We start from the raw sequence: 56,381 nt of genomic DNA on the forward strand, positions 1-56,381 counted from the left end.
AGGGAGACGGGTCGCTGGTGACCTATCTTACGGAACCAAATCGTGAAGTGGAGATTATTTCGCTTCCCGAAGTGATCGACGCTGAGTGGGGATTCGTTGCATCCAAGCCCTTTCTCGGGTTGGACGCTTAAGGGTTTTACCGACAATCAGGTTGAGTGATTCCAGTCTCTTGCGGTTGTGTCTTGCTGCAGACTAAAGCGGACCTCAAGAGAAAATCTAGCTACAGTGGAAGGGAGTTAATGGTATGAAAAACGATGGGAGCTTCAGCAGCGCTTCGGTTTCGGGCCGACTGGCTGGGAAGGTAGCAGTAGTAACCGGCGCGGGCGGCGGTCAAGGGCAGGCTGCGGCGCTGCTCTTCGCACAGGCGGGCGCAACGGTTGTCGCCTGCGAGATCAACCCCAAGGGCGTGGAAGTGACGAAAAAGATCGTGTCCGAGCAGTCGCTCAACGTGGAGATCGCACAGGTCAACGCCGCCGACGAGGCCGAAGTCAAGGCTTGGATCGACGAGGCGGCGGCACGCCATGGGGCTATCGATATCCTCTACAACAACGCAGGGCACACGCATTTTGCGCCGTTCGGCGAGATGTCGCTCGAACAGTGGCGCGAGACGATGCGATACGAGCTCGACATCGTATTCATTCCCACGCGCGCCGTCTGGTCGCATCTCGTTGCGCGGGGCGGTGGGTCGATCATCAATATCGCGTCGGTCTCCGGCATGAGGGGGTCCGAGTTCCTCGGCGCAGCCGCGCACGCAACGGGCAAGAGTGGGATCATTGGCTTCACCCGCCAACTCGCGCTTGAGGGTGCACCGCATTGGATTCGGGCCAACTCCATATCTCCGGGACCCATCGTCACACCGGTGACGCAAGCGCTGCTGGAGACCAGCAAGGAGTTCAACTCTTGCTTCAACGGCTGGCCAATGCTCGCCCGCACCGGTCGCACGGCCGATGTCGCCTTCGCTGGGCTGTATCTCGCTTCGGACGAATCCTCGTTCGTTACGGGCGCGAACCTTACCGTGGACGGCGGCTGGTCAGCCAAGGGCGGTTTCACGCCTCATTGAGTGGAGGCAAAAATCTCATTGGCCATTGGTCGCTGAGCGATCTCGAGAAGTTGGCGAATTAAGTCGATGGCACGACGAGTGCGACAACGCGTAGCGCCGGGACGACCTTACGGGTTGTCCCGGTGCGCTTTCGTTGGGTGGTGTTCGACTACGATTGATGTTTTGAAACGGCCTGCTAGGTTATCATCTCGCCCGCTGCACATTAGCCGCACCATCATCCAGCGGCTTGACCGGAAATAGCGGGGATTGCACTTGAGAAAAATGAGGATTGCTGCGGCGGTCGTCGGCATTGCAACTGCGTTGACTTGCCAGCCTGCTTCGGCCCAGAGTTCGGTTACGTTGTACGGCATGACGGAAATAACGCTACGTTATCTGACCAATGATGACGCACGGAATGACAGCAGACTGTTCATGGCGAATGGCGCCATTATCAACAGTCATGTTGGGCTGCGCGGTATGGAAGACCTTGGCAACGGTCTGAAGGCGACCTATCAACTCGAAAGCAACTTCAATCCGGAGGACGGTACGCTCAGCGACAGCGGCCGGTTCTTCGGCAGTACGGCGAATGTGGGTCTTTCAGGTAGTTTCGGCACGGTGACGCTGGGCCGCCAGAACACGCCGCTCTTCGATAAGCTTGTCACGACCTACGACCCGTTGACCTACGCCAATTACCCAGAAAATTCGTGGCTGCCGTATGCACTTGGTGCGGGACTTTCGGCGGACAACTCGATTAAGTACGTTGGCGAGTTCGATGGTTTGTACGTGGGAGCGATCTACTCGACGGGCGGCAACTACGAGTGGAGTGGTGCTAACGGCTTTTCTGGTCAGATTCCAGGTCACCTTGCGGCTGGCAATCTGTACGGCTTACTCGCCTCGTACGTGCTTGGTTCGGTCAGTATGGGAGTGGGCACGCAGCAGGTCCGCGACAACTCGAACAACAGGCAGGCGCTTTATCACGTGGATGCGGCTTACGCGTCGGGTTCTATGAAATTTTATGCTGGCTATATGCATTCGCAGGACAATACCGGGCTTGTCGATGTGCTGCTTGCCGAACAGCCGATCTCCGACATCGGCCAATTCAAAAACACGAACCGCATCGACGATGGGCCATTCGGGGGCATAGCCTGGCGGGTGACCGCGCCACTTTTGCTGTCGGGTGCATTCTATTATGACCACATGCGTAACGCGGCGACCACCAGCAATATGCTGGGCAGCGGGACTCGCTATACCGTTGTCGCACTGGTCGAGTACTCGCTATCGAAGCGCTCCGAGCTATACGGCACGGTCGATTTCAACCGGGTGAACGGTGCTGCAACGGTGGAGCTGCCGGGGCGCAGCAATCAGACTGGCGTTGCGATCGGGATGCGGAGTTTTTTTTGACGTGCGTAAATGCGAACGAGGCGGCTCTCACGGAATCAGGTGCCTCGGAACCCAAACTGTCGGTTAAACCGACAAAGGGAGGGCTGTTCAGGTGCCTTTCGCTGCCTTGGCGAAGGCTTCGGCGAGCTTGTCGAAGTGTCGAAGCGCAGCCGGGGTGAGTTCGATCTGCTTGCGACGCGCGTCCTCGGTATCGCTGAGTATTAGCCAGCCTTTTTCGCGCATCGACGTGATGCGGGCGTGAAGTGTTGCGGGTGAACCGAGTCCGCTTTGAGCCATCATGTCCCGGACGGAAAGTCGGTCGTTTTTCTGCATTACGCGGGCAACGAATTCGAGGATTTTTTCTTCTAGCGGATCAAGCGCAGGAAGCGAAGGCAGGCCACGCAGTGCTTCGGTCAGTTGCAGGAATCGGAGGTAGATATCAGCAGGGCGTGTCATTGGCTACGCTCGGTCGCATTCAATTGCAAGACAAATCGTAAGCTTGTCGAGCTATTATGCCGCCCATTCAAAGTAGGGCCATAGGGATTCTATCAGAATGTCTAGCTTACGGTTGCATTACGCTTCAGTTGTTGGTACCGCAGTGGTGTTTGTCCTGTCGCTCTGGATCAATCAGGAAGTCTTCACGCACACCGAGTTTGTGCGGGGCGTGAACTGGATCTATCTACCGTCAGGCGTCAGGCTTCTGAGCACTTTGCTATTAGGTGGCGATGGTGCGATTGGCCTGCTTCTGGCGAGCTGGCTCGTCGACTTCTTCTATTTTTTCCCACATGACCCCGTTCGCTCATTTGCGGGTGGCATTATCGCGACGGTTGCGCCTTACGCCGTGTACAGGTTGGCGCTGGAGCGCTACAACTTGCGTTCGTCTCTGACTAATCTCACAGCAAAGCGACTTCTCGTCCTAGCACTTGCGTATTCGACTGCAAACCCCCTGCTTCATCACATCTGGTTCTTCTTGCAAGGCGACACGCAGAACATCGTGAACCGGTTTTTCGCGATGTTCGTGGGTGACTTGGCCGGCGCGCTGATCATGCTGTATGCGATGAAGGGCATTCTGGCTCTGTTGCCGACGAAACGACAGGCGGGCGCCTAAAGCACGCGCACGAAAGAGGGGCCGTCGGACAAACGTCGCAGGCCAACCTTGTGATGTGTGGATTTAGTGGCCCTTTTGGTGCTGCTTGCTTACGGCCGATCACTCAGCGCTTAGCTATCAGCAGGACTTGTCATTGCTTACGCACTGTTGAGGATAGGCTGTTGAAGATAGGCGCTCGCGGGATGACATGTAGGCGCGTTATGATTCGCTCGATAATAAACATGGAAGGGTAGTTTGCCGCAATGTCTAGCTTACGTTTGCATTTCTGGTCGATCACTGGGACTCTGATCGCGTTTTTGGTCTCGCTGTGGATCAACCAGGAGGTATTCACTCACACGTCTTTCGTTCGAGGCATAAACTGGATTTTCCTGCCGTCAGGTGTTCGGCTTCTCAGTACTTTGCTGGTTGGATCCGATGGTGCAATCGGCCTGCTGCTTGCCGGTCTGATTACCGATTTTCTTTACTGGTTCCCGCATGACCCGGTGCGCGCCATCGCGGGAGCTTTCCTTGGATCTCTGGCACCGTATCTGGTCTACCGGTTTGCGCTTGAGTACTACGATCTGCGTGCATCACTGACTAACCTCACCCCGAAGCGGCTTCTTGTTCTGGCTGTCGCCTATTCGATAGCAAATCCGCTGTTTCATCACCTGTGGTTTGCGTTGACCGGTACGACGAAAAACTGGTTCGAAAGCTTCTTCAGCATGTTTGTGGGCGACCTGACCGGCGCGTTAATCATGTTGTACACAATGAAGGGCATTCTGGCTTTCCTGCCGGCACAACCGGGCAGCTCCCGCATGTCCGATGGCCTGTTCAAGATTCGATTAGTGCTCGACACCACTTATAACAATCGCTTGGGTTAGCACGGTTATCGCGAATCTTGCAAATGCTATTTACCACCGGGGTGTCTGGCTTTTGAACACCCTGCTTTTCGGCGGCAATGGTGCACTCAAGAGAGTGGTACACGGAATGAGTCCGCTACTGATGGATGCCACGCCGAAACGACTGCTCATACGGGCAGTAGCGTATTCGGTTGCGAATCCGCCGCTGCATCACATCTGGTTTCTTCTGCGAGGGGATGTGCAGAACATTGGCGAGCGTTTCCTGATCATGGTGGCGGGTGATCTGGTTGGTGCGCTGATCGTTGCCTGCCTATGTTGTGAAAGGCGCGCTAGTGCTGTTGGGCGCGGCGCTGTGCACCAACAGCTAGCTAGCGCGAAAGCGCCCCCAGTGCGTCTACCGTTTCACTTGAGCATCGGATCTAGGCCGTTACTAAATGAATGTTCATTTCAAAACCTTGATGCCCATAATGATGTCTTCGCTGGATTGTGTCTTGAAATCGGCAATCCGGGAGTCCATCTTGAGCATGGCGCGCTTCCCTTGCAACTTGGTGAAGGTTTCCGGTTTCACCTGCAAGCTTTCACAGATTTTGCCGTCGATGCATGGTGCGACCCCAACTTTTCCGCTGGCGGTGTCGGTGTAGGTTACGTAAATTTCCTTATACTTCGAACCATTTATGCTGGTGCCTTCCTTGACTTCGCACTTGTCGAGAGTCACGCGCTTATATCCGTAGTCGGATGCTTGCTTCTCGTAAGCGGTGGCGAAGGCATGCGTGGTGGTAAGGGCGAGAGTCGCTGCGGTCAATGCAAATGTGCAAAGTTTTTTCATGCTGATATCCGATTTGATTAGTGGAGTTTCAGAATCAATGGGTTGAGTCACTGTAGTCGGTCGCAGGTCCCCCTAAAAACGTTGCCGTTGTTGGCCGGGAAGCTGTGTGCTAAGGTTCTACTGTGCCGCTTGGTTTTGATGCTTCTAATTGTTTTCTTTCCGCACGCGATCTTCGCACTCGCTATATTTCTGCTTTCGTTCGGCTAATGCATCATCAAGGTGATCTGCGGAATTTGTGTAGGCGCCGACGGAGTTGTTGTAGTCCTGAGTGGCGTGAGCCACATTTAGAATTTCCTTTGGAATATAAGGATAGTCTCCGCAGCGTGACTTAATTAACGAATCCAGTGCGGCCGATTTCTCTTGGTTGAACTTTGCTTTGTTAGCGGCCTGCTGAGTTTCCATATCGTCAAGATTTAAGCGATGCTTTATTCCGACGGGAAGCAGGATCGCGCCAAACACCAGTAAAGCAATTTGTGCCTTTGAGCTGGAGATGACTCGACCACGCTTTTTCAAGAGAAATAGCGCGGCAGAGCCAATCAGGCATAGCGTACCTGCTGCACTCAACACAGTGCTAAAGAGGTAGTAGGCGACATATAGGAAAACCAGAAACCCAATGAGTCCGGATAAGAATTTCAATTTGTACCCCAAAAGTTGTGATAGATATTGAGAGCGGCACGTAAGGTATTGCAATCGGCTGACGGTGATCAGCCGGTTAAAGAAGCAAACTATCCCTCAGGAGTTTTGATGGCCCACAACTTTGCTGCTTACGGCGACCAGCTTTCCATTTGAAACACGGTATGCAGCCAACTGAATCGTGGTGGGACAGCATTGGGCGTCGTCGTCGCCCTGTTCGAGGCTTTTAACGTAAAGCAGACCGTCTTTGACGGACATCTGCTGGATGCCCTTCGTACCGATTTGATTCGAGTGGTCGTTCGCCCAGAACACCTCGAACGAATCTGCCCACCAGTTGCCTCCATCGGTCGGTTCAACGCCGAATGACAGTGCCATGACTTGTCCAATACCTGCCATTTCCCCTGTCGCCGTCTGGCTTCCCTTCCAGTTGACGGCAACCCGATCTGCGCGCGCTTCACGAGTAACGGCTTGGCGCGCCTTCTTGATATCAACCACCTGAGAGCCTTCGGCATGCACGGACAATGCGGCCGATAGCGCTGCAGACGAGAAGGCCGCGAAAAGTACGAGTTTGTGCAGTTTTTTCATGATCTCAAAAAATACGAGACGGAGTTAGGTTTAGGTAGAACAAGCCGATACTGCGACTCTGCAAGCGCAGCGGGTGCTCGATATTTTTCTTTGGTTGCGATAACCGAGTGTTGCTGGATGCGCGTCACTTGCAGCGTCGAAGCGCTTGAGAATTATTGACGCGAAGCACGCCATTTGAGAGGGTGAATTTATTTGTCTCGCTAGACGTATTACCTTCCACGTTACATAAGAAGCGTCCGGTGAAGGAAATTCGGTCAGCACGAACGACTTGTTGAAGGTCACAACCTGTTTCGTATTGTTGATATGCGCTCGTGCCGATATTAACGCCCTGATCTGTAACACCCTCCTGCTTATAGGTGTTACATTCTGCCGCAGACGGCGTCCAAACGCCTTGAAACTGTGCCGGGATGGACGCAGCTGCGAAAGCAGTGCTGAAAGCAGCGAGTAATGGAAGAGAGAGTCCGATGTTCAATTTGAGGTTTCGCATATTAGTCTCAGGTGAAAGGTAGCGACGCTGCCTTGCCAGACTTTAGGTCAAAGCTAAAAATTTTTTGAGGTGGGCGGCAACCCATTCAAGAATGAAGGGCGCGGAGTAGTCGCTCGTGGAAATTTGTCCAATCTAGAGCAAGCAGCGGAATGGTTTTATCGCCACGAGCGCGATACGAAAAGAATCGCATCCACCCGTCGAGGAAAATGCCCCGTCCGGGTCGAAGCACGCAAGGCGGTCTCGCAACATGAGGCTGGTTGACGTCTACGATTTGTCCGGCGAGGTCATCAAACAACGTGGTATTGCGGCTGGCGTGCCAATTTGCGCTACCTGTTTGCATCGAAAGATATTGTCGAACGGCGTCTTCTACGAGACCTGTCGAGAGTTCAACAAAAGAGGCCGCAACATTATCCAAGATTGTTGATGCAATAGCTTGCTCCGCCACGTCTGCGGTCGTGCGTTTGAGCGTGACCAGCTTGACGTGTCGCGGTAGATTGCGAAACGACGTTTTGCCATGCTGCAGGGCATCTTGAAACGTCGGGTAGTGTGCTAGCCACGTGGGGGGAACGCAACCGACCGATCGGGATGCTTTAGCAATCTCGCAAACCGAGGCGGTGCGTTCCAGTTGCGGCGTTTCTCTCAGGTTCATTGGTATAAAAACTATAACTAATTGATCGCGGGCTTGCGACACGTGTTCGTCGACGCGTAGCTTGTGCTGCGATGGATACCTCCGCCTCCACACGCTGCCAGTAGGAGTGCTACCGATGGGGAGATCGATGCTTGTGTGAGGCGCTTGCTCGTTGATTTCATTGTTCTTTCCTTTGTCCCTAGCGCTGACGCAGAGCTGGCCGCTTCTAGGGTGCTATAAAAAACATAACAAAATGGGCGTGACAACACAGCAGGCACCCACAAGACGTGATAACGACGAAACGTCGTTGAACTTTAGGGCTGGGACGCAAAAATTTTGGGGGCTCGAGCGTTCGTTGCGGGAGATCGCTGTCGATGGACGTTCTCGGATGCAGCACGTGCACGAAACGGCGGGAGGCGGTCCCGCCGTTCGAGAGGAAGTCCGACTATCGGACATGGGGTTCAGACGTTGGCTGGCTTGCTGCCGCGTTGGGTTCTATCGGCGTCTGTTTGCTACAGCTGCAGCGCTGTCGAGGAAGCCACCGACTTGCGGTAAGCGTTCATACAAATTGGGCCAATCGACTGCGAGCAGCGGTATCGTCTTGTCGTTGCGTTTCAAATACGCGAAGAAGCGCGTCCAGCCTTCAAGGAAGATGCCTTTGCCGGGACTAAGCAAGCAAGGTTGCCTTGCGACCAAGGACACGCTCGTTGGTGGAAATTGTGCAGCGACGGTCTCAAGCATTGTCGACCGGACGTTCTGCAAGTTTTCGTTGTGCATGCCGGCCGAAAGGTAGCTCTCTATCGCTTCCATCACACAAGTCGCGCTGAGTTCCACATAAGCGGCGCGAACTTCGTTGAGAATCTCCGATGTGACAGCCAGCGCATCTGGGTTCGTGGCTGTCCGCTTTAGTACCGGACGCTTGACGTAATGAGGTAGCGCTCGAAAACTTGTCTCCCCGTGTTGCAGCGCCCCTTGAAATATCGGATAGCAGGTTAGCCAAGTGCTCAGAGTGACGCCGACCGGACCGGTAGCTGTCGCCAGCATGGTCGTCCGGTCAGCGTATTCCACTCGGTTCATCTCTCTCAGGTTCATTGTTATAAAAAATATAACCATATGGGCGAAAAAATGCAAGCGAGAATCGATACATGGCGTAACCGCCATAGGAAATATCGGCCAGAGCACCGCGAACTTTGGGTCGTCACAACAATTTCTCGGCGGGTCGGTTGAGTGCATCTGCAGCGCATTATGATAGGGGCTTGCGCACGCTGAAAGTTTGACGGTTCGTTGTCAGCTGATCGACTTAATCGTCATCGGGGAACCGCGATACATCGCGCGCAGTATGCTCCCCGCGAACTGGTGGAGAGTGCTGACTGGGCACACTCACACGGCGGCGGAAGTGCGGGCAATGTCGGCCGAGTTTAGTGAAAATGCCGAAGGGATTGCCGCGTGGCTTCTGCGTGTTGACGCGGCGAGTTTCTGCGAAGAGATTGAGGCCGAGCGAGGTGTTATGTCGGATGAGTACGCACGCGACAGCAAGACGCTCAAGCAACAGCTTGGTGCTCCCGGGGGCGTTCGGCAGGCAGGTAACGGGGGCTTGGCAGGAATAACGGGTGCAGTCGCGGGTGAGGTCACGCGGACAGCGGTCCGGATCACCTTGTGGAACCTCATCTGACGCGCGCTTTTCGGACGATAGGGCTAAGCTTAGCCTGGCTACCACTTAGCCGAGTGAGAAGAACCGCATCTCATATCTCCAAAAGATATCGTGCGTAGCGCCGTTTCTCGCGCACACGGTTCATGTTTGTGCAGTCGCAGTGCCGGTTGCTGGAAATCCTGTCCGCAAACAATTGGATTTATCAAAAAAATCGATAACGGAAAACGTTTGCGATCTCATTTTCGTGCTCATCTTCTTGATCGGAGTTTTCATCGCTGCATTGGCCGTTTCTCGCGCAGTGGAGCTAGTCGGATCATTTTCAACTTAAGTGCTAAAGTTTCATTCGGATTGGCCGACAATCCTTTCGTGCGTGGTGCTCCGAGGGTAGGGCGTCCGCGCGAGTACGAGGTGTGGTGGCGAACTGCCAAGCCACATGCTGTCGCGGGCCGGCGACGCTGTGGTAAGTCGTTAAAAATACAAGCGATAAATCATGACCAGAAAACAACACATGAAGACGGCAGTCTGTATGACTGTCGCGACGGGGCTGCTGTTTGTAGGATTTGGCGCAAGCGCGCAAGAGTCCGCTAACGACGATCTGAATTCCTGCGTGAAGCACGAACAGATTGTTTCAACGGCAAAAGGCGTCGGCATCGGCGCATTGACAGGCTTGACCGCGATGCTTGTCACTCATAAAAAGGATGACGCCGTCAAAGGCGCGATCATCGGAGCGGCGGTAGGCGGTATTGCTGGATTTGCGACTGCTTACTACACTGCGGTCAACACCTGCTTCAAGAAGAATCCCGCATGGCTGCCTGAGTCAAACATGCAGCGCACCAAGGACTATGACAAGGTGAAGCGGGAGATTAAATATAAGGCAAGTCAGGGAGTCATCATTCGCGCCGAATCTGTCGCGGTGGGTGGTCCAATCAAAGCCGATGGACAGGCCGAGGTCAACAGTTCGTTCATTTTGATGACTCCGGATGGCGCGGAAGCACCTGTGACGATCGAGCGCAAGCTGTACATCGTCTCAGATGAGAAGGAAACTGAAGTTCCTTTCCCCGGCCGCACGTCCGAGCAGCACACATTTGAACCCGGCGAGCAGCAGGACACCGTCCATGTTCCGATCCCGCACGATGCCAAGGTCGGCAGCGTCTACCGCGTTGAATTCAGCGTAGCCGCAGCAGACCGCCCTCCATCAATCGCGTCGCAGAAATTCACCGTCACGGAATAACGAAGTGGCTGACCGGCCTTAGCCGGTCGCCCATGGCTGTTCGAAACCATTCCTGAAACCGGTGGCGTTGTCCGTCGACATGTGTTCCTGTTTGCATGGGCGGCCGCCACCACGTTCTATCTTGTACGTGATGAACTTATCTCTTGCGCGCGTCGCCATCGTGTGTGGTTCGTTGTTGCTGACCGCGTGTGCCGCCAGCAGCCTCCCGGGGTATCAGAACGCCTACCACACTTATAACGTGCCACAGCCCTTGTTTGATCGAATCAAGGTCAAGTTTCGCGAACACGGGCTTGAGCGCGCGGATATATCCCGTGACGCCACAGGGCGTGTCCAGTTGACTGGCAGCTACCGAAACGAGGATGAGGTTGATCAGGCGTTCACGATTGTGCAGTCAATCGTTGGCATGAAGTCCACGTCACCGTTTTATCCGCAGAACATCAAGGAAAAGCGCTGGGAAGTTGCGGCCGGCAAGGCGCTTGACTCATATGCACACGACGGCCCACCCAGGTCGAACGTTCCCGTTAAGCGCGCCCTGGTTGTCGGTTTGAATCATTTTGCCGATCCGTATCATCTTAAAGAGATTCAGGGCAGGGACGACGCCATTGTTGTGCAGGGGTATCTAAAGCGGGCGGGCTATTCGGTAACAACGTTGCTGGATGAGCGAGCTACGAAAGCAAATATCGAGGCAGCGCTTACCAACCTTGACAGGAATATCGGTCCTAACGACGACGTCTTCATTTACATCTCTAGTCACGGTACCCCGCCTGTTCCGACGCCTGGCGGTCAGGACTATCGAAAAATGTCTATTGTCACCTACGACTCTGGTGACAAGAACACAATGCAGATGAATGATGAGACGGAATTTTATCTTTATATTCAAAAGCATTCAGTTCCTGACACACTGGTTCAGAACGTCGCGCGCAGGCCAAGCCATTCGACGCGTGTGTTGATTGACACCTGCTATAGCGGCGACATGCTCGACGACATCCAGGATGAAAGCTCCGCATACATTCTGCAAACGAATGGTGGTGAAAAGGAGCGCGCAGGGATTTCTCTGGCTTCGTGGACGACACCGGATTTCACGTCCAAGGGCATCCACTTCGCCGCTGACCATGCGGACAAAGGCGCTGGAGTCGGTGCAACAAATGCACCCACGACCATTGATCGCAGTCGGAATGGCTACACCATTATCACGGCAACGAGCGTCAACGAAAGGTCATGGGGGCCTGCGGCAGGAAGCACCTTTGAGAGCCCGATTGCCGGCGAGGGACAGCTCAAGGGATCGTTCTTCACTCAGTCCCTGTTCGCATATCTGGATCGCAACAACGGTCAACTCGGTCCGGCGTTCCGGAATGCGCGCGCTTTCACGGCCAGCAAGGCGGTCGAGGCGAGCAAGGGCAAGGAACATCAGACGCCCCGCCAATACTCGACGATTCCAGACGAACAGAGCGTAATCAACTAACTACCAGTGGCGCTCGCTTATGAGGCGCCTGAAAACTCGAGGATAAATATGCGACATTCAATCCTGGCTCTCTCACTCGTTGCCTTGACCACGCACGCTATTGCAGAAGAGGCCTATTCTGCTAAGTCTCTCTTTTTCTCCGAGAACGATACCGTCGTGGCGGTTGGAACCGGGCAGAAGCAGGGCGCCGACGCAAACGCGGATGTCGCGACGGCGCAAAGTCCGTCAAACGAGCGAGTAGTGGATAGCCAGGCGCCGGCGCCGATGAAGGTTTCGCAGAAGAAAAAACGTGTGCCGCAGATTGGTGCGAGCTATTTCGTCCGTCTGAAAGCCGACGACGGCACGACACACGACGTACTCACGCGTCGAATCTTCAAGAGTGGCGAGAAGTTTCAGCTTGGCGTCAAGGTCAACCGTCCTTCGTACGTGTATATCCTAAATGAGGCACCGGACGGGAGCGTCACACAAATCTATCCGCAACCGTCGCAGGATAATTTTGTCGATGCGATGGGCATTGTTTTCTTCCCGGCCAAAGGTTCTTTCCAGTTCGACGACAAACCGGGTATGGAAAAGCTGATGGTGTATCTGTCGCCAGAACGGGCACACGGCGATATTACGCGCCGCCTGCGCACCGCAGCGCCTGACCTCATTTCCAGTCCGGCAAATCTGAAGACTGCGGATGCTGGCTCGTGCCAGGCCTCGAGCGCGACAGTGAATGCTGCTGCGGCTCCCGCTTCGGACACTACGGCTCCTCTCCAGCTTGCAAGCGCGTCGCCTGACTACGCCGCAAAGGGTATCGCGTTTGCACCGGATCAAACTGCTGGCTGCGCCGCACAGGTCGCGCAAGCCGACACCGCCGGATATAGCGCCAAGGGCATCGTCTTCAGCGACGATCAGACACCGGCTGCGGGCGGCCAGGTTGCATCCTACGTCGTGAAGCATACGACAAGAAGCGACCAGAACCTCTACCTCAAGATCAACCTCGCGCACGAATAATCCTTCGCGGCCGCCCATGGGCGGTTCGTACTGCACGTACTAGAGACTTCGAAGAAATGGAACATAACCATCTGATTATTGGACTCGGTGGGTCTGGCGGCAAGATCATCCGCAACCTGCGAAAGACAATCGAGCGCAACAAGGACGCACAGGGAAACAGCGCGTCGGAAGCGAGGTTCGAGTATCTTTACGTCGACACATCGACTGATGAGGTCGATAAACACGACGAGTGGAAGGTGCTTGGCAAGGAGATCGATCTCGCGCGTAGCCAGTACATGATCAACACGGCCAGCAGTGTTCGTCCGGTGCTTGACGACCCGAACTCGTTCCCTGGCCTGCGCGACTGGGTTGAGCCCAAGAGTGTTTTTGATTTCGTGAAACCAGGCATCGCGGGCGCTGCTCAGCGTCGTAAGCTGGGGCGCCTTGTGTTTGCACAGAATGCATCGCAATTCGTCAAAGCCGTCGAAGACCGGATGCGCGTCCTTCAGGAAGGCCCGGGGCGGGCAGGGGCTGTGATTCACGTAGTTTGCGGCCTTGCCGGCGGAACCGGTAGCGGCTCTGTCGTCGACGCGGTCGCGCTGATTCGGAACAAGTATCCGGATCAGGATCGCTACCGGATCCTCATTTACGCATTGCTGCCGGAGAAGGATTCCCGTCGCGTCCGCGACGTCGCTGGTTCGTCAAATTACTATGCGAATGGCTATGCCGCCCTCGCCGAACTGAACGCGATGGCGGTGGGGAAATATCACCCGGCAAATGTCCTTGACGGCTCCGCGATGGAGCACGATGTCTATTTCAACGGCTGTTACCTCGTGAGCAATCTCAACGAGCATAACATCCAGTTTGATATCGACTCGGAAATCCCCCGAATCGTTGCAGAGTTCATCTATCAGAAGACCCTGAACAAGGAGTGGGAGGGGCTTGGGCGCGCTGAGAAGGGTGAAAACGACATCAAAAACTTCGAAAGCGAAGACGGAATCGGCAAGGCGCGTGCCAAGCTATTCCTGTCGTTCGGCGTCGAGCGCATTGTTGTTCCTGAGCAGGAGATTAAGGAGTATCTCGCGTACGGGTTCGCTGAGCAGGCAACCCGGCAACTGATGTTCAACAATTTCCGTCAAGGCGAAGGTTACGCAGACGAGCCGCTTCAGAAGGACTGGGGAAGCGAAGCGCGCAAGCCTGACACATTGCAGAACATGTTGCTGAGTGATCAGCATCTGATGCTGGAAGTCGGCATCCTTGAGGACGACGCCAAGGGCGGTGGCTGGAAGCCAGCCAATGAGTTCTGGAAGCAGGTCGTTGGCGTTGTCGCGCCGGACATCAGGAACGACTCCACGCTCGAGGAAACGACTTGGACGCATGCGCTCAACACTCGTCTGGCGAAGGTTTTTGACGAAACCTACAGAAAGCTTGGCGGGGTTCGGAAGTTTTACGAAATCAAGGGAAACGCTCGACTCGAGATGGCTCGTCATATCGGACGCCAGATCGAGAAAGAGCTGTTTGGTCGCTGGAAAATCGGCACCCATTCCCTGATCCAGTTGCGCCAGTTCACGGACGCTCTGATTGCGCTGCTTGGTGAGCGTCTTGCCGTATTCGCGGACGAGCTCACAAAGGCCCCGACGACCCAGGCGGCCGTCCAGCAGAACATCGACGAGTTGTCGACCCAGTTCAACAAGGTCGGCTTCTTCGGTCAGCACCTGACTGATAAGCGTGGTGCGCTGTTCTCTGAGATCACTGCCCGCTATCAGGATTTGTACGCGATGCGTACTTTGCAGGAAGGGCACAAGTTCGCCAGCAGTCTCGTTCCTTTCATCAAGGACGAACTCACTTCGCTGCGTGGTCACATCGACGATTTGCACCAGACGCTTGCTGCGGCCACAGAGAAGGTGCATCAGGAGCAGGCAGCGCGGCTCGCAGGCGCGGATGCTATTTATCAGCAGCGAATCTTCGACCGTACCGCAATCAGCAACATCATGAAGGCGGTCGTGGTCGACGAACCGAGCCAGGTTGCGCGCACGCAGAAGGTGCGCCAGTCCGTCATTGATCTCGCAGGGGCGGAGGTCGATTCGTTCGACAAGCTCGTACGGAACGTGTCGCTCGGATCCATTATTTCCACGATTTCGCAAACGTCCGCCACGATTGTCGAGATGGCGCACGCGGAGATATCGAAGACGCTGCCGCCGGTGCTGCAGGTCAACATTGTGGAGCGTCTGCAAAAGCAATATGACGCTAACGCGAATGGTCTGAAAGCATTCGTGTCGGGGCTGTACGAGAAGTCCGGCACAATGATCCAGTACAACAAGACGGAAGTTGACCGGTCGGTGTCGAACAACGCTGGCGGTTCACGTGGAACGGCGAACACGGTGGCGGTCTTCCTGCCTGAATGCGAAAGTCAGAAGGATTTCCACGCGACCCTCACGACGCTGTTCGAACAGCAGAAGGACCCCGCATCGGATACGGTTGTTGCGCCGGGCAAGCTCCCGAACGAAATCGTTATTCTAAAAATCGCGTCGCTGATGCCAGTGCGCTTTATCGACACGCTGTCGATGCTCAAGCGACACTACGACGGACTGCTCAGCGATTTCAATGAGTCACATCTGTTGCATAGCGACGGAGATGGTAAAAAACTGCCACCACTCTACGCGCGTTCGTCGGCGGAAGTCGCTGCGCAGGCGAAGCGCAAGCCATACCTGCTTGTCGCTCGACTCATGGAAATGGTCAAGCAGCGAGAAAACAAGACAACCGGCGAGCAGGAGTGGGCGTTCATCTACAAGGCGAATGGCCTTCCGGCCTCGAAGGTGCTGCGCGGCGGCACATGGCAGACCATCATTGACGATGAGCATCCGGCCGACATCCAGAGCCTGATTGAGCGCGAAGTCAGCCGACGCGTCGAATCTGAGTTGAAGCATAAGGATGAGAAGCAGAAATTATTCGACCGTTATATCGACTTCGCTACGGCGCGCTTCGCTGAGGCCGGTGACGATGATCAGGATCCGGAATATCTGGCCCTGAGCGCCATGCAAAAGCCGATCAGGGACATCATCGGGCTTCCGGCCGCCGCTGAATAACAGCCATCCAACAGTCAAGACTGAAAACTAGAATATGCCAACCTACAAGTGTCCTACCATCGGCGATTGCGAAAGGGCTAACGCTGGGGAAATTTTCGTTCGTGCGCCGGGCGAGGATCTCCATTGCCCGGATTGCTCGACGTTGCTTGAGCTGCAAGTGTCTGCGGTCTCGAAGGGTCCAAACAAGAGACTAGTTGCTGCGGCGCTTGCCGTTGCCGTCGTCGCTGTCGTTGGCGCGGGAGGCGGCTTCTTTTACAAGCATTCGCATTCGGCCCCTGAGGCGGCCGCGCAGGCCATGGCTGCTCCGGCCGTCGTGGTGGCGTCGGCAACTCCAGCGGCGGTTGCTGAAACGCCCGTAAGCTCGCCGGTCGCAGCCACGAATGTCGGTATTTCCCCGTCCGATGCAGACATCAGCGCTCAGCGCAAGGATAGCGATACCAAGCTTTCCCAAGGCGACGCGTCGGGTGCGGAGGCCGCAAGCAACCAGGTCGCCGCGAAAGAAATGGTGAAGGTCGCGATTGCCCAGATGTCGCAGGGCAAGCTCGACGATGCGGAAAAGGAGTTGAACGACGCCGCAACGCGCGATCCGAAGCAGTCGCTTGTCTACTACAACATGGCTGTTTTGCGACTCAAGCAGGGGCGCACCGACGACGCGCTCAAGCAGTTCGAAGCGAGCTTTCTGAATGGGTTTGCATATTTCGACGAGATGCAAAAGGACCCGGACCTGGACGGCATTCGCAATGACCCGCGCTTCACAGCGTTGGTGAAGAAGTACCGCACGACTACGTGATGAGACCGGCGCTGAGAACAATGCTGGCTTTGAGTACGCTCGCCTTCGCGGCAGCGTGTTCAAAGTCCACTTCGCCGTCGATTCTTGGGCATTGGCGTGCGGAGCGCGTCCAGATGTTCAGTGCGCAAATGCCTGTCGGGCCCGAGATTGTCGTCAGCGAGAAGGAAATCTCGAGCCCGGACACGGACATCAACATGTCAGTGCATGGGTTTGAGGCGAAGTCTGGCCAGGTAACGGTCGACCTCGCCTATGGCATAGGCCTGACCTTTTACTTCGACGGGCCGGACCGGGTCTTTCTCAAGGTTCCGTTGGTTGGCAACGTTTACTACCGACGAGTGCCGGATAACGCTGCGCTGGCCAGCACAGCGCCGTCGGCTTCAGCTGTCGCTCAGCCGCAGTCGACCTCACACGCTGCGCCGACTGCCACGGTGCAGGCTAGGGGCAATGACGCTGGATCGGTGGCAGTTGGGGAGCAAACGGCATTGACAACGCAAAGCGTTCGAGGTGGGTTCAAGCCGGCAAGCGAACCTCTGCCTGCAGATGGACGGTCGGCCGCTGAGTATCAGATGGCGTCCACCGCCGCAAAGCAGGGACAGTCAGATGCCGCGATTGACCACCTTAACAATGCGTTCAAGGCAGGATTCCGGGACGTCGGCCGGCTGGAGTCATCGCCTGAGTTTAGCTCCCTTGGCCGTGATGTTCGATATCAGGCGCTGGTCGCACGTTACCGCTAAAGTTTTTGAGACGCGGAGGGATCCACGTCGCGTGATACTACGAAAGGAAGGAAAAATATGAACGATACAGCACGAGATATGATGCTCTACGACGCACAGAAGAAGAGCGTCGGCGTAGCCTACCTGTTGTGGTTTTTCCTGGGATCGCTTGGCGGCCACCGCTTCTATGTCGGGCGGAAGGGCACAGCGATTGTTCAGCTGTTATTGACCTTTGTTGGCGCATGCACGGCATTTGTCGGCGTCGGACTTTTCATTTTGGGCTGCGTCGGCCTGTGGGTGCTGATTGATGCATTCCTCTTGCCTGGCATTATCCGTTCCCAAAACATCGCGCTGGCAAACAAGCTAGGCTGACCGATGAACGGTATCGCTCGTGTAGTTCCGGCGATGCGATAACTGAAAAGCCGCGAACTGTATTCGGTGCGATTGGCTCGCGGCAACCTGATCAAAACCCAAGTTCGCCTTAATCGAGACATAAAGTCTCAAACATGTGTCGGTGAGAAGGGCGGAATCCGGAGAGCGTTATTCCTCACGTCCAGATCGGTGTGCGATTACGACATTGGCGAGATTTAGGCTTTTTCGGTTAGACGCCGGGCTCGGGACGATGCCGGATATCGTTGTGCTCGATGGATGCTTCTCCGGATCTCACTCGGGCGGGAACACGCGCCAGGTACCGTCATCGTGCCGGAAGAAAAAAAGCGCAACCGGGCCTTGGGGTTGCAGTACCTCAACGCAAACGTATCGGCTCCTACTGATGCCTGTACGACCGAAGCGGGTTACCCGAATGGGCATCGCCGAAGTTGGTGTCAGCCACTTTTCAACTAGCGAACGTAAGGACTTCTCTACGGTTTTCATCGCTCGTTCTCGTTGGTTCGTCCGGGCCCTGTTGCCATTGCCACGACGCGACTTCGACCGATAAGGGGCCGGCAACTTCGCTCGATTGAGGCTGGGCACAATCAAACGAAGTAACCGTGGCGGCCAGCGCGACTTTGCCTGTAAATTTCTAACGCGAGATGCGGCGCCATCGAGGCGTCCAGGGAGTACTGGACACCTCGGGTCTCTGAAGGCTCATTCGTTGAGGTATTTGATGTCGGTGACCGACGTCAAAACGCTACTGCTTCTCCACGGCGTCCACTACTACAACGGCCTGACGGGTCCGCCTGGTTGACGCTGAAGACGCAGCGCTCACATTGCTTTCGGCAACCGCCACGACTTGCTGCGTGGCCTTTTTTGCGGCTTCATAGGTGGCGCTGGAGGCCTCGTTAGCCGTCTTGACGAATGACTTCCATGTTGCCACGGCAGTCTCGTACCCTGCCGGGGCGCCCTTCGAGAAGTCGTCGAAGAACGCCTGCGAATTGTGCTGGTACGCCTTGAGCTGCGCTTCGGCATCCTCAGCGAATTCAGCCCGGATAGCGGATATGATTTCGTAGACGTGCCGCCAATACGACTGCGCTTTGTCTGCAGCGGTTTGCACCTGACGCGTCTGCAGCGCGTATAGCTCCTGTGCGTCTTTGGCCGTAAATGCCTTGGCGATGACGTCATGATTGTCGGCAATGGCTGATTCGACCGCTTGCAGGTTTAGCTCCGTCACCTTTTGACTGCCCTCGAAAACTTTGGTCAGGAAACCAAACGTTGCCTCCAAGGCGGCTTTCTGCGCAACTACCAGTTGTTCAGGCACGAGACTGCTCATACGAACTCCTTAGGGATGAAATGGCGCATGTCCGGGCGGCCGACGAAGGGAATCACGGACAACGAGCCACAGAGCCGAAAATATTGGTGCGGTGCAGCAGATTTGATTCTAAGGTCGCGTGCGCGGATGTCAACCGTTTGTCGGCTGTCGGCACCTTGCGGCGTGTACTCACAATGCAGAATGTCTTGATGGCATTGACATATAGAGGTGATGTAGGGAAAAACCCTGGTGGGAATCGTCGGTCTCTGGCACCCAGGGAAACGCTTTAACCTAGCTTGTGCAACGCCACAATTTATTTTCCGTTTGACACCAATGTGGTGGCAGAGGAATAGTGATAACGCCAGCGCAACTTATGTCGGGTGCTTACAGATTGATGAGGGGACACAACTTGGCGTCACGACGATGTAACGACGAACGTGTAGCTTCATCCGGCGCCGCGAATGAGTCGGTGCCGGATTTACATAAAAACATATGCTGAGAGACATCAACCAGGATGAGTCAAAATACAGGGCATATCGGTCACCTCGAACGTAGTGTCGAGGACAACCGCCTCAGGCGAGCTCTTGCCGCTCGCCTTGACAGAACCTTCAAACAGGCCGGCATCAGTTCGGCGCAGGCAGCGAAGTGGTTAGGTGTGAGTGAAGACGACGTGCGGTATTGGCTGCGCGGAATCACGGTCCCACCGCTAGACGTCTGTACGCGTCTCGCCGCTGCCTTCAATCTCGACATTCACTGGCTTTGCACGGGGCAAGCACAGCTCGCCTAGCAGGTTGATGACCTTCCCGTATCGACGTGCCATTTCGGTAGCTCGGTGATGCGTTCTCCAATCCAGTTTACGGCTACTGCCATCTCGTCACGTCGCTCGACTGGGTATTGCGCTCCCTCAACTGGAAGTTGTCCAGACGCGATGGCGTGTGGCTGGTCTAACCTACGTTGACCAGAACCGAAACGATGCCACGGGTATTCCACGAACAATGCGCCGGTATCGAGCAGATACAGCACGGCGATGCGACTCCGAACCAACTCAAGGTATTCGCTACTGCCCAGTATCGAAAGGCGGAGCAAGCCATCGGAGAATGTTTCGAGTAGTCGCTCTGTTGACGTGCCTTTCTCAATCACAGGCGTAGCGTTCGCTGATGTCAGCGCGTGTGAACTCTCTTGCCACTCTTTCAACCGGGGTATTATCAAAACCTTCCGTTCGTTGGTCGCGTTCCCGATGATGGGTTGGAGCAAGTCGCGGTCGACATAAAATCGGTTGCCGGCTAGCCAAGGCTCCGCAAGGAAACGGGCAAGCGGTTCGCTGTCGGACGTCTTGATGAGCGTGTGTTGCAGAAATTGCGTGACACCCGCCGCGTCGCTTGATGGCGACGGGAGATACCACCTGTTCATCAGCGTCAAGATTGCGTGCGGCAAGTCTTCGTGCCGATAACAGTCCCGAATGAGCGCAGGATAGTCATGGCATAGGGACCAGAATGGAGGACGATAGTTGCCCTCAGGTTTGAGGTGAGAGTTGCCACTCACCTCAATGATGCGATGAACCCATTCAGCGGCGCATCGCATCTTCGCGAGATGCCTAGACAACAGTTCTCTCAGGTCTGTAAGCGTGTCGCGCGAGTCTAGAAGTTTCGATTTGTCAGCGTGGTCCTCGCGGACCCAAACTTCGAGAGCGGTCTCATCGATGTTTCTCCAGAATTCGACGCCCGTGTCCTGATGCAGGTCGAGCAATGATTTGGCGTACTCGAAAAGTCGCAGGACGTCGTCGTGCGGCGCGGCAGAGTTGGTGTGGTTGAACATGATGTCGAGTGGTGTGGTATGTGAAATACGCGTGCGGATGACTCAGAAAGGGACGTCGTCCGCCCAGAGGTCCAGACGACTCGTCGGCAGTCCTTCTACGCGGTTGACTATGAACCTGCATGGAAGAAGGTCATTCGTTACGGTAGAAGGCACGAGAGCCGGATTCCTGAAGGCCTGTATTTCTAAAGACTCTGCGGAGGCGATTCGCGCTTTTCCCGTCATGCCACGCCACGGATACTCGACGAGAAGTGCGTGGTCTGCGAACACGTATACAACCGTCAGGTGGCTTCGAATCTCTTTTAGCAGATTGCGGTTCGCGATAACTGGAATCCGCAACAGACCGCCTGCAAATACTTCGAAAGTGGCTGGCTTTCCAGAGACGTCAATGCCGAAAATGAGCTTTGACGCCGCGTGGGTGAGTGCCGAGTGCTCGGACTCGTTCAGCGAGTCACATCGGATGACGAGAACAGATTGCTCGTCAATCAAATCCTGGATTCGCTCGGGTAGCTCTTCGTAGAGGACGCGACCGTACGTGCCGGTATCTTCTGTCGGCTCGACAGGTTCAAACAGCTGCGGCCAGTCGACAGGAGTCAGACGCGAATGTTGCGCCTGGCGAGCGCTGTCGTGTTTGCACAGACGCGAACGAAATCGCCTGCGCTCGATAAGCGCCTGAGCAGCCCTACGCAACCCTGGGTGTCGGAGGCTGTTGATTGCAAACTGGCGTTCCGAGAAACTGAGGGTATCTAGCCAATTCTCATCGTTCAGCAAGCGCCAGGTATCGTCGTATGTGTTGTCGGCGTACACGGAAGCACAACGCATCACGTCGCGATATTGTTCGAGCACATCTCGCATCAGAGCTACATTTTCGGCGTCATACGAGGCAGGGTTATTCCACGAGGTACCTAGAACCCATGTGCCTACAACGTCTGGGTCAAGGGATTCGTAGTAGGCGGAAGTCCCGTCATCGTGAACATCAATGAGGCGCGCAGCTTCGCTAAGGGCGCGTTGCAAATCCCGCGATGGATAGTCTGCGCCCGCATCGCCAATATCGGCCATAGCGTCGTCGGTGTAGTAGCGTTGCGATTCCTCGTAATCTTCGCCGTGGACGCGTTCGCGGAAAGGTTGTGGGTCGAGTATCATTGTGTCCTTCAGTTATTTTCGTGTGTTTGGTATAGCTGCGCGTTTTATCTTGCGTTCGCGTATCGGATGTGGGCTTTGTGTAACGCCTCGCCAATACGGGTCACGAGAGGCACAACTAGCGCGTTCCCCATGAGTAGTGCACGCGTGGCGTCGGACACTCCCGGTTGAGCGGTGAAATCGCGCGGAAATCCGTTGAGCGCTTCGAGCTCGTCGGGAGTCAGGCGGCGAAGCAGGCCACTAGACTCACGGATGACATGTTTCGTGCGTGTTGCAGTAGTGCCGCCTTCCGACGTAATAATCGTCCGTGACGGACGGTCTAAATCGTCAGGGAACGCCATCGCGCCCTCTGAATAGTTATATTCAAAACCGTTCTTCGTGCGAGGCGTCTTCTTTGCACCCTTTGCGGCGCGCCACTTCTCTTCGTCCTCCGGTTTCACATAGAAAGCGGTCGGAACCGGGCCAGTCTCTTTGACGATATCTCCAAGCGTGAGTGGTTTGGCGTGACCGGTGAACTCGGTGAAGTCGGCGATGTCTGTCGCATTGACCGCGAAAGTTCGAACTTCACCGTCGAGCATGACCCCACAGTTTGAAAATCGCGATTTCCCGTTCGAGAGAGGGCGATATTGCAACTGCTCGTCGAATGGCTCAGCGCAAATGTTCAGTGCCGGAGCGGCGCCGTCTAAAGGGTTACGCGGAACGCTCGGAAATGCCTCGTTCAGAATGGTCTGAGACAGCCACGTTGAATCAGGAGACTCGGGACCCTTCGAGCGTAAGGTCTGATGCAAGGTCCGATATGCGTCCGTCGACTTGTGATAAGCAACAATAAAAACGCGTCGACGACGTTGCGCGTAACCGTAGTCAGCTGCGTTGACGACTCGCCATTCAGCCGCATATCCGAGTGAATTTAGCGTAGCGAGGATGACGGAAAAATCACGCCCTTTGCACGATGCAGGACTGGAAATCAACCGGTCAACGTTCTCGAGTACGAGGTATTTGACTGGTTCGCCGTCAGCAATTCGCTGCTTCAGTAACGCTGCGATGGACCACCAGAGGACACCCTTTTTCCCTGCAAGACCGTTCGATTGAGACAACGGTTTAGCTACCGAGTAGTCTTGGCACGGAAAGCCGCCACACACCACGTCGGGCGCAGCTTCTCGTATTGCTTGTTGGCCTGATTCTGAAGCGAGGACAGCGAAAATGTCTTCGTTGATATGCGCTTTCTCGGGCCAACGCGCCTTGTAGATATTGCTTGCGTGCTGGACTTTTTTCGACGGCTCGAATTGATTGCTCATTGTGACCTCAAACGGTGTGCCATGAACAGATTCCAATCCGAGACGGAATCCTCCGACACCTGCGAAAAGTTCTGTAACCTTAAGTTTCGTTGTGACCTGGGACGACATCCTGCTTCCTTATTGCGTTGGTGGAAGCAGGTAAAGCGACGCGTTTTAGCCTTTTGCCGAAAATTCTCAAAAAAATCTCGAATCATGCTGATGAGGAACGATTCGAACGAGCGTGACAAGGTTTAGGCTGGTCAAGGCCAACTAGGGAGTTACGGAAATGTCCTTGAGAATGTACGACTCAGCGCGGAGCCGCGAACGTTGTCGATATGAGAGTCACGTGCAGTTGCGTATGCGAGCGATTTAGGTCTCTACAGACGTGACCGCGCACAGCCCTGCTGAATGACCAGCGGCCGTTGTCGAAAATGACAGGCGTCAGATTTGTGTTTTGCTCAGGAAGGCGTTGCTATGTCGCTAAGGTCGATACAGCTAGTGACGACAACGACATTGCGTGGAAGATTACCGCGCAGTCGCCGTCGAATTTCGTCCTCGAACGACAAGCCGGCGTCGTTCCAGTCCGTGCCAAGGCACGCATTTGCGTTTGCAAGCAGTGTTTCGAGTTCATGCGGATAATATGGGTGAACTACCATCACGCATGAATCCTGGCTCGCATAGATGATGGGGAATTCGGTCTCAAATGCCTGATACAAGCATTCGCGCAGGCCATCGAAATCGATCAGCAAGGTCTTGTGGTCGAGAGCAAGCACGGCTTTGAACTGATTCGTATCATCGGACTGCAACGCAAGCTCAACGTATCCGATCGACGTGTCGGCGGAACCAGCGGCTGCGGCGAGATCCCAAGGTGTTTTCGCGGCGACGACGAGGCATCTTCTTTCTGTAAATTGCTGAGCAAGTTCATGCGGTAAGTCCGAGCGATTCATAAGGAAACAGGTATCGCGATGTTGCCGAGACAGGTGCCATATATGGTCGAGAACGGGCGCGGAGCCTTGGCATGTGAATCGTCGCACCGTGCCAACGGGACTGCCAGTGACGGCACTTGTGCTTGATCGCAGCGGAGTTTGACTCTCCACGGAAGCATCAACGTCAGTTGACGTTCGGCTTGCATCAGATAGCACGGACATCGGTATAGATGAGTTTCGCAAGATGAGCGAACATGTGTCGGGACTAGAAAAAGCAGCGAGAACAGGTCTCGCTGTTTGATAGAAATTCGTTAGCGGATGATTTGGAATCGCCTACGCAGAGGCTTCCACATTTTCTGCGTCAATGGTCTCGATGTGTCGGTTGTCCAGAATTCTCAGAGGAGTCGTCTCCCACGAAGCGTCATCGGCCTCAGCCTGCAACTCAGCATAGGTTAGGTGATTTCCGGATTGAGCGACTATGCCGCAAACAGACAAGTTCTCGATGAGTTCATCGTCCAGGGAAATTTTTTCCAGGAGAATTGCATCCGAAAACAGGTAGACAACAAGTAGGCGCCGAGGTTGCGGGGCATTCCAAGCTGCGAATGCATGGTCTGGCAGCGCGATTTTGTCTCCACGAAGAAGAAGCGTCGCGAAACGCTGATCGCTAGGCGTAGTGATGACCATGCAGCTAGCGTTAGTCGTGGTTTCAGGAAATTCTGTGGCCGATTTCGTGTGAAGTGCGACAAGGACACAGCAGTCGTCTGGCAGCACTTCTTCGTTTATCAATAGCTCGTACGGGTCAACGAAAAACGAAGCCACGTGGTCAATGTGGTCAATACTAGCGAGATAATTCTGGATGGACCTCATCAACTGCGCATCAACGTCGGAAGAAGACAGTTGCTTCTGGCTAGGGGCGGCTTTTTGAACTATTGCTTGCATCGGGTTTCCTGGTTAAATGTCCTGGGCGAGCGCGGCGAACGCCGCACTTCAAGCCTCCGGGCGCATGAACTAAACAGCAGGTGTTCTGTTATCGTGTAGCGAAGAGTCGACGCGTAGGTAGTGTGCGCGTGTTTCTGCTTAAGACCGCGTCATCGGCTGGCGTGCTGCATCGAGGACATCAGGGCGAAACTGCGCGAAGTACTCAATAGTGGCGTCAGTCAGTTTCTCGGTAGAAAGCATGCCTACCTCGATTGTCAGGTGTTGTTTCTCGATGCGAAGAGGTCCCTCGTTCGCCTCGTGCATCGCGTATTGTTCGAGAAGGCCCGCCTCTCGCAGGAAAATTGAGCTCCGCACAAAGTTGAGCGGGTCATGATGTTTGACTTCGTCTCGCAGACGGTCGAATTCGTCAAACGCCAGGTTACGTGCGGGCTCAATCGCGCGCACCAACTTTTTGCCCATGACCATCTGGATCTGGAGACCACCGCTCTCGCGCCACGAATCGAGCAGCCGACAAACTTCAGGGTCACCGAAATCACAGGCGACGAGGTAAAAACAATCGTGGTGGCGAAGGCGGAATACGAGCACTGGGCCATCAGGCGTTCGGAAACTTAGCAGCGAGAGCTGATGATCCTTGCCAACGTACCGCGCCCACCGGGGAGACCTGGTTTTCACGAAGAGAAACGGCTCGCCAATGAACGGTTCAAGTCTGGCAGGTCCGGAGCCGTCCTGCGGTTGATAAATTCCGATTTTCGCGCTGAGAACTGACTGGTCTTTCATAATCTGAGTAATTGACGGGGTTAGGGCTTGAAAGGGTGTTTGTGCAGCAATTCGGTGTGAGGATCATATTTATGATTTGCGTATAAAACAAGGGTTTTGAAAAAATATCCAAGTATTTATACGGGTCAGATTTTGGTAATTTGTTTCGACAGTTGAGTGCAAAGGTTTAAGCATCAAAAAAAGCTTTAAAAACAAATAGATAATTAATGTTATGCATGCCAATTCTTCATTGCAACTGGCGCAAGAGAGAGGATGAGAAAGAGTTTTTAGGTTTTTTGACGGCACGCGGACATGCTGATTCGGATTAAGGTTGCTGGACCTGCGTGGCCAATATAATGTGCATTTCGATGGTTTGCACAATATATTGGCCACCTAATACGAACATGGTTGCGACGCGGCCGATGAGTGCTCGGAGGTTCACAAACACCGGAGCCCTCCTGGTATCTGCGGCTGGCACTGCAAGGCGCTACATATATAGTGATCCCAGGACCCCACTGAGAAGCACACGGAAGATAAGTTGCTGGGGGAATCACCCAGCGAGTCTGCTCGAAGTTGAAGAACGTGACTCGGCAGAAATCGCGTCACTGTCGGCCTCAACCTTCCGAGTCTAGGTGGCCGGACGTACTGTCTCCGGTTTCTTGGTCCTCTGCATCCAGTTCGGTGAAGAAATCCTCGGCGTCACGAAAATTTCCCTGCGCGATATTGTGTTTGTCCAACTCGAGGATCCGCAGCAGTGCGGCTGTCTGCTGGTTACGGTCGCTCGTCGAGTCCTTAGATGCATCAGGCCCGGATTTGGGAGTGTCTGTCATCACAGGTCATTGACGTCGATGTTGACTGCGCGGCTTACTGATTCGAGCCGGGACCGCGCGAGTGCCTCGAGTTCATACCTATCATGCAGTTCAGCAATCTGTGCCATCAGCGCGGGTGACACCACACAGAGAACCGGGCGATGATCATGATTGAGCACAGCCACAGGCTGACGACTCGCCGCTTCCATTACTGCCTCGAGGTTTTCGGTGAGATCAGAGATGTGAATGACAGGGAGTGCTTGGGTTTTTGCCATGATCGCATCACCGCTAGATAAAGACTGAAGTCATCTTATGCCGCTCTGCGCGAGTCGGCTCAGCGAAATTCCCGATACGCGATAACGTAGGGGAAACCGGTCGTTCTTTGGTCGATGGGAGCGACGAGCGTCGACAGTATTATGTAAGTAGACTTGATCGTTCCCTTACAGTGCCCGTTGGTTCAATGGTCTTGCCCGCCGCCTTTGAGCGGGTAGGACGCGCGACAAGACGGAAATGTAGAAACCGAATTTTTCGGCTCGCGTTCGGCTATCGAAAAGAAGTAGGATTTGTACCGTCGTGCGAAGCCCGTGGGACGCGGCTGTCACGACTTTGTGTGTACCACCTTTCGCGAAATTGGGCGCGTCCGGTCGTTTGTTCGCGACTTTTGATTTGCACACTTGGAAGCCGATTCTGCGAAAAACTTTCTCTAGTTGGGTCCGTCGTCACGACTTAAATGTGCAATGACAGCTTGATCTGAAAGAATAAAGTCCGTCACGCTGGGTTGCGCTACGTGGACGGAAGCACCTTCACACAACTTGGGGGCTTCTCCGATAAGAAACCTGCTGGTTTGCGATCAGCATTGCCAGAGCGTTGAGAATCGGTGGAATCTGGCGAAGTCTGTGACGATGGAATCAGGGGTAGCATGGCAACGGCCCCTGTGCTGAGGTGCATTAATTTCGGTTACGAAGCTTCGATTTAGTTTTGGTTACATGGCTCTTCGGTTCCCCAGTGCTTCCGCCGTTCCTCCTTCGGCGTTGGAAGAGAACGCAGAATCCAACCGCGACAAGCAAGGCCGTCATCAGGATGGCGCTCATGCCGGTCGCGCTGCGGGATTCGCTTGCGCTAGAAGGAGCAGAAGCGACCGTAGGTGAAGAGGCTTGAGTCTCGACAGGCCGCGGAAGCGCCACGCCGGCGGCACTCCCTTGACGCACAAGAGATGCTTCCGATGTCGGCAAGGCTTGGGATGCGGGAAGGGCGATTGCTTCCGAAGTGGGTCCGACAGGGGCCATGGCAGTAGCCGAGGCCATAGCCGGAGCCACTGCAGCGCGAGAAGTGGCTTCGACAGACTTCGCCATCGCTGCCCACCGCGCAAATACGCCGTCGATGCAGTGGACGTCAGTGCAAGCGTTGCGCGATTGCCTCCACTGGGCTAGTTGTTCGGGCGAGAGCTTCCCACTGGTCAGCAGAGCCCGCTGCTGCGCGAAGATACCGTCGTATTCATTGTTCAGGATGGCGTGGTCGCATATCACGCGCTCTGCCGGTTGCCGCGTGGTTGCACATTGAATATCGCTCGCCCATGCTCCGGTTGAACCAAACGCTGCCAATGACAGCAGCAAGACCAAATGTCGTCTTAGATGCACCAGTCCTCCTGGAATGTGATTGCCGTGATTAAATTGCGGTCGCTTGTGAGCGAACTCCAAATTTGTGCCCTTCGTACTCAAACGACACTTGGCGGCTATTCCGCATCAGGCGTGCCAGTTCAATCGCGAAAAAGGTCTGACTTGACTTCTTCTACTTTGACCGCACGAAGCGTGGGACCACGATGAATCCCCCTGGCTCGTCGCCATACGTATCGACTCTCCCCTCAAGTAGATAATTTGCCGTCAACGCACACAGCGCCGCATCAACGTCGTCGATAGACCTTAGTGACATTGCTTCAACCCCCTCACGTTGGAGGATTTCTCGGCGCTGAGTTCCCTTTTTCTTCGCAGATGCGACTTCCTTCCCAAGGAAGGCGCAAGTTATTGCGTGGGGAAACGTCTCAAAGCACACGCGGTCACCGATTTCTCCACCACTATTGAAAACAGGAAAGTGTGGCGCGAATGCGTTATATACACGCTCGCCATTGAACATCCACCCGTAGAAATTGCTCTTGCTGGCCATGGCCCGTTCGCGAGTCGGGGTGGCAAACGAAAAGATTCGTTGCTGTGCAAGCGCCTTCTCAGCTTGCCTTCCGGCTTGACCATTCCGCCACCGGCAGGGTGCATCAATACCAACCGCTGCAACCTCAAATTGGAGGCACTTTTCGAGCATATGCTCCGGTACCTCCTGGCTAAGGTTGCACACAACCTGGGTACCGCGCAGGATAACTAGATGATTTCCCTTCCGCTCTCCGCCGATATCAATCCCAGCTACAGCTCGTCCTGAACTCATAATGCAATTGCCTTTTTGATAAGTCCCAGCGTTCGCATGGGAGGAACGCAAAATGGACTACTGCACTCTCGTCGTTGAACAGCATGGGCGCCGTCACGCGGTTTTTTCTACGCTGAACCCAACGCAGTATCCTTCCGATTTGGTGAAATCCAAGCGTGAGGGCACTCGTGCCCTTTCGAGATTGAGCAAGCGTTGCGTCAATGCTGACCGGCGTTAAGCAGCATCCAAATCTGCCGCGTCGGCGGCCCGGCGAGAATTCGCGCAAACACCGCGCGGCACCGAACGCAGGTGTAGTGCTCTTCTGCTCGCGCGTCTTTCACCGCGCCGGCACCGTTAAGCGTGAGGGGGCCTGGTGCGGAAGCTCGGCCGCCGACTTACCGTGCAGGTCTGCGCATCGCGCGCAAGGTTGAATCCAAAGGTCCATTCGTCGGTTGCCGATAATTGGCAGACAATTTCGGTTGCGCGAGGAGCGATGCCGCTCGATTTACCTACTTTAACCACGCCGACACTTGCCCGGACGCTCTATTTCCTCGGGTCGAAGTCGTCGACGGTCAGCACGATACGCTCGCCTGGTCGAGCGCGGGCCTTACGTTCCGCCAAAGCCACGATGCGCTTGCGACCTTCGGAGAAGGCCTTGAGAACGCGCGCATCTGTTGCTCCGGGTTGCACCCAGAAATGCTGCTCGAGTGTCTCGCGCGTGACGATGCACGCGACGCCGCGACCACAGAGTGATAACGCAAAAACGACACCGTCAGTTGAAACACTGGGTTCAAGTTCAAGGGCTTCCACGATAGACGCTCGACAGATTGTTTCCACGTATCGGCTTATATCGTACGGGCGAGACGGCAGAAATTTCAACAAAATCTGAACGACGCTCGTCACTTTTGCCCAACATTGAGCGTTGCGGAAGCGGAGGTGCGGTGCTGACATCGCCCTGCCGGAAGAAACAAGCCCGCAAGTCGAGGACGGAGAAATCGCGGCGTCGGGTTTGACGGATAACGTCGGATACTGTGCAGGAAAGGCCGCTAGTGTTGCGTGCTGTCTCGCGAGGACTGGAACAAAGCGGTGATGGTCATCTCTTCGTCCAGTTCCGGCCAGTACAACTGCTGGCGGTCCAAAGAGATTGCAAAATGCCCGCGCTCCGCTGTTGTAGCTGCGCGCAGGACAGGGAACCGGTCCAGTGGAAACTGGACAGCCCGACCGTCAGCCAGGTCGAGAAACAGGTGCCGACTGTCGAAATGCACACTTACCACCCCGCAGTCCATGGCCGTCTCCTGAATGAGAGCAACTTAAAGATAGGCCCCCGCAGGGCGCCATACAAGAAAGAATGCTGGGAAGCAGGACTGCGTCCGGGTCGAGAGTGAAGTGATGCGTCTCTTCATTTTCAACGCGATGTCTCCGGTCAGCGGTTTGCCAGGTCTAACCGTCGAAGTTACGGCAAGGGACGCCGGCGGGATATCTCATCGCTTGAGCGCGTGAGCCGACGCGCTTGAACCGCGCCCCTTCAGGAGAGTGCGAATTTCCCTTATCAGTCGGGCTATGAGCGTGGGTTTCGGCAAAAGGACATCCCACAGCGGCTCCGTTGGATAAGGGGGCGACGCGGCTGACAGCATGACCACGGGAATGTCGGCTGTCGCCGCGTCGTCCTTGAGCCGCCGGCATAGTCCAACACCATCCGTGCGCGGCATCATCCAGTCCGTCACGATGAGAGTCGGCCGCTCGGTAGCAATTGCAGCGAGCGCGGCTTGTCCGTCGGGCGCCTTGAGCACCCGGTAGCCTTCCGGCTCGAGCAGCAGCCGAAGCGGCCGCAGAATATTCGGGTCGTCATCGACAAGAAGCAACGTCACCAAATCAGTCACCATCTTCAGCCAGACAGATACATGAGCGCCGCAATTGATGTTCCCGGGCCCCTGCATTGTCCTGTCGCCAGGAGCCGGCGTTGCCACCGCAATTTTCGGGTTGCAGGAGCTACAATTCATTCCGACAAAGTAACTTCTTCCGCGCATCCGTAATACAAATTACAACCGGGAGGGCTTATGGCCAGACCGTCTGCGTCACCCGCAGCGGACCGCGCGCGACATGCAGGCACGTTAATCACCGCGACACTCGACGAACGCTCACATCGCGCACCCGACTTCGCTGCAGAAAACGATGCGTTGCATCGGCTGGCACGGGCGCTCACGTCGCCAGACGACGCCGTGCTGCAGACCCTGGCCGACATGGCACTGAACCTGTGCGGCGCGGGTAGCGCCGGCATCGGCCTGCTGGAGCATTGTGCCGACGGTGCGCCCGCGTTTCGCTGGGTCGCGCTTTCGGGTCACTGCGCCACCTTCGCAGGCACCGTCATTCCGACTGACGACAGCACGAGCGGCGTCACGCTCGGGCTGGGTGAGGCGCAACTGTTCTCATATCCCCGACGCCACTTCGCGTGCCTTGAACACATTGCCCCGGAGGTGGTTGAAGAACTGGTTGTACCGATACCGGGCGAACCCGAGCCGTGGGGCACGCTCTGGGTGATGTCCCACGACGAGCGTCATCGCTTCGACGCCGAGCACCGTCGAATTCTGACCAGTCTGGCGAACTTCACGTGCGCCGCGCTCACCAACGCGCAGGCGAAGGCCGACGCGGAGGCCCGGGCGGCAGAAGCGGAGGCGGCAAGGAACGCACTGGCGGCAGCTGAAACGCGCAAGGACGACTTCATCGCGATGCTCGGCCACGAACTGCGCAATCCCATTGCGCCCATTGATAGCGCACTGACGGCAGCGCGGAAACTCTCCGCCGGACATCCCGCCGTGCTGTCTGCCCTGGATATCGCGGAACGGCAGACACGACTACTGAAGCGACTGGTCAGCGACCTGCTCGACGCGTCACGGATAAGGCACGGCAAACTTTCAGTCCGTCCATCGTATGGGTTGCTCCAGAACATCGTGGCCGACGCGGTGACTGCGGTGAAAGCCGACGCCAGCAACGGTCAGCAACGACTGCGTGTCACGGTTCCGACGTATCCGGTCCGCGTTCATGCGGACCCCGCCCTACGCTCTCCGCGGCTGGACCAGTTTAATGGCTAACCGCAAGACATCGCGCTGCCGGTCGGCCAACATGCGCGCTGCTTCTGGATGTGGGCGACTTCGCTCACGCAAAATAGTAGCGTTCAGAACAGTGCAATTGGTGCACAAGCGCAATTTAGGCATAGTCTGGAACGAGCGCGTCGAGACGGCGCCACCATGGCGCTGAAACGGCAGTCCCCGAAACCTGTGCGGCGAGCGGGACACACTGGGCCAAAGCGTTGGCTTTGCGTATCTGACTTTCAGGAGAACCCTGCCATGTTTCAGGCGTCACCGGTTGACTACATGGGGACTTTGATTTTCGCAGTCGTTGGGCAGGACATCGAAGGTTTCATCGCAAGCGCCGTCATCACTGACGAAGCGGGAGAACACAGCCAGGCTACCGGCGCGCTGGGCTCCTTTCCGACCGAAATGGAAGCGCGTCAATTCGCCATCGAGTATGCGAAAGCTGAAATCGGGCGGTGCGCCCTGATGAGACTTATGGGTTAGCCCCATCGTCTCCGTCCAGGGGTACCCCAATCGACCGGCAAGACGGTTGACGTTAATTTGCTGCTCGCATCGAAGGCGTGAAGGTGATGCCGACCAGGAATCCTTCCGGTGAGATGAAATGACTGACGGTCTGGCCCCAAGGTTCTTTCCTGCTCTTGACGAGCATCCGATATCCTCGCGATTCAAGCTCCGCCGTTGCCTGTTCGACGCTATCAACATCGAACTCAAGCCAGGCTTGTGGAACAGGAATGTCGTCGGGCCAGGAGTCTTGACCAAAACACGACTGGGCCGCCTGCGAGAGGGGCCACAGGGCAAAACTTCTGGCGCCGTCCAGCGCCTCCGTATGAAGGTAACCGCCGCTTTCCTCGTTGAAGGGAATGCCGAGGTTCTCCCTGTAAAGCTTGTGGCTTGCCTCAGCATCACGGACGATTGGACCAAAGCCCGCGATGAACAGAATTCTGATGTTGCCGATTCGTTCCATGGCCTTTCCCCCTTCCAACAATGCACACCGTTCCGGACAAACGTTAACTCATCTTTCCTCTGTCCGCACGCGTGCCACGTAACGATTGAACTCAACACGACCTCGCTCATCACCGCCGCTGACGTAAGACGGACACCTGCGTAACCTGAAGTCAAAGCTGAAGTATGAAGTCTGGTCGCACAAACGCAACCAGCGGCGACGCAGAACCTGCCCGTGGCACAGCGCGCGTCCGGCCCTTTCGTCAGGGCAATCCCGCGCAAACGGACATATCCTCGGAAGAGGTGTCGGGAGAAGATACCTGCACACCGAGAATGTCGGGCAAAACGCCCCCGTAAGTTCCGAGGTAGCAATTGCATTCCTGAAGCAGATTATTACGTTCGCCAATACCGCTCGCGACAGCGTGCGCAAAGCCGCGAAGCAGACAGTTGACGTTGCGCAAAGTAGCGTGAACGCTGCAACGGAAACGGCTTTGGAGACGGCGCAATCCGCTGAACCGGCGGTTGAGAGCGCCGCGAAAGCAGCGAAACATTGAATTTCGTAAGCGACGGGGAAAGAAGGAGAATTGAACCTCAGACCATTTGAGGTAGGCGCATCATTCGTGCCCCACGCCATCAAAAACGAACAACGAATCGATGTCTTTCGCGGTTAGTCCCCAAACGGGTTGCCGGTGTCTTTCACTTCGGTATTGAGGTTGTATTCCGCACGCACGGCCTTGAGCACGCCCTCGATGTCGCGCTCGAAGCCGACCGCGTTGCCGAAGTGAGTCATGTTCCAGTTGCAGCCTGTCTTGTCAGCCTCTTGCAACTGCGGCCGCGGCACACGAATCTTCACGCCATCCTCGACGATTTCCTGCAGTCGATGGATTCGCCGGTTGACCTCCTGCTGTAGTTGCGAAGCGTTGAGCGTCTTGCGTATCATCCAAGTCTCCTTCCGGTTGCTCAAGCCAGTCTAGCGCAAGGGAGGCGTTCCGCGACCTGGCGCTGAAATGCAAAGTGCCTGAGAGAGCAGGCGCCTTGGTTCGTCGGGGTGCGTCAGTAAGTCAGTACGCGACAATCACGACGACGCAGCCGCCAATGCCACGACCACCGATGTGCGCACCGTCCCCCGCCACCACCGATGTTCGCCCGGCCAATCACTATGCCGCGAGCCGATGCTCGTAGTAAGGACGGTCTCTGTCATCAAGTATCGCCTACATTGCCTTCAGGTTTGAACTGAGCAATGAGAGTTTCCATGTTGGGCCATGGTCCCAAATTCTCAGGACACTTGCTGGCCGAGAAGCCGAGATAGAGCGACGGTTGCACGCTTAAGCAACTCTGCGAACTGCTCGACCCGCTGCTCGGTGACCCGGACGCTCGGACCAAAGATGCATATCGAGCCTGCGACTTGATTGGCCCCGTTGAAGAAAGGTGCCGCCACGGCGACGGCGCCATCAATCAATTCGTGGTGACTCGTACCGAACCCTTTTAAACGGATTTGTTCGATGTCTTGAATCAACGCCGACACATCCTGGGTAGGGTCGACGAGATAACGCGTTAATTCGTCTGGTGTGAGTCTCATTTGCGAAAGAATCGTGCGGCCGCTGGCGCCGCGCACAAGCTTTTCGCGGTATCCGACACCGCGTCGAAAACTAAGCGGCTGATGACTCTCCAGTTCCGCCACGCAAAGTCGATACGTGTCGTCTGGAACAAACAGAGCCACGGTCTCGGATGTCGCTTCCCAGAGGTTGCGCAGCACCGGCTGCGCCAGCTCGGCGATTCTGTGTTCGCTTAGCCAGACGTGGGCTAATTGAGCCACCGAGCTTCCCAAGTGGAACCGCTGCGGTTCACCTGACGATGCGAGGAACCCGGCCTGCTCCAATGTGTTTAGCAGCCGATACAACGTCGGACGGCTGAGGTTCACTCGCCCAAGCAACTCAGCGACGGTCAGAGATTCATCTCCCGGTCTGAACGCCAAAAGTATTTCTAAAGCTCGCTCAACCGCACGAACGCTCTCGTGCCCCTTTTTTTCTTCCATGTTCCGCTGTCCCCTTGGGCGATGCCGTCTGCGCCATTGTAGAGAAACTACCTAGTCGGCGATGCTTGACTTCAAATTTCGTGTCCGTAGAATGAGAACACAGTCTCATCAGACGGACAACCCCACATACGATTTGGAGTTTGAGCATGGACAAGAACATGTCGGAAACGCTTGTGCGCACGGGTCCCGGCACAGCAATGGGTAACCTGATGCGGCGCTACTGGGTGCCGATTCTGCTGGTAAGCGAAATTGCGGAGCCAGACTGCCCGCCGGTGCGTGTGCAAATCCTAGGAGAAAAGTTGCTGGCGTTTCGGGATTCGGACGGCAATGCGGCGCTGATTGACGAATTCTGTTCGCATCGCGGTGTTTCGCTCTATTTCGGGCGCAACGAGGAGAACGGCATCCGCTGCTCGTATCACGGCCTCAAATTCGACCGAAATGGAAACTGCGTCGAGGTGCCGTCCGCGCCGCAAGCGTGCAAGCACATGAGCATCACGGCATACCCGTGTATCGAGCGCGCCGGCATTGTCTGGGCTTACATGGGCCCCAAAGACAAGCAACCGGCACCGCCGGACCTCGAATGGTGCAACCTGCCGGCGGACCACGTATTCGTTTCCAAACGTCTGCAAGAGTCCAACTATCTGCAGGCTATGGAAGGCGGTATCGACACGAGCCACGTCTCGTACGTGCACCGCTACGAAGTCGACGAAGACCCGATGCACCAAGGCACCAAAGCGCTCGAGTACATCAAGGCGGATGGGAACGTCATCTTCGAAATCGAGAAGCAGCCGTTCGGCCTCACTCTCTTCGGGCGGCGCAATGGCGAGCCCGATTCCTACTACTGGCGAATCACGCAGTACCTCTTCCCGTGGTACACGCTCATTCCGCCATTTGGCGACCACTCACTAGCAGGTCACGTCTGGGTACCGATTGACGACCACACCTGCTGGGCGTGGAGTATCAACTTCCGTCCGGACCGTCCGTTGTCCGAGGAAGAGATGAGCGACCTGAACGCAGGTAAGGGCATTCACTGCGAATACGAGCCGGGCACGTTCCGTCCGAGAGCGAACAAGGACAACGACTATCTGATTGACCGTCAGGCCCAAAAGGACAAGCGCGCATATTCGGGCGTCTTCGGCTTCGCGATGCAGGACGCGTCGCTGCAGGAAAGCATGGGCCCCATTCAGGACCACAGCAAAGAGAAGCTGTTGCCGACGGACCGCGCCATCGTAATGGCTCGACGCATGCTCTACGAAGCAGCTACCGCTTTGCAGGTTGACACCGACCCGCCCGCAATCGATGCAGACCAGCAGCGCGTGCGCGCGGCCGGCGCCTTGCTCCCGCGCGACCAGAAACCGCAAGAGTGGGCTGTCATCCATCTCTCGGATGGCAAGGGCCAGCCGATTTACTCCATCTGAGCGAGCTCATCGCTCATTATTCAACTCTGCATAAGGAGGCCGGCACCGCGCCGGCGTGAGATGCAAGGTTCAAGACTAAGAGACAGAGTCGCGTTGATTACGGGCGGCGGAGGCGGCATTGGTGCTTCCACCGCAGGTGTGTTCTGTGACGAAGGCGCTGCAGTCGTCCTCGTCGACGCAAATCCACAAGCGCTCGCGAACGTCGCAGACGACTTGCTCAGCCGGGATGCCGCAGCAAGGATTCAAACGTATGTCGCTGACGTGGCGAACGCCGACCAAGCTGTTGCAGCCGTCGAGATTGCCGAACGTGTGTTCGGCCGGCTTGACGTGCTCGTCAACAATGCCGCGATGCGTAACTACAGCGCGCTCGCCGACGCGACGCCGGAAGAATGGCAAAGCATGGTGTCAGTAAATCTAGTGGGCACCTCGAACTACTGCAGGGCTGCTTTGCCGTTGTTGCGTGCGGCGGGTTCGGCGAGCATCGTCAACGTATCGTCCTGCTACGCGGTCACCGGCCGCAAGGGCATGGGCCTCTACGATGCGACTAAGGCCGGCATGCTCGCTATGACTCGCACGCTTGCCTTCGAGGAGGCTGCACACGGTGTGCGTGCCAACGCAATATGCCCAGGCTCGACGCTGACTGATTTTCACGTCAATCGGGCGCAGGCTGCTGGAAAGAGTGTAGAGGTGCTCAAAACACAAAGGCAAGACACGTCGTTGTTAGAACGTTGGGCGTCTCCTGAGGAGGTCGCATGGCCGATTCTATGGCTTGCGAGCGATGAGGCATCGTTTATCACCGGCACCACGCTGATGGTCGACGGCGGCTTGTCGATTATGTGACGGTGGTGGCCATGAAGAATTCCACAATGATGGTGCGAGTTGCGCGGCGCAATATCGAGGCTGACGGCATCGTCAGTTTTGAATTCGCAAGTTTAGACGGTCGTGATTTGCCGGCGTTCGATGCTGGCTCACACATCGATGTCCACTTGCCAACGGGGCATGTGCGGCAGTATTCGCTTTGCAGCGCGCCCCACGAGCGTTCGCGTTATCAAATTGCCGTGTTACGCGAAGAGCAGTCGCGAGGTGGTTCGGCAGGTATGCACGACGCAGTTAGAGAAGGGGACGAACTGAGCGTCAGTATGCCTCGCAATCACTTCGCGCTCGCGTCCGTTCCTGCGAAGCACCTGATGTTGGCCGGGGGCATCGGGCTCACTCCGTTGCTTTGCATGGCACAGCACCTCGACCGTACCGGTAAAGATTTCGAACTGCACTACTGTGCACGCTCGCGTTCGCGTGCGGCTTTCCTCGAGCGGCTCGCGGACGCGTCTTGGGCTGAGCGCGTTCACTATCACTTCGACGACGAGGATGAGCACCAACGCCTTCGTCTTGATGCGCTGCTCAAGGATGCAACCCCGGACACGCATCTCTATGTCTGCGGGCCGCAAGGCTTCATGAACGCGGTGCTTGATGCGGCGCGTGCGAGCGGGTGGCCAGAGAGTCGAATGCATTACGAGTTCTTCTCGGCTCCTACCGTCGACACGTCGGCCGATGGCAGCTTTGAAGTATGCCTTGCACGCACTGGAAAGACTGTGACCATCCCCGCAGACCGCACGGTGACGCAGGCGCTCGCGGACGCTGGAGTTGACGTATCCGTTTCGTGCGAACAGGGCATTTGTGGAACCTGCCTTACCCGCGTTCTCGACGGCGAGCCGGAACATCGAGACCTGTTTCTATCTCCGGAAGAGCAGTCGCGAAACGACCAGTTCCTACCGTGCTGCTCGCGCTCGAAGTCCAGGAGACTTGTGCTGGACCTGTAACGCTGCAACCCCGCAACACACGCCCGGCGCGCCTTAAGTGCCGGATGTCAAAACGGAAGAAGAAAACGGGCGGCGTACGCACGCCCTGCATGGAGGAGTCGTGGGAAAAAACCTGACGTCATCGAGTGACGCATCGGGCGCGGACTGGGCCGCGTCAAGCGTCGGTGAAACGGCGGCGAGCCCCTACCGCTGGGTTGCTCTGTTCATCGTGTGGGCAGCATTTCTTCTCAGCTACGTCGACCGTGTCGCATGGAGCACGGTTGCAGCGCCTGTTGGCGCATCGCTCGGTATCAAGGTGTCGCTACTTGGTGCCTTTGTTACGGCGTTCTATGCGGGATACGTGGTGGCAAACATCATCGGAGGCATGCTGACCGATTTTCTCGGCGGTCGGGCCATGATGACGCTCGCCTTGCTTCCGCTGGGTGTCTTCACGTTCTTCTTTGGCGAGACGACCTCGTTGACGGTGGGCATTCTGATTCAACTGGCAATGGGCTTTGCAGCCGGAGCTGACTATTCGGCCGGGATGAAGGTGATTCCTGCGTGGTTCACGCGAGACCGCGGTCGAGCGATGGGCATTTACACCACGGCAACATCGCTCGCCGTGGTCCTAGCCAATGCAATCGTGCCCACTATTTCGGCGCAGTACGGCTGGGCCAGCGCGTTTCGCATGCTCGGCATTGCCACGTTCGCCTGGGGCATCGTCTCCCTTCTGTTTCTCAAGAATCGCCCGGTTGGCGAACGAGCTCCGGCTCGCAACAGTGCGAAAGAGATGCTTAGTCTCTTGCGTAATCGCAATCTGATATTTCTTTCCATTGCTGGTTGCGGCGGTCTCTGGGCGACTGTTGGCTTCGGCGCATGGGGAAATGCACTGATGACGCGGCAATACGGCATTTCTCCCGTCGTGGCTGGGTCGATTATCGCGTCTTTCGGCATCGGCGCGGTCGTTGCGAAACCCACACTCGGTTGGATTTCCGACCTGCCGGGAATCTCGCGTCGGCTCATGTCTATTTTGGTTCTGGTCGCGTTTGCCATCACTCTTGTGGTGTTTGGCATGTGCTCGACTGTCACGCAGTTTTATATCGTCGCTCCGGTCCTGGGCGCGTTTTCATATGGTTACCTACCGGTGCTTATGGCACAGGTGAGCGACGCATCCGGAAAACGTCTGGCTGGAGCGAGCGCTGGTTGGACAAACGCCATTTGGCAAATGGGTAGCGCTGTGTCTCCTCTGGCTGTCGGACACGTCTATGGCGGGACGCATTCAATCGTGCTTGCCGTTCTTACGCTTGCCATCGGGCCAGTCATCGGTCTTGTAGCGATGCTGTTCGTGAGCAAACGCATCGCACAGGTCTAATTCGGTCCGCGCGATTGGATGCAAATAGAAAAATCGATGTGTTGCTTTAATATTTCGTTAGTACCGCTACTCACAATAAGGAGACTAGCTTGAAATCGAATCACGGTACGCGACTGTTGAGGACAGTCCTCGCTGCAACGATATGCTCGTCGGCAACTATTGCAGCTCACGCTCAGTCCTCGGTAACGCTCTACGGCATTCTTGACTCTGGCGTCGAGTACGTGACCCATGCAGCCAAGCAAGGCTCCGGTAACCTGTTTCGTGTTAACACCGGCAATCGCATCAATTCTCGTTGGGGTTTCACTGGCAAGGAAGACCTTGGGGCAGGTCTGCGCTCGATATTCACGCTCGAATCGGGCTTCGCAACGAATAACGGTACCCTGCAGCAGGGAGGACGGTTGTTCGGCCGCCAAGCGTTCGTTGGCCTGGAGAGCGATCAGTTCGGTGCGGTGATGGCTGGCCGGCAGATGACGCCTATGTACCGCTTCTTCCTGGCGCTCGACCCTCTCAACTACTCCAGCTATGGCCTGTCGGCCCAGGATGCGCAGTTTGTTGGACGGGCCGATAACGCGCTCGAGTATCTGGGGCACGCCGGTCCGTTCGAGCTGAACGCGCTCTACAGTTTTGGCTACGATTCGACGATTGCGAATGGTGCCCAGCTGCCGGGAGAGTTCCGCGTTGGCAAGCAATTTGATATTGGTGGCCGGTATCGCCAGGGTCCATTTAACCTGACCTTCGTTTATGAGCAACGCCAAGGGACGAGTGTTGCCTCGTCCGGCGACAGCGAGCGGCGCTATCTCGCGGGCGGTTCGTGGACTATCGGCAATGCGACCCTGTACGCTGGATACGAACTCCTTCTGAACGACATTGCCGCTACGTTCGCGGCGTCACCGCCGCAGACCATGGCATTTGGAGGCCTTCGCTATAAGATAACACCAGCGTTTCAAGTTTCGGCGGGGTCGTACTATCATGCATTTCGGACGGTTTCGGCGCATGCCATCAGCTCAGGCGTCAACGCAGACTACCTGTTATCCAAGCGCACCACGCTGTACACGGATGTCACGTACGTCATCAACAGCGCGAAGTCTGCCTTGAGTGCGACAGGGTCGACCACCCCAGTCGCGACCGGCGCCAACCAACTCGCGGTGGTAGTCGGAATCGCGCATGCTTTCTGAGTTGTGCGGGGCCAGCAGGACTACGCGGGCTGCGCATGAGGGCCGGTGTTGCTGGCGCGTGTCCGCAGCCTACTGGCAGGGTGGCGCTCACGTAGCCTTGGTGGGCGGTGCGACCGCCGCGGCGCTCGGCGTGGTTGTCGGCACTGTTCGCATCGTCAAGACGCAAGGAGCGCAATAGACGCGTTGCTGCTGACAGCTCGTGATGGAACACCTTAAGGTGCGTCGCTGTAGGAAAGACGTTCAACGAAGATTGCCTGTCACTCAATAGGACCCGGAGCCGTATCTTTGCGTTAAGCAGCCAGTCGATGCTCGTAGTACGGCCGGTCGCTGTCATCAAGTACTGCGTACAAGGCCTCCAGGTCTGACGCATCCGGGTTTAACCATGCATCGACGTTTTCCGGCTTGTTAGGAATGATGCAGCGGTCATGGCCGGCAGCAGCAACCTCGTCTGGCGGCTCATCCGTTATCGCCGCAAACGACAGCAAGTCTGGTTCACCAGGTGCCGACCAGCGTGACCACAAACAGGCGACCTAGCATGTCATGGGGCGGACTCGGATTGAACTCGAGGACGACATTTTCGTCCTTTTCACTAGGGTCTGTTGACATTCAAAGCTTGCCGCACAACAGGGCCCAAGGCAGCGGGCCACGTCTTCACGTTGGGCGTAGCGGTCTTGCTTGTCGTGTCAATACTGCAATCGGTTGCGGTTGCCGCGACCCCGACCGTCGCCGCTCTGAAAATCGTTGCGCCAAACGCCAAGGAGAGCGCGCTGATCCCCGGGCTACACGCCGCAGCCAGCGACATCCTGTTATCGGACAGTCGATTGTGGGACGGAAATAAGCGATTGCTGGTCGAACATCTGGATACGGGCGAATCGGAACAGCGGGCTATGATCTTTGCGCCGCACCAATAGGAACCTCGCGCGCTCTGGGCAAAGAACCTAACAGCGGAGGAGCTGCGTATTCACCGTGATGGGGCGCGGTGCAATTACGTTGACCACGACTTCTTCGACGACTTCAACGCCGCTGCCGGCGAACTCTGGTGCGTATCAAGTAGCGGACAACTGAATCGCCTTGAGCTCGGTGAACTCCTCGATGCCGTAGATGCCCATTTCGCGACCGTTTCCTGACTGTTTGTAGCCGCCAAATGGGGCCAAGATGTTGAAGGCAGCTCCGTTGACGTCGACTTGGCCGGCTCGGACCTTCTTGGCGACGCTCATGGCCCGCGCTGGATCCGCAGACCAAACAGCTCCGGCGAGGCCGTACGCTGTTCCATTCGCGATCTTGATCGCAGTTTCCTCATCACCCTCAGGATAAGTGAGGATTGAAAGAACTGGTCCGAAGATTTCCTCCTGATCCAGAACGCTGCCAGGAACGACTCGACCGAAAATCGTCGGTTGACAGAAGTAGCCGTGGGCTACGGACGCAGGTTCTTCCAGTCCTCCGTACAGCAGGCAAGCTCCGGACTCAATGCCTTCCTGGATCAGTGAGCGTACCCGAACAAGCTGCGTCCGGGAGACCAGTGGCCCCATACGCGTAGCCCCATCGCTTGGATCGCCAAGCGTGAATTTCTGAGCCGCTTGAATGGCGAGCTGGCTGACTTCTTCATAGCGATTTTCCGGAACGATCAGTCGAGTCAGCGCAGTGCATGTCTGACCGGAATTCAAGAAACAGGAGCCGACAGTGGCTCGCACTGCGTTGGGGAAATCTGCATCATCAAGCAAGATCGAGGCCGATTTCCCGCCGAGCTCCAAGGCTACTCGCTTGACCGAATCGCTAGCCAGCTTACTAATAGCTTTTCCAGCGGCGGTGGAACCGGTGAAGGAGACCATGTCTACATCTGGATGAGAAACGAGATCCCGACCAACGGTCGCTCCGTACCCGCTGACCAGGTTGAATACTCCGCTAGGTAAGCCCGCTTCGTGAAAAGCCTCCGCCAGCATAAACGCATTCAATGGGGCAACTTCAGACGGTTTCAGTACCACAGTACAACCTGATGCGATCGCCGCGACTACTTTAGCGGCGATTTGATGGAGCGGATAATTCCACGGCGTAATGCAAGCAACCACCCCGATCGGCTCCCGAATCACCTTGGAATTTATTATGGATTTCTCTTCGAAGATCATTGGTAGCAAGTCGACAATAGTGTCAAATTGCTGCAAAGGCAAGGCACCCATGGCGAGGTCGTAAACGGGCGAGGCAGAACGGTGTTTGATGTTGGCTTTGCACGAGCGATTCGGAAGATTCTCGGAAGCTAATCGGCTTGAGCAGAACGATGTATTTCGATGTATTGATACATCGAAATGAAAAGCTACACGGAAGCCTTGTCACACAACGCTTCCGCGCCAGCAGGCTGCAAACTATGCGTCGCTAGGATATAGGTCCAGAGCGACGGGTGTACTGCTTCCGGAGCGGGCAGCGGGAGGGTCATTGGATTGCGCAAAAACCTGTATGGATGTACAGTATCCTGCGCGGATTTTCGTAGCTGCGAACGGACACTTTTTTCGGGAGAAGCTCCATGGATATGCGCGTTCGCAAGCCCGTCAGCCACCCGATGCCAGAAATTGCGGCGTTTGTCGCGGAACTGAAAGCGGCGTTTGGCGAACAGGAAATCGATGAGGCCATTCGCCGCGGCAAGGCGGGAGAGCCGACGTTTTATGCATGCGAAAATGGCCATACTGTCGGCACTGCTACGCTGGCGCAAACCAACGTCTGGCCTGTTGACCGGGCAGTGCGCGACCGTCATTACTGCGCCGGTTGCGACGGCTCCTGCGTGGGCACCACAAATTCCTGCCGTCCATAAAACCGCATGCAAATTGAGGAGAGGTCATGTTTCGATTTTTGGGCGTGGGCGCAATCCTGCTTGCAGCTGCTTCGACCGGAGTCGCAGGCGAACACTACGTCGAAATCTGGAATCCGCCTGAAGCCCGACTGGTGAAACCGCCGGTTAACGGCAAGCCCAAGCCTGGCAAAGCATCACTCCTCTCACACAGCACTTCCAAGGCTGAACCCCGCCGGGTCACAGACTCGATTGCGAAGGTATCCCCGAACAGACGCATGGGGGATCACCTGAAGAAACCCATGACGCCGCGCGCGACGGACCTCCCTCGCATCATGACGCCCGAGGGCAATGTGCTTCGCGTGACGGCTCGAGGAGCATCTGCAGAGGTCGTTCGCTGATGGAATCGCAAAGCTATCTGGGGTACAACGTGTGGGGCCACGCTATCTTGCAACAGGAGGATATCCTGTTGCCCGAACGGTACGCGGCGAGTGGCACGATTACTCGGCACAACAAGCTCGTTGAGGCGTCGGGTGTCCTCGGCTATTTTGATACCGAAGAACAAGCTAAGCATGCCGGACTTGACTGGGCACGAGCGTGGGTCGATAGCCATGGATGAGATAACGCCTCGCCGCCCACCGTGATGTACGCGTCTACCACGTCATCACCTCCTCTCTTTGCAACTCATCAGGCTCCTTTGCGAGGCATCTGAAAGATGCGTCGTCACTCTAAAAAGAGTCCCATCCATTGAATGGCTTGAATGTCCAAAGAGACTCTTCGAAGTAGAAAGAGTAAAGACATACTTAGCGAATCGAGTTTAGATATCGGTTGCTCAAGTTCGTCTGGTTGGAATGAAAAGTGACTGCATGCCTCGCTGAAGGGTGCGAAATATTCTGTTCCAGAACGCCAACCCCCTCAGCAACGAACAGGACGGTCCGCGGCCACGCCGCCGACGTCGAAGTACATGCGGTCCAGGGGGAGTGTTATCCCGAAAAACGAAGCTTGCCGCCGGCCCTTGCCACCCCAGAACTCAGTCTCTCCACGCTGGCGGATGATGATGACTTCGGCGGCACCGCCTTCCAGATAGGCCGCCACCCTCCGGTCGATGTCACAAATCCTGTCGCTATCGAGAAGCACTTCGACGCAGAGGTCGGGCACGAACGGGACCGGGTCGTCACGGTCAAAACCTTCCCACTTGTCGCACGGCATCCATACGACGTCCGGAACCCTGACGCCAAATGACCGGGTCGTAACGGCCACCGACATGGCGGCGAGATGACCCATCTGTTCAGTCAGGTGACAGTAGACATCTGTGAGCACTATCTGGCGCCTGGCAGACGGGGAAGGATTCAGAACCGCCTCGCCGAGTTCGTCGAGCTCATAGCGGTAACGCTCGACAAATTCTGTATTCGGAGTGACGCGACGCCAGGCTGCGAGCAGTTCGTAACGGTCCAGAAGAGCAGGCGTGGCCATAGTCATCTCGCGAGGAAGTCACCTAAGCGTAAACCCTCCCCGAGCGACTTGACAATTATTTTATTCTTGTGCGTCGCACAAATTTAGCTTTGGTAATCAGCGCAACCGGTGTACGATTTTTAGCATTGACCGCATCATCCGGTGCGCTTTATCCCTATGGTGCAGGCAATCAAGGTCAAATGCTCATCTGGTTTCTCAGATTCGTTGTGCAGCGCAATGGCAGGGTACGAAGACCGCAATTCGCGCCTCCCGCTCTGATGCTTTACGATGTCAAATAAGGCATTGACCGCCAGGGTGCACCACGAGCACCATGCGCTCGCTCGCAGAAGGGTTGTTAAACCCGAATATACGGACCCTGGGGGCGCCGAGCCAGGTAAGCCGTAATTTTTTGGCGTACGAGCCTCGGATGCAAGCGCTGGCGCTATCTGTACCTGCCCGGATGTTATGCGTCCCTCCCAGGTAAAGACATCAAAAAGCTCCTTCGGGTGGCTAACGGGTCCCTCCGCCAACATAGGACGGCCACAGGGAAAGCCGTGAGCCAGGTCCGTGCGGCACGAGCCGTATCGGCTGAAGAAAGGAAGTCCAACATGAAACTTGACGACGCCACTTTCCGGCGACTGCGCCGTCTCGCTCCGGTCCTCGACGACTTGCTGAACGCAGGAGAGGTAGAGCATGCGGACCAGGCTGTACATCTTGCTGCACTGGCGCAACTCTGCTCGCACCTGTTCGACGCGTATCAGCGTCAGCACCCTGATGAGACGGCGCAGGCGCGCCTCGACGCTATCGAGTCGCAGTAGCGCTGGCCGTCCTGGTTGCAAGGTCCGTTCGTTAATCGACACCGGAATCAACAGATGTGCTGATTTTGCCCCTGTGCATCAGGCATGCCTGCACGGCACGATAAACGAAAGTCAAACATGAGCCGGGCGATTCAGACTGGCAGAAGGATTCGAGACGGGCGCTCCGCTTAACGGTTCAGAGCTGCGCGCGAAAACGCGTTCATCACACTGCGCTATTGAAGCGTCAGCGCCACCTTTCTGAGTCCCCCGCGCCTTTGGCATTTCCAGGAAGAACTTGTGAGAAAGGACGTCCATACATGAGATTGGCCCGAGCTCCTTCATTGAACTGCCCTCGCAGATGCGTAGACATGCAACTGGAGTACGAACGTCGAATCTTACGAAGGACTCGAAAAAGGGCTTCGATAACGCGCGGCGCGTTCGGCTGTCCGGTTGTGCCATCCCAATAATGCTCAATTGTCTTCGGCCGGTCCCAATTTGAATCCAGCCGCCGGTACCGGTATCACATCGGCCGCAGGGGTGAACGTCACGGTATCGACCCCAAAGAAGGCACCTCTACCGTCGTGAATCTGGACCGTGGCAATCGGGTTGCCCGAGGAGGTGACGGACACCAACGTATTAACGGCATTGGCGGGCGCAATCGCCTGCCCAACCAGGGCACCCGAAGCGTCATAGGCGTAGATGCCGACATTGACCCCGGCGCCCTCCGAGAGGTAGGCCGACACCGATTGAACGTTGCCAGTGATGGCGGGGTTCAAGGTGAACGTCATCAGGCCAAGTGGCGAGTAGACTATGTTCGGCGGGGTGTTGGCAGGCCAAGGGTTAGCTGCGGCAGCTAAAGCTGCGGCAGCAAAAGCGGTCGCGCCAGAAACCAGCACCCCAAGATTCTCGTACTGGTTTGTAACAGCGGTTCCCGTTTGAAACTCATCGAAAGTCAGCGTGATTGTCCTAGCCAGCGCGCTCGACGCTGCACCCAGCCCCATCAAAAGTGACAGCGCACCCAGTAGGGAAAAAAGAGGTCTGCGCACGGCAGTACTCCTTCGTGGAAAATGGCTTCGGCGGGGTAACAACCGGCTTAGCACGGCGTGCCGTGTCACGCGCTTCTCCCGATGGACCAAAGGACAAGCAAACGCACAGGCGTGCTGCCTCTGCGCTTCGGGAGCCGTAGAGACAAGCGCATGCGTGCGCTGGAGATGGCGCGCTGTAGGGCGCTACTGACGGGGTATCGAGAGTGTGTGCTGGAAGCAAGTGTCCATAGTCGCCGCTTAGTCTTAGTTCACTACACCGCCCCCGGACACGGCAAGGCCCACGACGAAGTGAGCAGTAATCCTATTTATTTATCAATAAACGATAGCCAGGCATTCGACGGATTTCAATCTGCTACTGGGAAACCACTATGCTTAAGTTGGCAATGAAAATGTAGCTGAAATTTCATACGATATAAGGAAGCCGTGGCGTCCCGTTTCCTTCGTCTGACTCATGGCGTATCTGTTCAAGGTTCGCGACGGCAAGCTGTCGCTTTTCCGCGAGTAGCACGACACGGCGGCGCACCTACTTGCCGTGCACGATGTCGAGGGCGCGTTGGCGCAGCACAGACCCCACCCACGCTTGGGGACGCGAGGCTCCCGTGGCCTTGACGCCAGACTCGACGATTGGGTTTCAGGCCTGCCTGGCAAGGGCGATCATGACCTCTCGCCAAGCCTTCTGGTCCGACGATGACATCTTGCCCAAGGCTGACTCCATGGCTGCCCGCTCGAAATCTGAAGCGGTGCGTTCCATACGCGCGCCTTTCGGCGTCAGCCGGAGCAGCTTGACCCGATGTTCGATCGCATCCCTTTGCGCGACAACATAGCCGTTCTCCTGCAGATACTTCATGGGACGGTGAAGCGCCTGCTTGCTGATGCCAAGTGTTTCGAGCAATCCACCCACCGAGATGCCGTCGGCACGCGCAAGGACGTAGAGGATACGATGGTGAACGCGAGACAGGCCGTGCTTTTCAAGATAGCGGTCGGCTTGCAACACCAGTCCACGGAAGGCGAAGTGCATCAGCACCAACGCGCCGTCGAGAGGATGAAGCTCGCGCATGCCAGCCCTTTCCACCGCCGGCAGTTCGAAAGCAGGGTTGCCCTTGTCCATGAATACGTCCCATCTGCTGGACGCCGGCGGTATCGCTCACCATTGAGCGATACCCCACGCAGTTTTTAGTCTTCGTAGTTAAGCGTCGCGGGATTGGTGTTCCTGAAGATCAAGTAGAACGGTTGCTGAAGTGCGCCACCAGAGGAGTTGGCCGGCACGATGACGTCGCACAGCTTGGTCGTGGGGCTGCAACGCCGCACCTGACCAGCAGTCGTGACATCGCCTCCAGTGATGGGGATGAAGAGATTCCCCCCCGGCCCGAAGATGATGGCCTGTGCATAGGCCCTTTTGCCGCCGCTAGCAACAGGAGGCGCCAATACGAGCTTGCCGAGAAGGGCGCCGGTGTGGCCATTAAGTTTGAGGATTTTATCGCTATCGCGGGCATTGGCACGGAAGCTCGTGACCCACAGGTTGCCTGCGCTATCGAACACCAACCCCTCGGGGCGATGCAAGTCCGGAACACTGGTGTTCGAGGCGAACACGTCAAAAAATTTGAATTTGCCGGTGCTGGCATCGGCGCGAAAACGCAAAATATATCCGGTCAGCGCGTTGTAGAGCGGGTCCTTCGCGTCGAGGCAGCCAACCGATGAGACATACAGCAGACCGTCCGGCCCGAAGACCAGACCGCGCGGATGAAACTCGGCAGTGAATGCCTGTCGGTCCAGATTGCCCAGAAAGGCGCCCGCCGCGTCATATTCCTTCACGTTGCCTTGATTGGCACAATTGCTATTCTGGGCACCGATATCGGCCACGTAGAAGCCATTGTCTGTCCCTCCGCGCACGATGCCGCGCGGCGCGTAGGGTGCGTTTCGGTCGGTCGAGGCGACCAGCTTGCCGACAAAGGTGCCGGTCGCGCCGTCGAATTGCAGAACCTCGCCGGGTTTGCCAGTGTTCACGTTCTGGTTGACGAGTACGAGTTGCCCGCCCGTAAAAATCATTCCCATGGGGCCGTTCAGCCCGGCACTTCGCTCAGGGATGAAGGCACCCAGAAAGGTCCCATTCGAGGCATCGAAATGCTTGACAGAACTGTCCCCGACGTCGCCCACGAACAGTTCCTGCGCCTGTGCGACTTGGCCGACCGACAACGCACTTAACCCCAACGTTGCGGACAACAGGATGGAGCGCAGCACATTTCGATAAGTTAACCGATGTTTTGGCTGCAGGAAGCCGCAGCGCGAAGATACGAGAGAACGTGCAATCATTTTGATGCCTCCATTCAATACGTTGTTTACTGCGTGTGACGGCAAAAATGTCGCGGTAAGTGTGGCGTCGGCTGCCTAAGGTGTTCTATCCGCCGTTTGCCGGTGTCGACGAAACCGAATCATGGTTCATTGCGGAGCCGGCCGCACCGGCACTCTCGCCACCCCCGCATCCCGCCAATGCCGCTGTAACCAATATCGCGATTGTCAATGCCTGCAATGCTCTGTTGACGAGCGGGACCGAGTCATTCATGGCGACCTCCAACGAGGGGCGAAACCGACGAGGTATTCATCGCTATCGAGAAAACGCAGGTGGCCACGGAGGTGCCTGCTGTGAACATTGAGCAACACCGAGCGCGGCCATTGAGCACCGAAGGAGGAAGCTTCCATGACGGGCCTCTTCAGAGGCAGTGCCTATAGCACACAATGGGGCGGCGCTGCTCGGTGCCGCCTAACTCCGCTACTTCGCGAGCGGGTGTAAATCAACCAGCTCCGCAGGGAAGCTATCCAGGGCGACTCGACTGTTTTGATTGGTCGAGACAGCGAGAAGGCCAGTCTGGCTGACGGTGCACACACCCAGGGTGCCCTGTGGCACCCCAATGAGATTTGAGTAATAAGGGGTTAACGGTCCTCTTGCTTGCGCCCGGAAGGCTGCGTACGTTAGGAGGCCAAATGAGGCTACCAAATCCACCCACAAGCTATTGGGAGCCGTAATGTACGTGATATCGAGGAATGAGTTGCCCAGACACACCCCAGAAGCTGTTGCGCCGAGGGGGTTAGGACGAAAACCGAACAGAACCGAGTTGTTAAGAAGTTGTTGTTTGAAGTTATCCGGGGGCGGGAACTGCCCGTTAACGAGCGTCAGCGGAATGACCCAAGTATTTGCATTCTTAGTGTAGAGCAGCACGCGCACCGAGACGTTACCACTGCCGTCGTTAAGCGGCTGCACAATTGCCTTACTATTCATTGTGTCGATGGTCGTGCCAAAATTGAAGAAGGGGCTTTCCAACCCGGCATAGTCGATTGTGGCCACCAAGGGCGCTGGGGTTGGTGCGTTATGTAACGTCGCGAAACGGGAAAACCAGTCAGCAAAATTTGCTGCGGGCGGGAGTTGGCCAAAGGACTGACCCTGGGCGTGCAGCCAAGCCCCAATCGGGTAGATGGTCGCGGTCCCATCAGCGCGGGCTCGACGTGGCAGCAGACTCAAACCACCAAGCGCTGCACCAGCGGCAACTCCACCTGCGGCCTTGAGCCAGCCGCGACGGGAAGGTAAGAGAGAATGTGTCATTTCAGCGTCTCCTATGGTTCTACGGGAAGGCTATCCGGATGCCGTAATTGCTGTCGCCTACTCTCGGCATCCGGTGAATGCCATTGCAATCGATGTGACAATTGCGGATGCCTGCAATACTTTCCTGACGAATGGGACCAAATCGTGTGGCTATCGAAGAAAACGCAGATGGCCTAGCCTGCGTGTTCCCTAGCGGAAGCCGCGCAAGGCGATGGCTCGCGTGAACGGAGCCGACGTGTTTGCCGTTGGTACGTCTCAACTTACGGGCAACGCGCGAGGAAACGGTCGAGGTTCTGCTCGGCGCTCCTGCCGTCGCGATGCGATACTGCACTGCGCGCATTGCTGCAACCAATTCGTGCCAACTCCTGCTGCCATACGCGTTTTCATGTTCACTCCTTGATTGCGAGCAAGCATTCATCCGGAGCGTTTCGGTGAAGCCGGTGGCGATAAATCCGCCAATCCGAATAAGCCAAACGCTCCCCTCCATCCTCATAGAGATGGGGAGAAATCCATCGAATCGGTCGTCTGTTGGGAACGCGGAGCAATGTCTCTGCTTCAATGAGAGATTGCCGTGGCCGGAACCAACGTTATAGGAAGGAGTACTGCATCACTAAGCCAGTGCTTGGCGGTTTAGTGCTAACAGGCAGGTGCTAAGCGTTGCACAGAAGTCTGCCGGTGGTGACTTTTTGAGTCAGCAACCGCATTAGAATTGGGTTGCATGATGTGTTATAGGCGGGCGTTGAGGCGAATACAAGATAGCGGCGATAAGGCTCTAGCTAGAGGCTGCGAGCCTGGTGAGGAGCGGACCGCAAGGCAACGTGCGCGGCTTCGGGGGTCATTAGACCGCCGGCTTGTAACCGCAATGTCATGACGAACTCCAGCCTGCACAATTCCGCTGAAAGAGGGTGCATGTGTTGATTTTCATCTGAGCATTACCGTTCAAAACCCGCCTCATTTATCAAGCTACCTTTCACGCTTCAAGCAGCTGTTGGCTTAAGCGACGTCATGGGGGGCGCAGGCGCCCAGGAGTTTCGCTTATACCACTGACGACAATTCAGGGCTTCCTCGCAGATGCGAGCACGCATGGCATCGGCACTTGAAACTCACCATTGTTGAGATACGCGGCAGCACTTTCCGACACGGCTTGCTCAATCGAAGCAAAGGCTTCCTGCGATTGAGCTTTCAGGATTGCAGCTATGCGCACACCGCCGCGCGCAAGGTTGTTTCCGGTGCGCGAATACGCCCTGTCTGGCCAACTTCCTCAACGCGTGGCACCTGGAACTTTGGCTCGAGAGGCTGCTTGCAAACAGCTGCCCACCACTTCGAAAACTGGCGTGCTGTTCTTGCCGTTTCGATGTGCTCATCCACTATCGGGGCAACACATAGTCCAAGGTGGCTTAGGACGGGCGAGGCACTAATGTGCGTCCGGATTCTCTTCTCGGGAATCGCCCTATGGAAATTGCCGGATGATGCACTAGCCTGCTTCAATCACGTCCCCAAATAACATGATGAAAAGGACATCGCCATGCTGACATGCGAAAGGTGTAGTACATATTTCCGTCACGTCGTTCCCGTCGTGCTCCTCATCCTCGTGGCCGGTCTCTCGCGTATTGCCCACGCGCAAGTTGCGCGGATGGAGGTCATTCCGTTCCAATCCACCACGCTGACCGACGAGGAGTTCCTGGTCGGCGGCAAGGTGGGAAAGCCCGTCACCATAGCCGGTGAACTGCGACTGCCGCGCGGGGGCGCGGAGCGATTCCCAGTCGTTGTTCTGCTCCACGGCTCTGGCGGCATATCGAGCTATGTGACCGACTGGGAGCAGGATTTGCTCGCGATGGGAGTCGCCACGTTTGTCATCGACAGTTTTGCGAGTCGTGGCATAGTCAGCACCAACAACGACCCCTCTCAGCTCGGGCGGTTTGCGCAGGTCGAGGATGCCTACCGTGCGCTTGAAGTGCTGGAAAAGCACCCGCGCATCGAGCCCGCCAAGATAATGCTGATGGGGTTCTCCCGGGGCGGTCACGCCACACTCTATGCGAGCCTCCGACGATTCCACCGGGCGCATGGCCCGGCGTCCGGGCGCGAGTTCGCCATGTACATTGCGTTCTACCCAACTTGCAATATCACCTATCGAGACGATGATGACCTTGTCGCCAAGCCGGTGCGAATCTTTCATGGAAGCGCGGACAATTACGTCCCTGTTGCGCCGTGTCGCGATTACGTGAATCGTCTGCGAGCAAAGGGGAACGATGTCCAGCTCACCGAATACCCCGGCGCCCAGCATGTCTTTGATTGGAAGGCGCTCGTGGAGCCGCTGAAGCTACCGAAAGCGCAAACGACACGGAACTGTCAACTCTCGGAGGCGGCAAATGGAGAAATCTTCAATACGAAGACAAATCAGCCTTTTACTTACCAAGACCCCTGTGTCGAGCGCGGCGCGACCATGGCGTACAACCAGGAGGCGTCGACAAAAGCCCGGGCGGCGATAAAGGAACTCGTGACCGCTACCGGCGCCAAGTCGCCTTGATGCTGCCGAAATTCGCGCGAAGGACGGCATCCCGGTCAGCGCGGGAACACTGTATGTCTGTCCGCCGCAATTCAGCTGTCCAACCGGCGATAGGCGCTCCAGCGACCCACGAGCCTTTGTTTGTCCCGCGCCTGCCCCAGCGCAAGCCGAAGTTGTGGTGCACGTTCGCGTAGGAAGGATTGAGCTCGAGACATCGCGCATAGCTACACACCTGAGAGCCTGTGGCCGTGCATAACCAAGGAGTTATCCGGCTTGAAAATCAAGGCTTCGTTGGCTTGCGTAGCTAGGGTTGGCTTATTTCCCCATCCAAAATCCATTGGCGCTCGCTATCGGATAGCCGGTTGATTCTGAGTGTGCCAGCGCCCTTTAATCCTTTGAATTTTCCAGTCGCTCCACTGACTTCCCAAAGGCCGGTGAAGACGGAACGTTCTTCGTTACCTCTGCTTGATAGGGATACCTGACGCAACTGTGTTTCGAGGTAGATGATGTCGCCGGGGCTGCGAGAGATGACGAGATAGCCGGTCCCTCGACCATTGGTTTCCGGTCCCAAAGTAACTTCGTGCAATCCCCAGTCCTGGACCGTCGCGCCGCGCAGCAGTCCCTCGCCCACCACCTTGCCCGAACGCCGCACGAGCGCGACATATCGATTGCTGCCATCCGCAAACTCCAGTTTTGTGTACTCATTCGGCTGGCCCGGTTCGCCCTTCTTCACGTCAAACCTGAATTCGGCTGTAAAAGGTTCCGCGGAAGCCGGCAGGCTCGTCGATAACCAGCACGCTCCCGCCGTCCCGAGGACTACCGCAAATTTCTGGAAATGTCTCACGCCTTTCTCCTGTGGAGTTTCGCCAGGCGGTGGAAATGGTATCGAAGTGCAGTAGGTAAGGTCCCGGGCGATATGGTGCGGCGCCACGTAACAAAGCCTCATCGTACGTAAGCAGTTCGAGCCCGCGGCTGCTAACTGGGAGCAATAAGGGCGTTGTGCAAGTCCACTGTGCTCAGGCAGGATGTCCCGGATTGCGGACAGAAACGACATGACGACCGTTCAGGGTTTCCTCGCTGAGGCGAGCACACACGGCATCGGTACTCGAACCTCTCCGTCGCTTTGATACGCGGCCGCGTCTTCGGACACTGACTTTTGAATCAAAGCCAAGGCCTCCGGCGACTGAGCTTTCAAAATTGCGGCGATGCGCACGCCGCCGCGCATCAGCAGGTCGAAAGGCGTTTCCGGCATGCGGATACACAACGTCTGGCTGATTTCCTGGACGTGTGGCTCGTCGAATCCCGCTGCGACCAATACGCGTTCACATTCGTGCAAGTCGCCGAACCGGAAGAATGGAGGTCCCGGAGGCAGCGAAACATCCAGTCGGCCGTGCGCCTCGATTGCCTTGAGCACCATCGCGAATCCGACGGCTTTGTCCGGAGTCGCCCACACAGTGAAGCCGATCCTGCCGCCGGGGCGGAGCACCCGAAACGTCTCGGCGAGTGCATTCTCCGGATGCGCAAAGTGCAACATCCCAAAGCTGATGCCAACGGCGTCGAAACTCTCGTCGGGAAAAGGCAGGTCTTCCGCGCTGCCAATACGGAACGTGAGCTCGGGATACATGCGCCCGGCCTGTTCGACCATCGCCTCCGCGAAATCGACACCGACAGCATTGGCGCCGCGTTGCGCGGCCGCGGCAGCGAGATAGCCAGGACCCGATGCGACGTCCAGGAAGCGGACCCCGGGGCGGACTTCCAGTGCATCGAGCAGGGCGCTATTGGATTGCGTGGTCAGGTTGCCGAAATATGCATGGTAGGGCTGCGCGACCTTCTCCCAGCCTTGGTGCTCGAAAGCACTGAAATCGTCTTGTTCCATTTCAGCTTCTCCACGCTTCGTCGTGCTCGCACTAAGCGATGCCAGACCGGCATGTTGTGCCCGGTCGTCTTCAGGGTGAAAGTCAGACGTCCCGTCGAGGGGCCGCGACGGGTCCGCACATCACACTCTGTTATAGGTCTCCAGCGTTGGAGTTCAACGAACATTCAATGCAGCGTCTGGACGCTGTGCAGCGGTGACCAGCTCTGCCACATTTGCGCTGCGGCGAACGGATATTGATGTTCTGCACGGCTGGCAACACAGGCGAATTGCAAGTGTTGGCTTCGCGTGGGCAACCATGATTCATGGTGTTAGCCGGGACCCAACACTGCGGCATTCCTTCCACCCTCCGCTTACCGGTTCCGCCGGTGCAACGCAACGAAGCCCTTGTGCCACAAGCGAGACGAGCGAGCAGTGATTGAATGGGCATACTCATTGCTCGAAAGTGTCAGCCCGCTTCTTGCGCAGCGCTCTGACTGCACATTTCAATGGAGGCAAACGTGCTGGCGACTAAACCATGTACTGCAACCTGCGTCATTGACGGCATCGCCGTCACGCTCACATTCTTCCCGGACACTGGTGTCCTGCGAATTACCGACGCCACTGGTGTCCGCTTAAGGGAGACAAGGTGGGCCGCTTCATGGCATAGCCTTGTCACCACATTCCGCGAACTATGCGAAACGCCAGAAGAGGACCGTGCCGACCCTGAGACGCTCTTCGGTCGTCAGAACCGCGTCTTCGGGCGCGTCGAAGAATCGACGGCCACGTTTGGCTGAGGTTACGGGATGGTTTGCCGCCCCCGTGCTTTCGCGCCGTTCATTTGGCCGACGCAAGGATTTATCGCGATGTTGTTATGCTTGGCTGCGCGCCAGTGATTGCAGAAGCGTATGCTGCTGTAAATCATCAGGAGACGACCATGAGCCTTGCTGGCAAGACACTATTCATGTCCGGCGGCAGCCGCGGCATCGGACTCGCGATTGCACTCAGAGCCGCACGCGACGGCGCGAATGTCGTGATTGCCGCCAAGACCGCCGACCCGGACCCGCGTCTCGAGGGTACGATTCACACGGCGGCTGCAGCCGTTGAAGCTGCTGGCGGCAAGGCGCTCCCGCTTGTTGTGGATATTCGCGACGAAGAACGCGTGAAAGCCGCAGTTGCAGAGACCGTTGGGTTGTTCGGTGGCATCGATATCCTCGTGAACAATGCCAGCGCCATTCGACTGACTGGCACGCTTGACACACCCGTCAAACGGTACGACCTGATGCATGGGGTCAATGGCAGAGGCACCTTCGTGTGCGCGCAAGCGTGCCTGCCGTATCTC

The 56,381-nt window shown here is 56.4% G+C and carries 59 protein-coding genes and 1 pseudogene (2 of these 60 only partly in view); 28 read left to right on the top strand and 32 right to left on the bottom strand.

The features are described from left to right. The 3 genes from WN982_RS40665 to WN982_RS40675 form a co-directional block, all read left to right on the top strand. Positions 1-131 carry the end of a VOC family protein gene (locus WN982_RS40665; protein WP_341317579.1) on the top strand. It extends 841 nt beyond the left edge of the window, so the window shows 131 of its 972 coding nt (coding positions 842-972); its start codon lies beyond the left edge, outside the window; the stop codon is at positions 129-131. 113 nt (positions 132-244) lie between these two features. After that, the gene (locus WN982_RS40670; protein WP_341317580.1) at positions 245-1,060 is read left to right on the top strand and encodes an SDR family NAD(P)-dependent oxidoreductase; all 816 of its coding nucleotides are present in this window, start codon (positions 245-247) and stop codon (positions 1,058-1,060) included. Positions 1,061-1,321: 261 nt separating this feature from the next. Next, positions 1,322-2,440, top strand: a complete 1,119-nt coding sequence (locus WN982_RS40675) for a porin (protein WP_341317581.1) — start codon at positions 1,322-1,324, stop codon at positions 2,438-2,440. A gap of 87 nt (positions 2,441-2,527) precedes the next feature. Here WN982_RS40675 and WN982_RS40680 read toward each other — a convergent pair whose 3' ends face one another. After that, positions 2,528-2,875: a winged helix-turn-helix domain-containing protein gene (locus WN982_RS40680; RefSeq protein ID WP_341317582.1), complete on the bottom strand. Its 348-nt coding sequence runs from the start codon at positions 2,873-2,875 to the stop codon at positions 2,528-2,530. A gap of 97 nt (positions 2,876-2,972) precedes the next feature. On the opposite strand from WN982_RS40680, the gene WN982_RS40685 reads away from it, so the two are divergent. Together WN982_RS40685 and WN982_RS40690 are read left to right on the top strand one after the other, a co-directional pair. After that, entirely contained in the window at positions 2,973-3,527 is a 555-nt protein-coding gene (locus WN982_RS40685; protein WP_341317583.1) for a hypothetical protein, read from the top strand. A gap of 242 nt (positions 3,528-3,769) precedes the next feature. Further along, positions 3,770-4,387, top strand: coding sequence for a hypothetical protein (locus WN982_RS40690; protein WP_341317584.1), 618 nt, complete (start codon positions 3,770-3,772; stop codon positions 4,385-4,387). A gap of 421 nt (positions 4,388-4,808) precedes the next feature. Here the strand turns inward: WN982_RS40690 and WN982_RS40695 are convergent, their stop codons facing one another. The 6 genes from WN982_RS40695 to WN982_RS40720 form a co-directional block, all read right to left on the bottom strand. Beyond that, positions 4,809-5,192 (bottom strand): hypothetical protein, encoded by a 384-nt coding sequence (locus WN982_RS40695; protein WP_341317585.1) that lies wholly within the window; start codon positions 5,190-5,192, stop codon positions 4,809-4,811. Between the two features lie 144 nt (positions 5,193-5,336). Further along, a complete protein-coding gene (locus tag WN982_RS40700; RefSeq protein WP_341317586.1) occupies positions 5,337-5,828 on the bottom strand; it encodes a hypothetical protein in 492 nt (163 codons plus the stop codon). A gap of 96 nt (positions 5,829-5,924) precedes the next feature. Continuing rightward, positions 5,925-6,410 (bottom strand): hypothetical protein, encoded by a 486-nt coding sequence (locus WN982_RS40705; RefSeq protein WP_341317587.1) that lies wholly within the window; start codon positions 6,408-6,410, stop codon positions 5,925-5,927. Positions 6,411-6,534: 124 nt separating this feature from the next. After that, the gene (locus WN982_RS40710; RefSeq protein ID WP_341317588.1) at positions 6,535-6,897 is read right to left on the bottom strand and encodes a hypothetical protein; all 363 of its coding nucleotides are present in this window, start codon (positions 6,895-6,897) and stop codon (positions 6,535-6,537) included. A gap of 85 nt (positions 6,898-6,982) precedes the next feature. Then, complete coding sequence (locus WN982_RS40715) at positions 6,983-7,546, bottom strand: hypothetical protein (RefSeq protein ID WP_341317589.1); 564 nt, start codon at positions 7,544-7,546, stop codon at positions 6,983-6,985. Positions 7,547-8,020: 474 nt separating this feature from the next. Continuing rightward, positions 8,021-8,593 (bottom strand): hypothetical protein, encoded by a 573-nt coding sequence (locus tag WN982_RS40720; RefSeq protein WP_341317590.1) that lies wholly within the window; start codon positions 8,591-8,593, stop codon positions 8,021-8,023. Between the two features lie 337 nt (positions 8,594-8,930). Between WN982_RS40720 and WN982_RS40725 the strand changes: the two genes are divergently transcribed. From WN982_RS40725 to WN982_RS40760, 8 genes are all read left to right on the top strand, one after another. Beyond that, positions 8,931-9,197: a hypothetical protein gene (locus tag WN982_RS40725; RefSeq protein ID WP_341317591.1), complete on the top strand. Its 267-nt coding sequence runs from the start codon at positions 8,931-8,933 to the stop codon at positions 9,195-9,197. A 487-nt stretch (positions 9,198-9,684) separates the two neighbouring features. Beyond that, positions 9,685-10,407 (top strand): hypothetical protein, encoded by a 723-nt coding sequence (locus WN982_RS40730; RefSeq protein ID WP_341317592.1) that lies wholly within the window; start codon positions 9,685-9,687, stop codon positions 10,405-10,407. A 130-nt stretch (positions 10,408-10,537) separates the two neighbouring features. Next, positions 10,538-11,869 (top strand): caspase family protein, encoded by a 1,332-nt coding sequence (locus WN982_RS40735; protein ID WP_341319580.1) that lies wholly within the window; start codon positions 10,538-10,540, stop codon positions 11,867-11,869. Positions 11,870-12,025: 156 nt separating this feature from the next. Further along, positions 12,026-12,865: a DUF4384 domain-containing protein gene (locus tag WN982_RS40740; protein ID WP_341317593.1), complete on the top strand. Its 840-nt coding sequence runs from the start codon at positions 12,026-12,028 to the stop codon at positions 12,863-12,865. 56 nt (positions 12,866-12,921) lie between these two features. Then, on the top strand, positions 12,922-15,930 hold the full coding sequence (locus WN982_RS40745) for a tubulin-like doman-containing protein (RefSeq protein ID WP_341317594.1): 3,009 nt from the start codon (positions 12,922-12,924) through the stop codon (positions 15,928-15,930). A 295-nt stretch (positions 15,931-16,225) separates the two neighbouring features. Then, positions 16,226-16,720 carry a tetratricopeptide repeat protein gene (locus WN982_RS40750; RefSeq protein WP_341317595.1) on the top strand — a complete coding sequence of 165 codons (495 nt, stop codon included), beginning with the start codon at positions 16,226-16,228 and terminating at the stop codon, positions 16,718-16,720. Positions 16,721-16,740: 20 nt separating this feature from the next. Then, positions 16,741-17,454 carry a hypothetical protein gene (locus WN982_RS40755; protein WP_341317596.1) on the top strand — a complete coding sequence of 238 codons (714 nt, stop codon included), beginning with the start codon at positions 16,741-16,743 and terminating at the stop codon, positions 17,452-17,454. A 57-nt stretch (positions 17,455-17,511) separates the two neighbouring features. Continuing rightward, positions 17,512-17,805, top strand: a complete 294-nt coding sequence (locus tag WN982_RS40760) for a TM2 domain-containing protein (protein ID WP_341317597.1) — start codon at positions 17,512-17,514, stop codon at positions 17,803-17,805. Positions 17,806-18,562: 757 nt separating this feature from the next. Here WN982_RS40760 and WN982_RS40765 read toward each other — a convergent pair. Further along, positions 18,563-19,141 (bottom strand): phasin family protein, encoded by a 579-nt coding sequence (locus WN982_RS40765; RefSeq protein ID WP_341317598.1) that lies wholly within the window; start codon positions 19,139-19,141, stop codon positions 18,563-18,565. Positions 19,142-19,634: 493 nt separating this feature from the next. Here WN982_RS40765 and WN982_RS40770 point away from each other — a divergent pair, with 493 nt between their 5' ends. Continuing rightward, positions 19,635-19,907, top strand: coding sequence for a helix-turn-helix transcriptional regulator (locus WN982_RS40770; RefSeq protein WP_341317599.1), 273 nt, complete (start codon positions 19,635-19,637; stop codon positions 19,905-19,907). Here the strand turns inward: WN982_RS40770 and WN982_RS40775 are convergent. The 12 genes from WN982_RS40775 to WN982_RS40830 form a co-directional block, all read right to left on the bottom strand. Further along, positions 19,904-20,935: a hypothetical protein gene (locus tag WN982_RS40775; RefSeq protein WP_341317600.1), complete on the bottom strand. Its 1,032-nt coding sequence runs from the start codon at positions 20,933-20,935 to the stop codon at positions 19,904-19,906. The genes WN982_RS40770 and WN982_RS40775 overlap by 4 nt on opposite strands. 42 nt (positions 20,936-20,977) lie before the next feature. Continuing rightward, entirely contained in the window at positions 20,978-22,075 is a 1,098-nt protein-coding gene (locus WN982_RS40780) for a hypothetical protein (RefSeq protein ID WP_341317601.1), read from the bottom strand. Positions 22,076-22,119: 44 nt separating this feature from the next. Continuing rightward, the gene (gene dcm / locus WN982_RS40785; protein ID WP_341317602.1) at positions 22,120-23,475 is read right to left on the bottom strand and encodes a DNA (cytosine-5-)-methyltransferase; all 1,356 of its coding nucleotides are present in this window, start codon (positions 23,473-23,475) and stop codon (positions 22,120-22,122) included. A 329-nt stretch (positions 23,476-23,804) separates the two neighbouring features. Beyond that, entirely contained in the window at positions 23,805-24,293 is a 489-nt protein-coding gene (locus tag WN982_RS40790; RefSeq protein ID WP_341317603.1) for a hypothetical protein, read from the bottom strand. Between the two features lie 312 nt (positions 24,294-24,605). Next, on the bottom strand, positions 24,606-25,211 hold the full coding sequence (locus WN982_RS40795) for a hypothetical protein (RefSeq protein ID WP_341317604.1): 606 nt from the start codon (positions 25,209-25,211) through the stop codon (positions 24,606-24,608). Between the two features lie 138 nt (positions 25,212-25,349). Then, the gene (locus tag WN982_RS40800; protein ID WP_341317605.1) at positions 25,350-25,988 is read right to left on the bottom strand and encodes a hypothetical protein; all 639 of its coding nucleotides are present in this window, start codon (positions 25,986-25,988) and stop codon (positions 25,350-25,352) included. A gap of 593 nt (positions 25,989-26,581) precedes the next feature. Continuing rightward, on the bottom strand, positions 26,582-26,797 hold the full coding sequence (locus tag WN982_RS40805; RefSeq protein WP_341317606.1) for a hypothetical protein: 216 nt from the start codon (positions 26,795-26,797) through the stop codon (positions 26,582-26,584). Continuing rightward, positions 26,797-27,051 carry a hypothetical protein gene (locus WN982_RS40810; protein WP_341317607.1) on the bottom strand — a complete coding sequence of 85 codons (255 nt, stop codon included), beginning with the start codon at positions 27,049-27,051 and terminating at the stop codon, positions 26,797-26,799. The genes WN982_RS40805 and WN982_RS40810 overlap by 1 nt, the downstream gene beginning before the upstream one ends. 1,513 nt (positions 27,052-28,564) lie before the next feature. Continuing rightward, positions 28,565-29,206 carry a DUF429 domain-containing protein gene (locus WN982_RS40815; RefSeq protein WP_341317608.1) on the bottom strand — a complete coding sequence of 214 codons (642 nt, stop codon included), beginning with the start codon at positions 29,204-29,206 and terminating at the stop codon, positions 28,565-28,567. A gap of 522 nt (positions 29,207-29,728) precedes the next feature. Continuing rightward, positions 29,729-29,995 (bottom strand): DUF1488 family protein, encoded by a 267-nt coding sequence (locus WN982_RS40820; RefSeq protein WP_341317609.1) that lies wholly within the window; start codon positions 29,993-29,995, stop codon positions 29,729-29,731. 236 nt (positions 29,996-30,231) lie between these two features. Next, positions 30,232-30,471 (bottom strand): DUF2442 domain-containing protein, encoded by a 240-nt coding sequence (locus WN982_RS40825; RefSeq protein WP_341317610.1) that lies wholly within the window; start codon positions 30,469-30,471, stop codon positions 30,232-30,234. A gap of 195 nt (positions 30,472-30,666) precedes the next feature. Next, complete coding sequence (locus WN982_RS40830) at positions 30,667-31,152, bottom strand: response regulator (protein ID WP_341317611.1); 486 nt, start codon at positions 31,150-31,152, stop codon at positions 30,667-30,669. 252 nt (positions 31,153-31,404) lie between these two features. On the opposite strand from WN982_RS40830, the gene WN982_RS40835 reads away from it, so the two are divergent. Together WN982_RS40835 and WN982_RS40840 are read left to right on the top strand one after the other, a co-directional pair. After that, a complete protein-coding gene (locus WN982_RS40835; protein WP_341317612.1) occupies positions 31,405-32,274 on the top strand; it encodes a histidine kinase dimerization/phospho-acceptor domain-containing protein in 870 nt (289 codons plus the stop codon). Positions 32,275-32,529: 255 nt separating this feature from the next. Continuing rightward, a complete protein-coding gene (locus WN982_RS40840; protein WP_341317613.1) occupies positions 32,530-32,760 on the top strand; it encodes a hypothetical protein in 231 nt (76 codons plus the stop codon). A 52-nt stretch (positions 32,761-32,812) separates the two neighbouring features. On the opposite strand, the gene WN982_RS40845 is transcribed toward WN982_RS40840, so the two are convergent. The 3 genes from WN982_RS40845 to WN982_RS40855 form a co-directional block, all read right to left on the bottom strand. Continuing rightward, positions 32,813-33,241, bottom strand: coding sequence for a VOC family protein (locus WN982_RS40845; protein WP_341317614.1), 429 nt, complete (start codon positions 33,239-33,241; stop codon positions 32,813-32,815). Between the two features lie 645 nt (positions 33,242-33,886). Next, a complete protein-coding gene (locus WN982_RS40850) occupies positions 33,887-34,159 on the bottom strand; it encodes a hypothetical protein (protein ID WP_062091079.1) in 273 nt (90 codons plus the stop codon). A gap of 336 nt (positions 34,160-34,495) precedes the next feature. Further along, positions 34,496-35,254 (bottom strand): IclR family transcriptional regulator, encoded by a 759-nt coding sequence (locus WN982_RS40855; RefSeq protein ID WP_341317615.1) that lies wholly within the window; start codon positions 35,252-35,254, stop codon positions 34,496-34,498. 146 nt (positions 35,255-35,400) lie between these two features. On the opposite strand from WN982_RS40855, the gene WN982_RS40860 reads away from it, so the two are divergent. The 5 genes from WN982_RS40860 (at position 35,401) to WN982_RS40880 (ending at position 41,015) form a co-directional block, all read left to right on the top strand. Then, positions 35,401-36,672, top strand: coding sequence for an aromatic ring-hydroxylating dioxygenase subunit alpha (locus tag WN982_RS40860; protein ID WP_341317616.1), 1,272 nt, complete (start codon positions 35,401-35,403; stop codon positions 36,670-36,672). 60 nt (positions 36,673-36,732) lie between these two features. Beyond that, a complete protein-coding gene (locus WN982_RS40865; protein ID WP_341317617.1) occupies positions 36,733-37,512 on the top strand; it encodes an SDR family NAD(P)-dependent oxidoreductase in 780 nt (259 codons plus the stop codon). An 11-nt stretch (positions 37,513-37,523) separates the two neighbouring features. Then, positions 37,524-38,489, top strand: coding sequence for a PDR/VanB family oxidoreductase (locus tag WN982_RS40870; protein ID WP_341317618.1), 966 nt, complete (start codon positions 37,524-37,526; stop codon positions 38,487-38,489). 100 nt (positions 38,490-38,589) lie between these two features. Then, positions 38,590-39,840: an MFS transporter gene (locus WN982_RS40875; protein WP_341317619.1), complete on the top strand. Its 1,251-nt coding sequence runs from the start codon at positions 38,590-38,592 to the stop codon at positions 39,838-39,840. Positions 39,841-39,929: 89 nt separating this feature from the next. Then, positions 39,930-41,015: a porin gene (locus WN982_RS40880; RefSeq protein ID WP_341317620.1), complete on the top strand. Its 1,086-nt coding sequence runs from the start codon at positions 39,930-39,932 to the stop codon at positions 41,013-41,015. Positions 41,016-41,305: 290 nt separating this feature from the next. Here the strand turns inward: WN982_RS40880 and WN982_RS40885 are convergent. Beyond that, positions 41,306-41,603: pseudogene (locus WN982_RS40885) on the bottom strand (SOS response-associated peptidase family protein); the annotation flags it as partial. Positions 41,604-42,061: 458 nt separating this feature from the next. Continuing rightward, positions 42,062-43,189, bottom strand: a complete 1,128-nt coding sequence (locus WN982_RS40890; protein ID WP_341317621.1) for an aldehyde dehydrogenase family protein — start codon at positions 43,187-43,189, stop codon at positions 42,062-42,064. Positions 43,190-43,530: 341 nt separating this feature from the next. Here WN982_RS40890 and WN982_RS40895 point away from each other — a divergent pair, with 341 nt between their 5' ends. The 3 genes from WN982_RS40895 to WN982_RS40905 are packed head-to-tail and all read left to right on the top strand — an operon-like array spanning position 43,531 to position 44,410. Beyond that, a complete protein-coding gene (locus tag WN982_RS40895) occupies positions 43,531-43,815 on the top strand; it encodes a hypothetical protein (protein WP_341317622.1) in 285 nt (94 codons plus the stop codon). Positions 43,816-43,841: 26 nt separating this feature from the next. After that, a complete protein-coding gene (locus WN982_RS40900; protein WP_341317623.1) occupies positions 43,842-44,192 on the top strand; it encodes a hypothetical protein in 351 nt (116 codons plus the stop codon). After that, complete coding sequence (locus WN982_RS40905) at positions 44,192-44,410, top strand: hypothetical protein (protein ID WP_341317624.1); 219 nt, start codon at positions 44,192-44,194, stop codon at positions 44,408-44,410. The genes WN982_RS40900 and WN982_RS40905 overlap by 1 nt, the downstream gene beginning before the upstream one ends. A gap of 296 nt (positions 44,411-44,706) precedes the next feature. On the opposite strand, the gene WN982_RS40910 is transcribed toward WN982_RS40905, so the two are convergent. After that, entirely contained in the window at positions 44,707-45,264 is a 558-nt protein-coding gene (locus tag WN982_RS40910) for a Uma2 family endonuclease (protein WP_341317625.1), read from the bottom strand. Between the two features lie 587 nt (positions 45,265-45,851). Between WN982_RS40910 and WN982_RS40915 the strand changes: the two genes are divergently transcribed. Continuing rightward, positions 45,852-46,061 carry a hypothetical protein gene (locus tag WN982_RS40915; RefSeq protein ID WP_341317626.1) on the top strand — a complete coding sequence of 70 codons (210 nt, stop codon included), beginning with the start codon at positions 45,852-45,854 and terminating at the stop codon, positions 46,059-46,061. A gap of 449 nt (positions 46,062-46,510) precedes the next feature. Here WN982_RS40915 and WN982_RS40920 read toward each other — a convergent pair whose 3' ends face one another. The 4 genes from WN982_RS40920 to WN982_RS40935 all read right to left on the bottom strand — a co-directional run bounded on the left by WN982_RS40920 (position 46,511) and on the right by WN982_RS40935 (position 50,681). Further along, positions 46,511-47,086 carry a hypothetical protein gene (locus WN982_RS40920; protein WP_341317627.1) on the bottom strand — a complete coding sequence of 192 codons (576 nt, stop codon included), beginning with the start codon at positions 47,084-47,086 and terminating at the stop codon, positions 46,511-46,513. Positions 47,087-47,717: 631 nt separating this feature from the next. Beyond that, positions 47,718-48,194, bottom strand: coding sequence for a MarR family winged helix-turn-helix transcriptional regulator (locus WN982_RS40925; RefSeq protein ID WP_341317628.1), 477 nt, complete (start codon positions 48,192-48,194; stop codon positions 47,718-47,720). Positions 48,195-48,259: 65 nt separating this feature from the next. Beyond that, positions 48,260-49,396, bottom strand: a complete 1,137-nt coding sequence (locus WN982_RS40930) for a hypothetical protein (protein WP_341317629.1) — start codon at positions 49,394-49,396, stop codon at positions 48,260-48,262. Positions 49,397-49,853: 457 nt separating this feature from the next. Then, a complete protein-coding gene (locus WN982_RS40935) occupies positions 49,854-50,681 on the bottom strand; it encodes a hypothetical protein (protein WP_341317630.1) in 828 nt (275 codons plus the stop codon). A 1,525-nt stretch (positions 50,682-52,206) separates the two neighbouring features. On the opposite strand from WN982_RS40935, the gene WN982_RS40940 reads away from it, so the two are divergent. Next, positions 52,207-53,208 (top strand): dienelactone hydrolase family protein, encoded by a 1,002-nt coding sequence (locus WN982_RS40940; RefSeq protein ID WP_341317631.1) that lies wholly within the window; start codon positions 52,207-52,209, stop codon positions 53,206-53,208. A 283-nt stretch (positions 53,209-53,491) separates the two neighbouring features. On the opposite strand, the gene WN982_RS40945 is transcribed toward WN982_RS40940, so the two are convergent. Continuing rightward, complete coding sequence (locus WN982_RS40945) at positions 53,492-54,031, bottom strand: hypothetical protein (protein ID WP_341317632.1); 540 nt, start codon at positions 54,029-54,031, stop codon at positions 53,492-53,494. Positions 54,032-54,250: 219 nt separating this feature from the next. Then, positions 54,251-55,063: a methyltransferase domain-containing protein gene (locus tag WN982_RS40950; protein ID WP_341317633.1), complete on the bottom strand. Its 813-nt coding sequence runs from the start codon at positions 55,061-55,063 to the stop codon at positions 54,251-54,253. A gap of 497 nt (positions 55,064-55,560) precedes the next feature. Here WN982_RS40950 and WN982_RS40955 point away from each other — a divergent pair, with 497 nt between their 5' ends. Both WN982_RS40955 and WN982_RS40960 read left to right on the top strand, forming a co-directional pair. Then, a complete protein-coding gene (locus tag WN982_RS40955) occupies positions 55,561-55,836 on the top strand; it encodes a hypothetical protein (protein ID WP_341317634.1) in 276 nt (91 codons plus the stop codon). 140 nt (positions 55,837-55,976) lie between these two features. After that, positions 55,977-56,381: the start of an NAD(P)-dependent oxidoreductase gene (locus WN982_RS40960; RefSeq protein ID WP_341319581.1), read on the top strand. 471 nt of this gene lie beyond the right edge of the window; the window shows 405 of its 876 coding nt (coding positions 1-405); it begins with the start codon at positions 55,977-55,979; its stop codon lies beyond the right edge, outside the window.

Origin of the sequence: Paraburkholderia sp. IMGN_8 (assembly GCF_038050405.1) — a bacterium.
Classification (GTDB): Bacteria; Pseudomonadota; Gammaproteobacteria; order Burkholderiales; family Burkholderiaceae; genus Paraburkholderia.

Coding starts and splice junctions, on each gene's coding strand:
- WN982_RS40935 (WP_341317630.1), bottom strand. CDS start 50,681: ATGACACATTCTCTCTTACCTTCCCGTCGCGGCTGGCTCAAGGCCGCA.
- WN982_RS40690 (WP_341317584.1), top strand. CDS start 3,770: ATGTCTAGCTTACGTTTGCATTTCTGGTCGATCACTGGGACTCTGATC.
- WN982_RS40735 (WP_341319580.1), top strand. CDS start 10,538: ATGAACTTATCTCTTGCGCGCGTCGCCATCGTGTGTGGTTCGTTGTTG.
- WN982_RS40770 (WP_341317599.1), top strand. CDS start 19,635: ATGAGTCAAAATACAGGGCATATCGGTCACCTCGAACGTAGTGTCGAG.
- WN982_RS40750 (WP_341317595.1), top strand. CDS start 16,226: ATGGCTGCTCCGGCCGTCGTGGTGGCGTCGGCAACTCCAGCGGCGGTT.
- WN982_RS40760 (WP_341317597.1), top strand. CDS start 17,512: ATGAACGATACAGCACGAGATATGATGCTCTACGACGCACAGAAGAAG.
- WN982_RS40840 (WP_341317613.1), top strand. CDS start 32,530: ATGTTTCAGGCGTCACCGGTTGACTACATGGGGACTTTGATTTTCGCA.
- WN982_RS40895 (WP_341317622.1), top strand. CDS start 43,531: ATGGATATGCGCGTTCGCAAGCCCGTCAGCCACCCGATGCCAGAAATT.
- WN982_RS40710 (WP_341317588.1), bottom strand. CDS start 6,897: ATGCGAAACCTCAAATTGAACATCGGACTCTCTCTTCCATTACTCGCT.
- WN982_RS40890 (WP_341317621.1), bottom strand. CDS start 43,189: ATGGGTGCCTTGCCTTTGCAGCAATTTGACACTATTGTCGACTTGCTA.
- WN982_RS40940 (WP_341317631.1), top strand. CDS start 52,207: ATGCTGACATGCGAAAGGTGTAGTACATATTTCCGTCACGTCGTTCCC.
- WN982_RS40795 (WP_341317604.1), bottom strand. CDS start 25,211: ATGCAAGCAATAGTTCAAAAAGCCGCCCCTAGCCAGAAGCAACTGTCT.
- WN982_RS40790 (WP_341317603.1), bottom strand. CDS start 24,293: ATGAATCGCTCGGACTTACCGCATGAACTTGCTCAGCAATTTACAGAA.
- WN982_RS40725 (WP_341317591.1), top strand. CDS start 8,931: ATGTCGGCCGAGTTTAGTGAAAATGCCGAAGGGATTGCCGCGTGGCTT.
- WN982_RS40685 (WP_341317583.1), top strand. CDS start 2,973: ATGTCTAGCTTACGGTTGCATTACGCTTCAGTTGTTGGTACCGCAGTG.
- WN982_RS40765 (WP_341317598.1), bottom strand. CDS start 19,141: ATGAGCAGTCTCGTGCCTGAACAACTGGTAGTTGCGCAGAAAGCCGCC.
- WN982_RS40805 (WP_341317606.1), bottom strand. CDS start 26,797: ATGACAGACACTCCCAAATCCGGGCCTGATGCATCTAAGGACTCGACG.
- WN982_RS40810 (WP_341317607.1), bottom strand. CDS start 27,051: ATGGCAAAAACCCAAGCACTCCCTGTCATTCACATCTCTGATCTCACC.
- WN982_RS40910 (WP_341317625.1), bottom strand. CDS start 45,264: ATGGCCACGCCTGCTCTTCTGGACCGTTACGAACTGCTCGCAGCCTGG.
- WN982_RS40870 (WP_341317618.1), top strand. CDS start 37,524: ATGAAGAATTCCACAATGATGGTGCGAGTTGCGCGGCGCAATATCGAG.
- WN982_RS40950 (WP_341317633.1), bottom strand. CDS start 55,063: ATGGAACAAGACGATTTCAGTGCTTTCGAGCACCAAGGCTGGGAGAAG.
- WN982_RS40680 (WP_341317582.1), bottom strand. CDS start 2,875: ATGACACGCCCTGCTGATATCTACCTCCGATTCCTGCAACTGACCGAA.
- WN982_RS40800 (WP_341317605.1), bottom strand. CDS start 25,988: ATGAAAGACCAGTCAGTTCTCAGCGCGAAAATCGGAATTTATCAACCG.
- WN982_RS40850 (WP_062091079.1), bottom strand. CDS start 34,159: ATGATACGCAAGACGCTCAACGCTTCGCAACTACAGCAGGAGGTCAAC.
- WN982_RS40905 (WP_341317624.1), top strand. CDS start 44,192: ATGGAATCGCAAAGCTATCTGGGGTACAACGTGTGGGGCCACGCTATC.
- WN982_RS40865 (WP_341317617.1), top strand. CDS start 36,733: ATGCAAGGTTCAAGACTAAGAGACAGAGTCGCGTTGATTACGGGCGGC.
- WN982_RS40825 (WP_341317610.1), bottom strand. CDS start 30,471: ATGGACTGCGGGGTGGTAAGTGTGCATTTCGACAGTCGGCACCTGTTT.
- WN982_RS40775 (WP_341317600.1), bottom strand. CDS start 20,935: ATGTTCAACCACACCAACTCTGCCGCGCCGCACGACGACGTCCTGCGA.
- WN982_RS40715 (WP_341317589.1), bottom strand. CDS start 7,546: ATGAACCTGAGAGAAACGCCGCAACTGGAACGCACCGCCTCGGTTTGC.
- WN982_RS40670 (WP_341317580.1), top strand. CDS start 245: ATGAAAAACGATGGGAGCTTCAGCAGCGCTTCGGTTTCGGGCCGACTG.
- WN982_RS40815 (WP_341317608.1), bottom strand. CDS start 29,206: ATGAGTTCAGGACGAGCTGTAGCTGGGATTGATATCGGCGGAGAGCGG.
- WN982_RS40730 (WP_341317592.1), top strand. CDS start 9,685: ATGAAGACGGCAGTCTGTATGACTGTCGCGACGGGGCTGCTGTTTGTA.
- WN982_RS40705 (WP_341317587.1), bottom strand. CDS start 6,410: ATGAAAAAACTGCACAAACTCGTACTTTTCGCGGCCTTCTCGTCTGCA.
- WN982_RS40675 (WP_341317581.1), top strand. CDS start 1,322: ATGAGGATTGCTGCGGCGGTCGTCGGCATTGCAACTGCGTTGACTTGC.
- dcm (WP_341317602.1), bottom strand. CDS start 23,475: ATGTCGTCCCAGGTCACAACGAAACTTAAGGTTACAGAACTTTTCGCA.
- WN982_RS40695 (WP_341317585.1), bottom strand. CDS start 5,192: ATGAAAAAACTTTGCACATTTGCATTGACCGCAGCGACTCTCGCCCTT.
- WN982_RS40745 (WP_341317594.1), top strand. CDS start 12,922: ATGGAACATAACCATCTGATTATTGGACTCGGTGGGTCTGGCGGCAAG.
- WN982_RS40780 (WP_341317601.1), bottom strand. CDS start 22,075: ATGATACTCGACCCACAACCTTTCCGCGAACGCGTCCACGGCGAAGAT.
- WN982_RS40925 (WP_341317628.1), bottom strand. CDS start 48,194: ATGGACAAGGGCAACCCTGCTTTCGAACTGCCGGCGGTGGAAAGGGCT.
- WN982_RS40845 (WP_341317614.1), bottom strand. CDS start 33,241: ATGGAACGAATCGGCAACATCAGAATTCTGTTCATCGCGGGCTTTGGT.
- WN982_RS40755 (WP_341317596.1), top strand. CDS start 16,741: ATGCTGGCTTTGAGTACGCTCGCCTTCGCGGCAGCGTGTTCAAAGTCC.
- WN982_RS40915 (WP_341317626.1), top strand. CDS start 45,852: ATGAAACTTGACGACGCCACTTTCCGGCGACTGCGCCGTCTCGCTCCG.
- WN982_RS40855 (WP_341317615.1), bottom strand. CDS start 35,254: ATGGAAGAAAAAAAGGGGCACGAGAGCGTTCGTGCGGTTGAGCGAGCT.
- WN982_RS40860 (WP_341317616.1), top strand. CDS start 35,401: ATGGACAAGAACATGTCGGAAACGCTTGTGCGCACGGGTCCCGGCACA.
- WN982_RS40930 (WP_341317629.1), bottom strand. CDS start 49,396: ATGATTGCACGTTCTCTCGTATCTTCGCGCTGCGGCTTCCTGCAGCCA.
- WN982_RS40900 (WP_341317623.1), top strand. CDS start 43,842: ATGTTTCGATTTTTGGGCGTGGGCGCAATCCTGCTTGCAGCTGCTTCG.